The sequence below is a fragment of the Vibrio sp. YT-19(2023) genome (assembly GCF_033337395.1).
Genome location: NZ_JAWOQN010000019.1, coordinates 9,139 through 66,809 on the forward strand (window position 1 = coordinate 9,139; position 57,671 = coordinate 66,809).

43 protein-coding genes and 2 pseudogenes are annotated in these 57,671 nt (G+C 44.7%); 18 read left to right on the plus strand and 27 right to left on the minus strand.

Annotated features, from left to right (window positions below; genetic code table 11):
- Together R7E78_RS15020 and R7E78_RS15025 are read left to right on the plus strand one after the other, a co-directional pair.
- Positions 1–390, plus strand: a pseudogene (locus tag R7E78_RS15020) (hypothetical protein); the annotation flags it as partial.
- 4 nt (positions 391–394) lie between these two features.
- On the plus strand, positions 395–2,041 hold the full coding sequence (locus R7E78_RS15025) for a BatD family protein (protein ID WP_052767726.1): 1,647 nt from the start codon (positions 395–397) through the stop codon (positions 2,039–2,041).
- Positions 2,042–2,170: 129 nt separating this feature from the next.
- Here the strand turns inward: R7E78_RS15025 and R7E78_RS15030 are convergent, their stop codons facing one another.
- The 5 genes from R7E78_RS15030 to R7E78_RS15050 all read right to left on the minus strand — a co-directional run bounded on the left by R7E78_RS15030 (position 2,171) and on the right by R7E78_RS15050 (position 8,172).
- Entirely contained in the window at positions 2,171–4,294 is a 2,124-nt protein-coding gene (locus tag R7E78_RS15030) for a GGDEF domain-containing protein (protein WP_318058006.1), read from the minus strand.
- A 327-nt stretch (positions 4,295–4,621) separates the two neighbouring features.
- Positions 4,622–5,371 (minus strand): phosphate ABC transporter ATP-binding protein PstB, encoded by a 750-nt coding sequence (gene pstB / locus R7E78_RS15035; protein ID WP_318058007.1) that lies wholly within the window; start codon positions 5,369–5,371, stop codon positions 4,622–4,624.
- A gap of 60 nt (positions 5,372–5,431) precedes the next feature.
- On the minus strand, positions 5,432–6,295 hold the full coding sequence (pstA, locus tag R7E78_RS15040) for a phosphate ABC transporter permease PstA (protein ID WP_318058008.1): 864 nt from the start codon (positions 6,293–6,295) through the stop codon (positions 5,432–5,434).
- Positions 6,296–6,317: 22 nt separating this feature from the next.
- Complete coding sequence (gene pstC / locus R7E78_RS15045) at positions 6,318–7,250, minus strand: phosphate ABC transporter permease subunit PstC (protein ID WP_005375154.1); 933 nt, start codon at positions 7,248–7,250, stop codon at positions 6,318–6,320.
- A 100-nt stretch (positions 7,251–7,350) separates the two neighbouring features.
- A complete protein-coding gene (locus R7E78_RS15050; protein WP_005375153.1) occupies positions 7,351–8,172 on the minus strand; it encodes a phosphate ABC transporter substrate-binding protein in 822 nt (273 codons plus the stop codon).
- 330 nt (positions 8,173–8,502) lie between these two features.
- Between R7E78_RS15050 and R7E78_RS15055 the strand changes: the two genes are divergently transcribed.
- Positions 8,503–10,146, plus strand: a complete 1,644-nt coding sequence (locus tag R7E78_RS15055) for a methyl-accepting chemotaxis protein (protein ID WP_318058009.1) — start codon at positions 8,503–8,505, stop codon at positions 10,144–10,146.
- Between the two features lie 108 nt (positions 10,147–10,254).
- Here R7E78_RS15055 and R7E78_RS15060 read toward each other — a convergent pair whose 3' ends face one another.
- The 6 genes from R7E78_RS15060 to R7E78_RS15085 all read right to left on the minus strand — a co-directional run bounded on the left by R7E78_RS15060 (position 10,255) and on the right by R7E78_RS15085 (position 20,378).
- Positions 10,255–10,830, minus strand: coding sequence for a DUF1566 domain-containing protein (locus R7E78_RS15060; RefSeq protein WP_017635423.1), 576 nt, complete (start codon positions 10,828–10,830; stop codon positions 10,255–10,257).
- Between the two features lies 1 nt (position 10,831).
- On the minus strand, positions 10,832–12,283 hold the full coding sequence (locus R7E78_RS15065; RefSeq protein WP_047104502.1) for a DUF1566 domain-containing protein: 1,452 nt from the start codon (positions 12,281–12,283) through the stop codon (positions 10,832–10,834).
- Positions 12,284–12,308: 25 nt separating this feature from the next.
- Positions 12,309–14,561: a proprotein convertase P-domain-containing protein gene (locus tag R7E78_RS15070; protein ID WP_318058010.1), complete on the minus strand. Its 2,253-nt coding sequence runs from the start codon at positions 14,559–14,561 to the stop codon at positions 12,309–12,311.
- Between the two features lie 9 nt (positions 14,562–14,570).
- A complete protein-coding gene (locus R7E78_RS15075) occupies positions 14,571–16,712 on the minus strand; it encodes a TonB-dependent hemoglobin/transferrin/lactoferrin family receptor (protein ID WP_318058011.1) in 2,142 nt (713 codons plus the stop codon).
- The gene (locus R7E78_RS15080) at positions 16,713–18,710 is read right to left on the minus strand and encodes a prolyl oligopeptidase family serine peptidase (protein ID WP_318058012.1); all 1,998 of its coding nucleotides are present in this window, start codon (positions 18,708–18,710) and stop codon (positions 16,713–16,715) included. It abuts the gene before it with no gap.
- A gap of 324 nt (positions 18,711–19,034) precedes the next feature.
- Positions 19,035–20,378: a DEAD/DEAH box helicase gene (locus R7E78_RS15085; RefSeq protein ID WP_005383932.1), complete on the minus strand. Its 1,344-nt coding sequence runs from the start codon at positions 20,376–20,378 to the stop codon at positions 19,035–19,037.
- A 550-nt stretch (positions 20,379–20,928) separates the two neighbouring features.
- Here R7E78_RS15085 and R7E78_RS15090 point away from each other — a divergent pair.
- Positions 20,929–21,183 (plus strand): Lpp/OprI family alanine-zipper lipoprotein, encoded by a 255-nt coding sequence (locus tag R7E78_RS15090; protein ID WP_005375145.1) that lies wholly within the window; start codon positions 20,929–20,931, stop codon positions 21,181–21,183.
- 26 nt (positions 21,184–21,209) lie between these two features.
- Here the strand turns inward: R7E78_RS15090 and R7E78_RS15095 are convergent, their stop codons facing one another.
- Genes R7E78_RS15095 through R7E78_RS15110 form a run of 4 tightly spaced genes read right to left on the minus strand, consistent with a single transcriptional unit; the run spans position 21,210 to position 25,321 of the window.
- On the minus strand, positions 21,210–22,136 hold the full coding sequence (locus tag R7E78_RS15095; RefSeq protein ID WP_318058013.1) for a L,D-transpeptidase family protein: 927 nt from the start codon (positions 22,134–22,136) through the stop codon (positions 21,210–21,212).
- 6 nt (positions 22,137–22,142) lie between these two features.
- Positions 22,143–23,558, minus strand: a complete 1,416-nt coding sequence (phrB, locus tag R7E78_RS15100; RefSeq protein ID WP_222711967.1) for a deoxyribodipyrimidine photo-lyase — start codon at positions 23,556–23,558, stop codon at positions 22,143–22,145.
- 22 nt (positions 23,559–23,580) lie between these two features.
- Positions 23,581–24,381: a MerR family transcriptional regulator gene (locus R7E78_RS15105; RefSeq protein WP_005375142.1), complete on the minus strand. Its 801-nt coding sequence runs from the start codon at positions 24,379–24,381 to the stop codon at positions 23,581–23,583.
- The gene (locus tag R7E78_RS15110; RefSeq protein WP_005383935.1) at positions 24,371–25,321 is read right to left on the minus strand and encodes a YbgA family protein; all 951 of its coding nucleotides are present in this window, start codon (positions 25,319–25,321) and stop codon (positions 24,371–24,373) included. Before R7E78_RS15110 ends, R7E78_RS15105 begins: the two co-directional genes overlap by 11 nt.
- Positions 25,322–25,719: 398 nt before the next feature.
- Here R7E78_RS15110 and deoD point away from each other — a divergent pair, with 398 nt between their 5' ends.
- From deoD to R7E78_RS15130, 4 genes are all read left to right on the plus strand, one after another.
- The gene (deoD, locus tag R7E78_RS15115; RefSeq protein WP_005375140.1) at positions 25,720–26,430 is read left to right on the plus strand and encodes a purine-nucleoside phosphorylase; all 711 of its coding nucleotides are present in this window, start codon (positions 25,720–25,722) and stop codon (positions 26,428–26,430) included.
- 70 nt (positions 26,431–26,500) lie between these two features.
- Entirely contained in the window at positions 26,501–27,970 is a 1,470-nt protein-coding gene (locus R7E78_RS15120) for a lactate dehydrogenase (RefSeq protein ID WP_318058014.1), read from the plus strand.
- Positions 27,971–28,136: 166 nt separating this feature from the next.
- Positions 28,137–29,621 (plus strand): hypothetical protein, encoded by a 1,485-nt coding sequence (locus R7E78_RS15125; protein ID WP_054729922.1) that lies wholly within the window; start codon positions 28,137–28,139, stop codon positions 29,619–29,621.
- Positions 29,605–31,188 (plus strand): diguanylate cyclase, encoded by a 1,584-nt coding sequence (locus R7E78_RS15130; protein WP_318058015.1) that lies wholly within the window; start codon positions 29,605–29,607, stop codon positions 31,186–31,188. Before R7E78_RS15125 ends, R7E78_RS15130 begins: the two co-directional genes overlap by 17 nt.
- 139 nt (positions 31,189–31,327) lie before the next feature.
- On the opposite strand, the gene R7E78_RS15135 is transcribed toward R7E78_RS15130, so the two are convergent.
- Positions 31,328–32,218: a DMT family transporter gene (locus R7E78_RS15135; RefSeq protein WP_318058030.1), complete on the minus strand. Its 891-nt coding sequence runs from the start codon at positions 32,216–32,218 to the stop codon at positions 31,328–31,330.
- Between the two features lie 145 nt (positions 32,219–32,363).
- Here R7E78_RS15135 and R7E78_RS15140 point away from each other — a divergent pair.
- From R7E78_RS15140 to R7E78_RS15160, 5 genes and pseudogenes are all read left to right on the plus strand, one after another.
- A pseudogene (locus R7E78_RS15140) lies at positions 32,364–32,742 on the plus strand (DUF3302 domain-containing protein).
- Positions 32,742–33,872, plus strand: a complete 1,131-nt coding sequence (locus tag R7E78_RS15145; RefSeq protein WP_005375134.1) for an HlyD family secretion protein — start codon at positions 32,742–32,744, stop codon at positions 33,870–33,872. The pseudogene R7E78_RS15140 and the gene R7E78_RS15145 overlap by 1 nt, the downstream one beginning before the upstream one ends.
- A gap of 335 nt (positions 33,873–34,207) precedes the next feature.
- Positions 34,208–34,756 (plus strand): ECF-type riboflavin transporter substrate-binding protein, encoded by a 549-nt coding sequence (locus R7E78_RS15150; protein ID WP_005375133.1) that lies wholly within the window; start codon positions 34,208–34,210, stop codon positions 34,754–34,756.
- A gap of 6 nt (positions 34,757–34,762) precedes the next feature.
- Positions 34,763–36,502 carry an ABC transporter ATP-binding protein gene (locus R7E78_RS15155; RefSeq protein WP_318058016.1) on the plus strand — a complete coding sequence of 580 codons (1,740 nt, stop codon included), beginning with the start codon at positions 34,763–34,765 and terminating at the stop codon, positions 36,500–36,502.
- On the plus strand, positions 36,499–37,338 hold the full coding sequence (locus R7E78_RS15160; RefSeq protein WP_136976847.1) for an energy-coupling factor transporter transmembrane component T family protein: 840 nt from the start codon (positions 36,499–36,501) through the stop codon (positions 37,336–37,338). Before R7E78_RS15155 ends, R7E78_RS15160 begins: the two co-directional genes overlap by 4 nt.
- Positions 37,339–37,460: 122 nt before the next feature.
- Here the strand turns inward: R7E78_RS15160 and R7E78_RS15165 are convergent, their stop codons facing one another.
- The 4 genes from R7E78_RS15165 to napG all read right to left on the minus strand — a co-directional run bounded on the left by R7E78_RS15165 (position 37,461) and on the right by napG (position 40,954).
- Positions 37,461–37,742 (minus strand): YrhK family protein, encoded by a 282-nt coding sequence (locus R7E78_RS15165; protein ID WP_025768568.1) that lies wholly within the window; start codon positions 37,740–37,742, stop codon positions 37,461–37,463.
- Positions 37,743–37,948: 206 nt separating this feature from the next.
- Complete coding sequence (locus R7E78_RS15170) at positions 37,949–39,130, minus strand: MFS transporter (RefSeq protein ID WP_005375129.1); 1,182 nt, start codon at positions 39,128–39,130, stop codon at positions 37,949–37,951.
- A gap of 199 nt (positions 39,131–39,329) precedes the next feature.
- Positions 39,330–40,184, minus strand: a complete 855-nt coding sequence (napH, locus tag R7E78_RS15175) for a quinol dehydrogenase ferredoxin subunit NapH (RefSeq protein ID WP_318058017.1) — start codon at positions 40,182–40,184, stop codon at positions 39,330–39,332.
- Positions 40,184–40,954 (minus strand): ferredoxin-type protein NapG, encoded by a 771-nt coding sequence (gene napG / locus R7E78_RS15180; protein ID WP_151515318.1) that lies wholly within the window; start codon positions 40,952–40,954, stop codon positions 40,184–40,186. The genes napH and napG overlap by 1 nt, the downstream gene beginning before the upstream one ends.
- Before the next feature lie 395 nt (positions 40,955–41,349).
- On the opposite strand from napG, the gene R7E78_RS15185 reads away from it, so the two are divergent.
- Positions 41,350–41,850 (plus strand): GNAT family N-acetyltransferase, encoded by a 501-nt coding sequence (locus R7E78_RS15185; RefSeq protein ID WP_318058018.1) that lies wholly within the window; start codon positions 41,350–41,352, stop codon positions 41,848–41,850.
- 46 nt (positions 41,851–41,896) lie between these two features.
- Here R7E78_RS15185 and R7E78_RS15190 read toward each other — a convergent pair whose 3' ends face one another.
- Both R7E78_RS15190 and R7E78_RS15195 read right to left on the minus strand, forming a co-directional pair.
- Positions 41,897–42,874: a phosphotransferase gene (locus R7E78_RS15190; protein WP_154204428.1), complete on the minus strand. Its 978-nt coding sequence runs from the start codon at positions 42,872–42,874 to the stop codon at positions 41,897–41,899.
- On the minus strand, positions 42,871–43,146 hold the full coding sequence (locus R7E78_RS15195; protein WP_258634135.1) for a GNAT family N-acetyltransferase: 276 nt from the start codon (positions 43,144–43,146) through the stop codon (positions 42,871–42,873). The genes R7E78_RS15190 and R7E78_RS15195 overlap by 4 nt, the downstream gene beginning before the upstream one ends.
- A gap of 127 nt (positions 43,147–43,273) precedes the next feature.
- Here R7E78_RS15195 and R7E78_RS15200 point away from each other — a divergent pair, with 127 nt between their 5' ends.
- Entirely contained in the window at positions 43,274–44,020 is a 747-nt protein-coding gene (locus tag R7E78_RS15200) for a flagellar brake protein (RefSeq protein WP_042521645.1), read from the plus strand.
- Positions 44,021–44,144: 124 nt separating this feature from the next.
- On the opposite strand, the gene R7E78_RS15205 is transcribed toward R7E78_RS15200, so the two are convergent.
- From R7E78_RS15205 to R7E78_RS15215, 3 genes are all read right to left on the minus strand, one after another.
- Positions 44,145–45,125 carry a porin gene (locus R7E78_RS15205; protein WP_318058019.1) on the minus strand — a complete coding sequence of 327 codons (981 nt, stop codon included), beginning with the start codon at positions 45,123–45,125 and terminating at the stop codon, positions 44,145–44,147.
- A gap of 395 nt (positions 45,126–45,520) precedes the next feature.
- Positions 45,521–47,149: a methyl-accepting chemotaxis protein gene (locus tag R7E78_RS15210; RefSeq protein WP_005375120.1), complete on the minus strand. Its 1,629-nt coding sequence runs from the start codon at positions 47,147–47,149 to the stop codon at positions 45,521–45,523.
- Between the two features lie 294 nt (positions 47,150–47,443).
- Positions 47,444–49,804 (minus strand): Lon protease family protein, encoded by a 2,361-nt coding sequence (locus R7E78_RS15215; RefSeq protein ID WP_239932216.1) that lies wholly within the window; start codon positions 49,802–49,804, stop codon positions 47,444–47,446.
- A gap of 187 nt (positions 49,805–49,991) precedes the next feature.
- Here R7E78_RS15215 and R7E78_RS15220 point away from each other — a divergent pair, with 187 nt between their 5' ends.
- Together R7E78_RS15220 and R7E78_RS15225 are read left to right on the plus strand one after the other, a co-directional pair.
- Complete coding sequence (locus tag R7E78_RS15220) at positions 49,992–50,489, plus strand: hypothetical protein (protein WP_318058020.1); 498 nt, start codon at positions 49,992–49,994, stop codon at positions 50,487–50,489.
- Positions 50,490–50,574: 85 nt separating this feature from the next.
- Positions 50,575–52,206, plus strand: coding sequence for an ABC transporter ATP-binding protein (locus R7E78_RS15225; protein WP_318058021.1), 1,632 nt, complete (start codon positions 50,575–50,577; stop codon positions 52,204–52,206).
- Between the two features lie 242 nt (positions 52,207–52,448).
- On the opposite strand, the gene R7E78_RS15230 is transcribed toward R7E78_RS15225, so the two are convergent.
- Both R7E78_RS15230 and R7E78_RS15235 read right to left on the minus strand, forming a co-directional pair.
- Complete coding sequence (locus R7E78_RS15230; RefSeq protein ID WP_318058022.1) at positions 52,449–54,482, minus strand: prolyl oligopeptidase family serine peptidase; 2,034 nt, start codon at positions 54,480–54,482, stop codon at positions 52,449–52,451.
- Positions 54,483–54,602: 120 nt separating this feature from the next.
- Positions 54,603–55,502, minus strand: a complete 900-nt coding sequence (locus R7E78_RS15235) for a LysR family transcriptional regulator (RefSeq protein ID WP_005375112.1) — start codon at positions 55,500–55,502, stop codon at positions 54,603–54,605.
- 162 nt (positions 55,503–55,664) lie between these two features.
- On the opposite strand from R7E78_RS15235, the gene R7E78_RS15240 reads away from it, so the two are divergent.
- On the plus strand, positions 55,665–57,356 hold the full coding sequence (locus R7E78_RS15240) for an L-lactate permease (RefSeq protein WP_005375111.1): 1,692 nt from the start codon (positions 55,665–55,667) through the stop codon (positions 57,354–57,356).
- Positions 57,357–57,671: the final 315 nt, after the last annotated feature.

The following is a 57,671-nucleotide window of genomic DNA, read 5'->3' on the forward strand; positions in this document are numbered from 1 at the left end:
CAACAGCAACAGCAACAGCAACAGCAACAGCAACAGCAACAGCAACAGCAACAGCAACAGCAACAGCAACAGCAACAGCAACAAAAGTCTCAAAACGAAGGGAAAGAAGCGCAAGGACAACAGTCACAAAATCAGCAAGATTCTGAAAATAAAAAAGAAAAACAAAAAACGGAACAACATCAACCGCAACGAGATGACAAGCAAGTGAAGGATCAAGGTGAACCAATACAGGCTAAAGCGCATCCCGAAAAAATGCATCAGGATGATCCTGAGTTCCGTCGACTAGAAGCAGTAGAAAGTGCTCGCGACCCAAGCTTTTTGATCCGTGCGCAAATGCAACTTCAAGCGCAACAAAAACAACCTCCACAACAATCTCAAAAGGAGTGGTAAGCCTGTGATGAACAAAGGCGTAAAACTGGTCTTTATTTTTGTGGCCAGCCTAATATCTAGTTTCTCGGTGATGGCACAGACACTTCAAGCTAGTGTGAATAAAACACAAGTAGCCAAGAATGAAGTGATTAACCTCAGAATCATTTCAGATACTGAGCTCAGCTCAGACTCAATCGACTTCAATGTTCTAGAGAAAGACTTCTTCTTAGGTCAACCTCGTTATGGCCGCTCTAGCAATAACATTAACGGAAGAAAATCAGTGCGTACCGAGTGGAGTATCTCAATTGCACCAATGAAAGAAGGTGTTCTGACTATTCCAAGTTTTTCCGCTGATGGTATGAGAACGGAGCCGATCAAACTGCGTGTCAACGCGAGCCAAACAGACCCCAATCTTGATGATCTATTTAGCTTCAATATTACGGTCGACAACAGTACGCTCTACCCTCAGCAATCTGCAACATTACGTATACAACTTCTAATTAAAGCGGACACTCGACGCCTAGATAACCCGCAAATAGTACCTCCGCAGATTAAAGGCATGAAGCTTGAGGCACTGGGTGGCTTACAACAAAGACAGAAGATCTTAAATGGGTTAGAAGTAGCGGTCATAGAGCAGTCGTTTCGCTTAACGGCCAATCAACCAGGCACTTATACCTTGATAGGTCCTAAACTGACCGGTTCTTATATTTATGGCGACAGCTTGACGGGCTCAACCAAAATAATGCCTATCAACACCAAAGCGGAACGCATGCCAATCACGGTCAAACCGATTCCGAGCGAATTTAAAGGTGAATGGCTTCCTGCTTCAGCGTTAGAAATGACACAGAGCTGGCAAGACGATCAAGGTAATCTACTGTCGACTAACGCGATCAACACAGTAAAACAAGGCTCTTCACTCACTCGAACCATTCAAGTTAAGGCTCGCGGTACACAAGCCGAATATCTGCCACGAGTCAATATTAGTTACCCGAGTTCACTGCGCGTGTATCCCGAACAACCTAAGTTCGATAGCGCGAGAGATGGCACCGTTACCATGACGGTGAAGCAAGTCATTATTCCTACAGAGGCCGGGAAATATACCTTACCAGGATACGACTTGAACTGGTGGGACAGTCAAAATGATGAAGCGAAGAAAACAACGTTACCAGAGCTAACATTAGACGTAGAGAAAAATGACACTGGGCTAATCACGTTGCCGGAATCGCCTCTTTCAGCGCCTTTAGTGTCAGCCCCTAGTCCTGAATCAAGCGGCGATGTAAACAGTCTCTGGCGAACATTAACCTTTGTTTTCCTAGGGCTTTGGATAATGACATTGGGAATCGCTATTTGGGCATGGAAAAAGCGGTCAATAACAGCGAGTGGAACGGTTTCAAATACTGAACAACCACTTTGCATCGACGCGCTAAAAAAAGTCATCGAAGAGGGCGATGCTGCGAAAATTGAACGCTCTGTAAATGAGTATTTAACCACTCATCAAGACAGGCTAAACCCTGGCGACGTACAAGCAATTAAGCAAGAGCTTAATGCCATGAATCAAGCGTATTTTAGTGCTAACCAACAACCTTGGAGCCCTGATTCGCTGCTAGCGAAAATTCAAAACCTTGGCAAAGCAAACGTAACAAAAACCGACCACCAGCTCGAAAAGCTATAAATAACTAGATAACAATGGCAGCTCTCATGAGCTGCCAATTCTCTTATCCGGCCAAATTTGCTTTAGCGGTTTTATCTAGAGCACCAACCGCCGCCCCCTTCCCTATCAAGTTGCTCTTATGAACATCACTCACTCAACAAACACTTGGGGCTCGTATTCGTATCGCCTTACACAATTTCGCCCATGATTCTTCGCTTGATAGAGTGCCTTATCCGACAACTGATATAAATGGTCGAAATTAAAGTCTTTGCCTTTCGCTTTATAACAGGAGTAACCGACTGAAACGGTAAGTAACTCCCCTTCTGGGTTATGTCGATGCTTTATCCCCTCGCCCTCGATGCACTGACGAATGCACTCTGCTCTCAGTCGAACCTCCTCTTGCTCAGAACCAATCATGAGCAATGCAAACTCCTCACCTCCGATACGGCAAAAAACTTCATCTTCACCTTTGGTATGATGATCCAAGATATAGCCAATTCGCATCAATGCGATATCGCCTTCGAGATGACCATAGTGATTATTGAATAAGCCAAAATGGTCAATATCAATCAGGATCTGGCCAAACGACATGTCGTCTTCATACTCTAGGGCACAATATTTTTGCATCACATGTTCTAACATGCGGCGATTACCAAGACGCGTCAAAGGATCGAGCTTAGAAAGTACCTCAAGCTGTCGATTGGCTTCCTCTAACTCTTTTGTTCGGTTCTGAACCTCCAGCTCTAAGTTTTCGTTTAGTTCGCGAATCGCCTCTTGAGCTTGAGTACGTTGCAATACTTCAGCTAAGCTGGACGCGAACATACGAATCACTTCACGTAACTGAGAAGTTAAGGGCGCACGTGTCAGCAAATTATCAACAGCGATAAAGGCGATAGGACCACTGCTATTTGAAGTCAATACCGTCATCGCAGCCCAACCAAAGCCAACAATATTACAGTCATGATAAATAGGCACTGATTCTTCAAATGCGACTTCGTTTGGCATTGAGCGAGCCAGATTTATAAGAGAGAAATCTTGGGTTTCGCCAAAGAAGTAAGATTCATCCACCACATTACCTTGAATATCGGTACCCCACGTTCCTTGCATGTAAGAGCAATTTTCATCAGTTAAAAACACCGCCATTCGATCAATACCAAGATTTTTAATGGCGAAAGTGACGGCCGATTTGCATACTCCACTGACAGTAGTGCAACGTGATAACTCAACCATGCTTGAATGCAGCATGCGTACGTTTTGTTCTTGGCGCTTACGAATGTAAATTTGAGAGAAGAGTGAACCAAACGAGTCCAACATCTGTTTTTGATATGCCGTTATCGGCTTACGATGAATAAAGTTATCTAGCGCGAACCACCCAAACGGTTCATTGCCATCGCGTAAAATCAACATCGCATTCCAGCCCTGCCCGATGACCTTGCCTGCTGTGTATATTGGCGCGTCTTCTACAATAACTAAGTTGCTCTCGAGGCTAGATAACGCGGTGATATACTCCTCGCTAAGTTGGTGTAAATCGTATTGTGTGTGAAATTCATCAATCGTAATTCCTGACTCATCCGTACCGTATGTACCACTGAAGCTGCGCTTTTTCATATCGAGAAGCATCAGTGTAGAGCGATCAAACCCAAGTCGTTCACGTAACGCTTCGACGGCTTTGTAGTACAAGTCCTTTAAAGAATCAGGGTTAGAGATTTCGAGTGCAACTTGCTGAACTAACTTCATATTTTCGATAAAGCGCTCGCGTTGGCTAATCTCATCAACATATTGCGCTTCACGAATATCTCTGTGCCTGATCTCTTTCGAGGCATTTTTTTCAGCACGAATACATTGCCAACGCGCCGCTGCGAGCTGCATTGCGTCGTAACTTTCTTCATAGATATTATGTGCTGTGCGAGCATGTACAGATTGAATCAGTAGGTAGGTACGTTTGATAGGCGTGTTGTCGAGCATCATGATGTAACTATCACCGCCTAAATCTCGGGTGTGATTCCAGTTACAAGTGTTGATCGCCAGAGGTATGATGCTTTCAGAGGTGTCAAACTGACTTGCCCACTCCCAGAATGTCTCAGGATAGTTTTGGGTTGGGTAAAGCTCTCCGCGAGAGAAGCTCATCGAATGACGAGGGTTAATTGAAGGATCTTCAAAAATAGCGAGGGCTTGAGGGGAGAACAGACTCTCTAAATGATCAAAGATTGCCTCCGCTAGCAACCGATGGTCCCTCGTTGAAGACACTTTTCTTGTAAAACTTCTTAAACTCACCCTACCAACCTAATCTACTTTTTTATCCTCGATAAAAAACTACTTAGGCCATGATATGCAATCAATACGTTCAAATTTGAGCTGTTAAGTCATTCGCAAAATTATCAGACTTAGTGTTACATTCGAGAGCTCTTCAGCACTTTTAAAGCCATGTTTCACATAAGTTACATGCTTTATAAACTGGGGAGGAAAGTTGTACTTATTTACAAGATTTTTGTGTTGGTAGATGTTTTAAGCCTACGACTTAAAAAGAAAAAGGCCCCTCATCAAGAGGGGCAAAGTTACCATCGCTTATAGTTATTTAGTTATGCTTGTAAATACGGTGGATTAACCGAAATCACCATTTACGTAGCCTTGAGTACGGTCGTCTTGAGGGTTGCTAAAGATCACTTGCGTATCGTTGTGCTCAACCAGTTCACCCATTAGGAAAAACGCAGTGCGGTCAGAGATACGACGCGCCTGTTGCATTGAGTGAGTCACGATAACGATGGTGTAGTTCTTCTTTAGCTCTTCCATCAGTTCTTCGATTTTGTGTGTCGCAATTGGGTCAAGTGCCGACGTTGGCTCATCCATCAGAATCACATCCGGCTCCATCGCGATTGTACGTGCAATACATAAACGTTGCTGCTGACCACCAGAAAGACCGAATGCGTGTGATTTAAGGCGATCTTTCACCTCATCCCAAAGTGCAGCACCGCGCAGCGAACGCTCTACCACTTCATCAATTGTCTTTTTGTCTTTGATACCTTGAGCACGTAAGCCGTAAGCCACGTTCTCGTAAATGCTCATCGGGAATGGGTTTGGCTTTTGGAATACCATGCCGACTTTGATGCGAAGGTCAGCAACATCAATGTTGCCGTAAATATCTTCGCCGTCCATCGCCAATTTACCTGTAATTTTCACGCCTTCGATTAGATCATTCATTCGGTTCAAACAGCGTAGAAGCGTTGATTTTCCGCAACCTGACGGGCCGATAAGTGCAGTTACTTGGCGAACTGGAATTGGTAAGTTGATCGATTTCAGTGCTTGGTTGTCACCGTAGAATAGGCCTAGGTTTTCAATATCAAATTTGTTCATTGTCTTAATCTCTTAATTCTTGAATTCGTGTCTTTTAACGTGCGTTCTTAATTAGTGTTGTTAGTAAGTTGCGGTGTTAAAACGTCTAGCAATCAGTTTCGTTACCATGTTGATCAAGAGAACAACTACGATAAGCACTGTTGCCGTACCGTAAGCCTGATTCCATTCTTCAACGGTAAACAGTTCGGTAGTCAGTTTGTATAGGTGAACGGTTAGCGTACGACCTGAATCCAATAAAGAGTCCGGAATACGTGCAACCATACCTGCTGTCAGGAATACTGGAGCAGACTCACCAATGACACGACCAATACTTAGAATGACCGAGGTTAAGATACCTGGCATTGCACTCGGAAGAATCAAACGCCAGATAGTGTAAATCTTAGAAGCACCGAGGCCATAAGAGCCTTCACAGTAAGTTTGTGGCACTGCCATCAGCGCTTCTTCCGTTGTACGGATGATCACTGGCAGGATTAGGATACTTAGCGTCAATGCACCCGACAGAATCGAGAAGCCAAGGCCAAGAATCGCCACGAAGAAAGTCATACCAAACAGGCCGAAAATGATCGACGGGATACCCGCCAATGACTCGGTACAGAATCGGATGATTTTCACCAAACGACTGCCCACTTTCGCGTATTCGGTCAAGTAGATTGCCGTCATGATACCGAGTGGCGCTGCCACTGCGATAGAAGCGATAACCATGTAAATGGTCGCCACAATCATTGGGAAGATACCATGCTCTTCACCTGTACGCGTATAGTTATCAGTAATGAAGTTCCAATCTACGTGTTGTAGACCGTTTGATAGGATGTACCAGATAATCCAGAACAAAAAACCTACCGTTAGTGCTGCCGAGATCCAGACAAATGCGTTAAAGACATTATCTTTGAACTGGCGTGCTTTTTTCAGTTTTGCGCGATCCATAATAGTCACCTTTAACGAGCGATTACTTCGCTTTTTCTCGGTTTAGGTACAGTAGTACAGCGTTCAACGACATGATGAAGACCAGAAGTACTACACCTGTAGCGTAAAGTGCGTTCGCGTGAACACCACTTGCGTAAGACATTTCAATAGCGATGTTTGCAGTTAGTGTACGAGCCGAATCCAAGATGCCTTCTGGCATTGCCGGCGCGTTACCCATAACCATGATAATCGCCATGGTCTCACCCAACGCACGACCGATACCCAGTATCACACCTGTCATGATGCCTGAGCGAGCCGCTGGAACGAGCAACTTAAAGATGGTGTAGATTTTCGATGCGCCCAGTGCCAAAGAACCTTCTTTATAAGTACGAGGGACAGCGCGAATAGACGTTTCAGAAACCGTAATTACTGTTGGTAGAATCATCACACCAAGAACAATAATACCGGCCAAGATAGTGTTACCTGCAGGTACATCAAATACTTTCTGAATCAATGGAACGATAATAACCAGACCGAAGAAACCGTAGACCACTGAAGGAATACCGGCTAGCAGCTCAACCGCTGGACGGATGATGTCTGCTAATCGCTTTGGTGCGATTTCAGCGATAAAAATGGCGGTCAGAACACCAATTGGAACCCCAACAATGACAGCACCAGCCGTCGATACGATAGATGCCACAATCATGGTGGCGACACCGTAAAGCGCAGGTGGTAACCAGTTTTGTCCTAAGACAATGCCCGATACGCCTGCTTCTTGGAATGCCGGAATACTCTCTCGAACGATGAAGTATGCAATAACGGCCAATGAAACAATGCCGATTACGGCACTCGTTAGGAACAAGCCGTGGAAGATGCGCTCTTTCCAGTCTACACGACGCTTCTCGCGTAGGCCTGACTTGCTGATAGCTCTAGCGTCAGTATTCATAAGCTTTTCACTATTTGTTGCGATGGTCATTTAAAAATCTCACGGTTCTGGGCAATGCCGTTGAACACAATGGATAGAAAAGGCTCAGCCCGAAACGTTGGGCTGAGCAAACTTTAGAGTCCCGATGGGATTAGTTAACTGAGATGTAACCTTTTTGGTCAACTAGCGCTTGCGCTTCATCAGTTAGCATCCAGTCTAGGAATTTTTGCGTTTCTGTTGATGGCTTGCCTTCTTTGTAAAGAACAAGGAATGGACGCGCTACTTTGTAAGAACCGTTTTTAACGTTAGCTACCGTTGCATCAACGCCGTCGATTGCTAGCGCATTAACAGTGTTGTCTACAGTACCAAGAGAAATGTAGCCGATTGCGTATGGGTTAGATGCAACCATTGTTTTCAGTGCGCCGTTACCGTTTGCAACTTGAGCACGTTGAGAGATAGCTGATACCTTCTTACCAGAAATCTTCATTTTTAGAGACATGATGTCTTCAAATGCGCCACGAGTACCAGAAGCTGTGTCACGAGTAATGGCTACGATTGGCTTGTCTGCACCACCGACTTCTTTCCAGTTTGATACTTCGCCTTTGTAGATTGCAGTCACTTGCTCGGCTGTTAGACCTGGCAGTTTGTTTTGTGGGTTGACAACCACTGCGATACCATCACGAGCAACCACTTCTTCGATTAGTGTTGATTCTTTTTCAGAGTCTTTTAGATTACGAGAAGACATACCAAGGTCTGCTGAACCATTTTTCGCTGCTTTTACACCAGCTGAAGAACCAGGACCTTGAACTTCGATAAATACGTTAGGGTTCTTCTTCATGTACGTTTCAGAGAAAACTTCCATCAGTGGAGTTACGCTGCTAGAACCCACTGCAGAGATAGTTTCTTTAGCAGAAACAGGAGTCACTGCCATTGCGCCTAGAAGTGCGATTGCACCGATTACTGTCTTTTTCATCACAATTTCCTTAAGTGGCTTTATTGCCGTTGTGTTTCACTTGAACGGTGCTCACTTTAGAATTTGAATATGACAGTTGTGTTTCACTTAGTTGAACCCTCTATGACACGTTGTCATTTCTAACTATTAATTCCGCGACTTATCCCTCTCTCAATTTGAACGTAACGTTTTTATAAGTTGCCTCATGTTCAAGATGATAACCCCATCGATTTTGGTACATTTCATAACAATTAGATATGAGTAACTCATTGATTTGGCAAATATAACAATTAAAATCGAAATGCTTATTTATAAAAAAGATAATAATTAAACCGATAGAGGGTCAATCTCATGCGTCAATTTCTTAGTACGCTTTCTATTAAACTTCAGGTTTTTCTGCCTGTTCTATTCACAGTTATATTACTCATCATTGGACTGAGTGTCGGAATCGGTAAACTCGATCAAGCATTCAATAAGGTTTCGGCTTCCACCCATAAGCTAATCATTCACAAAGAGGAACTTAGCGGCATCGTAGACAACACTTACGCCATGCGCATCAAAGCCATTTATAGTCTATTTAGAGCCGAAGATGTTCAGTCTCTCAACCAAGAGCTTTCTGAGCGACAAAACAAAAACCGCGATTTTCTTAACTCCATCGACAATCTCCCTGGCGTTCAAAATGAAGTCAATGCTATGCGTAAGGCCATGAATCACTATGTTGATTTCACTCGCGTTACCATGACACCTCTGCTCACCACTAAACACTCTTCTGATTACACCACCTCTGATTTCAATCAAAAGTACGAATCTACAATGGCTGAGTATCGATTAGCTGGCGAAGCGATGATCAACGCCATCGACAAACTATCTAAACAATTGAATCAAATCGTCACCGATGAAGTCGAAACGAATGGCGAACAACATTCAACCACGCTAACTTACAGCGCCGTCTCGCTTGCGGTGATCTTGAGTGCCGCTTCACTTATTAGTTGGGTACTCGCCAGCTACATCGTTGCGCCGATTCGTAACCTTCAAGTAACGATGCAGGAAGTCGCGAAGGGAAACCTACTAGTTAAGGCCGAAGCCATCGGGAAAAACGAAGTGTCTCAGCTGGCTCGAGATGTAAACCAGACCATAGAAAAACTGCGTGAAACTGTAAGCGCATTGGTTCGCATTAGTGAAGATGTGGCATCAGCATCAACCGAGTTAGCAACTGTTATGACTCAAAGCAGCGTCAACTCGGATCAAGAAAAGCAAGAAGTTGAGCAAGTAGCCTCGGCGATCAATCAGCTAGAGTCGACCGCAGCTGGAGTATCGACCAATGCACAAGAAGCCGATAGTGCATCAAATCAAGCACGTACGTTAACCTCACAAAGTATAAGCATGTTTGGGGAAAGCACTCGCGCAAGTGAAAAGATGGCGGAACAACTTAACGAAGCCGCTGCCGTCGTAACTTCGCTAAAAGATCAATCAGAACACATTGGTCGCGTGATCGAAGTGATTGAAGGTATTTCTGAGCAAACGAATCTACTTGCACTGAATGCAGCGATTGAAGCTGCACGAGCGGGCGAAAGTGGCAGAGGCTTTGCGGTAGTGGCCGATGAAGTACGTATGCTGGCAGCGCGAACTCAGGAGTCCACCAAAGAGATCCAAACCGTTATAGAAGAGCTACAGCAACAATCTGGTCACGCAAATGAAAGTATGCATTTCAGCTTAGCGATGTTGTCAGACAACCAAGCTCTGACACAAGAAGTTAGCCAATCACTTGCTAATATCAGTAATGCTATCGCCGATCTGAACTCAATCAACACTCAAGTTGCGACCGCATCAGAAGAGCAGAAGCAGGTCACGGCTGATATCAACAACAACTTAACGAACATCTATGAACTAGTGAGCCAGAACGTCACTGGTATCACTCAATCAGCCGCGGCAGCGCAAGAGTTGTCTGGTTTAGCAGAAAACCAAAAACATCAGCTTAAGCAGTTCCAAGTTTAAATTCTCTGCTCAACACGATAAGTTCCAAAGGTTAGAAAAGAAAAAGCTCCGCACTGGCGGAGCTTATTTTAAAGGCAAAGCTATCAACCCTTATTAACGTAATAATTATTATTCATCTGTCACTAACAAGAGAGAACTTTTGAAACTTGAGTTTAACGGATCTCTATTGAAAACCTCACCATTAGTCGTATCAAAAGTTGCAACATGCTTACCGTCGCCATTAGGTGTGTTGCTCCAGACATAACGCCCTAGAACATCATCTCCATCTGTCAGACTATAGCCGCTAGCAAACCCTGTACTATTTATGGCTGGGCTGTGGCAAGCTCGCTCAGTTAGAGATACTAGCTCTTTGATATTTGCTAGTCGCCAATTTTTTTTGTCAGCAAAATTGTGAAGAGGATGGTTGCCGTCCTTATTACGAATTTGTTTGGCTGTGGAGAGAGCGAGTTGCCATGACATTGTAGATCGCGTCCCCTGGCATTCTTGGTTTCCTACATTCCATGTCATACCAACTGGACAGCGCATCCATGTTAGACCTGTTTTCAGGTCAGTTACGGTACCGCTCTCAGAATATGTATAACGCGTGTTAGGTGCCGTTTTAGCAAAGTCAGTAGAACACTCTTGTGCAGCTATTGCAGTTTGAGAAGCCAAAGTAAGAGATAGTACAGTTATTAATTTCTTCATCTTATTGCCCCTTAACTGCGACTAGACGGATTGGGAATTGGTAAGAATCATCGGCACCCGCACTTGTGTTGCTTGATCGAATCTCGACGTATGAAATAGTGCCTCTATCTTTGCCCCGGGAGACAATCGCAGGGAAATAAATCTCGCCATCAATAAGTTGTGATGATGCATTCGTAAACTTAAAGTCGCTATGCCAAAACGCACCATATCCTAAATAAGGGCTACCTATGGTTTGCTGTGGAAAGTATTTAACATTAAAACCATAGACGTTGTATTTTGCATATTCATCGTTCGGAGCAAACAGTGTTTGTTCACCAAAGTCTAGTAAGTCATAAGTCTCACGGTAAGTAGGCAAGCGCCAACCAGTGATTCCACATAACGATTGTTTGTTTATGTACTCAACATATTGGCTAGTGGTACAAACTTCATCACCAGCGTCTTTACAACCTGCAAGCTCTACATCTTTGCTAAATGGCTTAAATGCTTCAGACTCAAACGCAAACAGGCGATCTTTAAATTGAACCGAGCTCGCATCCGCACTCTTATTTTCCCAAACAAGACCAGTACGTTCGTCCATAGTACAAGCCCACTCAGTCGCATCTGCAGCTAAAGCTGCACCTTGTGAATCTAGCTTAACGAACTTAAAGCCAGCGCCTGTCGACGTTTGCTTGTCCTCTTTGTCGAAGCCGTATTCCGCATCTTGACCAGGGTAAGACGCTTGAACCTCTGCTACGTCTGCTGCTCCTTCAGCAAAATAAAGAACGGCGCCCGTATCGTTACTACCAACCGTTTGTTCAGCAACCGCTACAATTTCTTCAGCAAATGCACTTACTTCCGCTTCAGACAGAAGATCAGAGGCCAATGATTTACCCTGGAAGCTAAGGCTTTGAGCAAGCAGCGCTACGCCTTGGGTCATTTGTTGTGGCTGCATCGCAGCTAATAGCACAACCGTGTTTTGCTCTAGCTTGTCTAGCTCGCTAGCTTCTGCGTTAGACATCACCGTACCAGAAAGAGAAACGCCGGCATCGGCGAGTTGCGCTTTCACAATCTCTTCAGCTTGAGCAACGGTTTTACCGTCAATTACAAGACCCGCGAGCAACGTTGTTACACCATTGACCGTGTTACCCGTTGCTAAATTTTGACCCGGAGCCGCAAGACGCAACGTTTGGTTTGAACCTTGATCAACTTGAGCAAGAATGGTGCTGGTTAGTACGTTTTTGTCGCTTGAAGTCAGGCTAAATTTACCGGCATTATCCGTTTTAGCACTCGGTTCAGTGGAATCACAAACGTAGTTTTGGTTTAAATCGATACATACTGGCGTATCAAGAAGTGTACCTGCAGAAACGATGGTGCCAGCTACATCATAGGTCGGTGCCGACGTGTCACCACCAGAACCTCCGCCACAGCCAGCAAGGGCTAGTGACATAGCAACGAAAGAATATTGAAACTTCATAGATTTTATCTTCTTTTGATTTTAATTAACGAGAGCGAATCACTCTCACCATTGAAAGCAGGAAAAGTCCTAACAAGGTCCAAGGCGAACCACTGCCACCTGAACCACCGCCACTGCTTTCTTTAGTGGTATCAGCACTACACTGATACTGAGCAAAGTGACTCACACCCCACTCTTTCAACACCCCAGAGTTCCCTGACACGCGGTCAGACACTTCGAGACGCCAAGTACCCCAACTCGGTTGACCGACAAGTGCTTGTAACTCCTCGTCATACTGAGCGGTGAAGTAACCTTTAAATCCTTTGGTATTGCTTGATTGATGGCTAAGTAGCACGACCGATTTGCCTTGTGGAGACACTAGCGTCACTTGCAGATCTTGCAGTGAGTCATGTTCGATGTTCAGGTAAACCGCAAACGAATCATCAATCGTGCGTGACTTGTCCGATAGCGTCTGAGAGAACAGTCTGTCGCCCTGTTCCGGCAAAGCGGAGTTCACTGGTTGAGGCTGGATATCGAGCTCTGGCGTACCATTAACCAGCACCACCTTTTCACTCCACTGGTGAGTCTTTAGGCCTTCAGAAAATTGATAATCCAATGAAATAGAGGAATCGAATTGCGTGCCACATGTTAGACCGCTTGGTAACGCCACCTTCATTGAGGTCGAGTCAGAAAGCGTTTCATCAAAATCGAAAACAGATGCGTTGTTTAGCTGCCATTGCCCTTTGATGCTCGCTTCACGGCCAGTTTGGCTCAGGCTCAAACCAACGTCTTGACCTTGTGCGATGTATCGAGCGTCATAGCGAACACGAAGAGGCGCTTTAAGTAAGTTGTGTCTGTTGAAGCTGTCCGTCAGGAATTGGGCGTAGTCTTTATTTGGGAACAAGATGTTTGCGGCAAACACGGTCGACTCCGCCAGATCATGCATTTTCACGCCACGACCAATGCCGTACATGCCTTCAAGAACAATGGCGTCAAACTCGCGGAACACCCTATCGGTATCATCACCGTATCGTTCAACCGATGCTTTAAGCGCTTGAAACAGCGGCGTTGACCATAGCTCGTCACCTAGTTCACCGCCCACACTGACGTGCGCTGGATACTCTGAGCTTTCGAAGTAACGTGCTCTTTGGTTCCATAAGCTACGAGTTGTTTTGCGTGTTCCGAACACACCGTCCCAGTTGAACACCGTATCTAGCTCGAACTCTTGACCACGACGCGAAGCATCCAAATATTGAATGCGGTAGCTCGCGCTGCCCGCCCAGTAATCAGCAAAACCCTCTGCGATAGCACCAGTGTGACCGTACGCCCAATCCGGTACGATTTGGTAATGAATGCCATGCCCAAGCTCGTGTATCACCACATCAGCATCAACTGCATCCAGAGAAACACCACCGACACCTAGCATGAGTGCTTTCGGACCGTAATAGTAAGTAGAGTTATCTTTTGATAAACCGCGAGCGTCAAAACGAAGCGGTTCGTCAAACAAGTCGTAAGTCAGGCTTGTCAGATATTGGATCGAGCTATCAAGATGATAAAAAGCCATCAACTGTGGGAACGCATTGTCACCAAACTCGGTGCTTTGCATCTCATCAACACTGTCAAACGCTTGAACTCCTTCTGCGCTGAGAAAGTCCAACGTATCAAGCACAGGTGCTTCACCAGGTGCTGGGGCTGCAAATAAACCCGTCGCATCCACTTGCTTTAATCTTGGGTTAGAGAGATAGAACTTACCTCCCGACTTTAAAACCTCAATCGACTTGGTGACGTACTCGATCGGCTGAGGGTAATCGGACAGTGCTGACCACGTCGATTCTGGTGCCGCTTGCTGTTGCATGGTGCGAAGATCTGGGTTGAATAAAGAAACCTCAACATCAACCAGACTTCCAGAGCTCAGAGCAGGTGGCTCTTGTGCTTGCAGTTGGCGAGGCGATTCCAATTCCATTGCAACCGTTGGTTTACCGTTGCGAATGATCGTATCTTCAAGGCTCTTAAACACTCGCACAACGTGATGATTTTTATCGGTTGTTACTACTAGGGCACGCTGTGCTTGATATTCACCGTTTACCCAAACATCAAAATTGTAATGCTCACCAAGCTGAGACTGGGTTTTGTAACGGAACTTAAACTCGCCCGTTTCTGAGTAGTGGCTGTCTAGATAAGTTTTCGCTTGCGCTTCATTCGTTACCACAGAGTCCGTTGCGGGATAATCCCACTCTGCAGCCTGCGCCGCAGGGGTACAAGCAATAAGTAGTGAAAACGCCAATGGTTTTAGCTTCATGATTTCGTCCTAGAATTCGTATTTTGCATTTAGCGTGAAGTAGCGCCCAGGCTCAGTTGAGTAACGCTTACTTTCCTCAGCGATACCCGCTACGTCCTGGTATCGGATGTACTCTTTGTCGAACAAGTTGACGATGTTTGCGCTAACACGAAGGTCTTTGGAAACGTAGTAAGTTGCGCCAAGATCAAACGTATTCCACGCGCTTGTCTGAGCACACTCTGTCGCTAGACCAAGCGTGGTCTGGCATTTAGGAACGCGATCCATGGCAGCGGCCCAGTTCCAAGCCACGTAAGCGTTGAAGTCTTGGTTGGCGTATTTCAGTTGAGCGTTACCTTCGAATGGCGTAATGCTTCGAACGTATTCGCCTTCCGCGTCTTTGCCATCTACGTAGCCAAACTTAGTGCTGATATCCCATTGTTTGGTGAGCGCGTAACCCGCAGAAAGCTCTGCGCCATAAGTCTCTACGCCATCAAGGTTTTGGTACTGTTTGATGTAATTACCAGTGCTTGAATCAAAGCCTGTGGTCACAACATCGATGAAGTTTTCAAACTTGTTGTAGAACACAGACGCATAGACATACGCACGACCGTTATCGAACTTGTTACCGATTTCAAATGAGTCGGAAGTTTCAGCTTCTAGATCCATGTTTGGTGCAATGACAAACGGCGTGAGCGGCACAAAGTCGTGGCTTACGAAGCCATACGCTTTATCGTATTCCGGAGCACGGTAACCATGGTTATAAGATACATAAGCAATGTTGTTGGCAAACATTTCACGAGAAACCGAAAGACTTGGAGATACCTCTGAGCTATCCATGTCTTTTAATGGGAAGCCGCCCACTTCACCCGCACCGTCTGGCGTGAGACGGTGCGCATCAAAGCGTAGGCCACCTGTGATGGTCCATTTATCCAGTTCCACCATGTCTCGAACGTACAAACCAATGTTATAAGCACGAGCAGGAGCGAAAGGTTGTTTGGTCGAAGGTGTTACTCCGTTCCAATCAATCTTGGAGTCGCTATCTGTGCGTTCGTAATAGTCTGTAGAAAGCTCAACACCGTAAGCCAATTGGTGCTCAGCATTTGCTGCATAAATCGTATTGGTGAAATCGCCACGGAAGCCAATTGTTTCGTCAATGAAGGTTTTGTGTTCCAGCTCGCGACGCTTGGTGATCAAACCATTGTGATCCACTTGGCGCATTAAACGGTTGGTGTCTTCCACCACTTCGGTGTGACGCCAGTAAACTTTGGTATCCAACTCTTCGAACCAAGTTGGATTAATCGGAGTCACCTCTGCACCAATATAAGCGCTGTACTCTTCTGTGGTTTCATCCTCAGCAAAGTCTTCAATATGCCAAATTCCATCAGGTTGAATGGACGGTGAACCCTCCAAACGCTCTTGGTTCTGGGTGTAGAGTTCCGCTTTGGCTTTCAACATCACCTCTTCATTGAAAAAGTGGTTGATCGTATAAGCACCGCTGTAACCATCGAGATCGCGGTTATACAAATCTTCATCAAAGTTACGTGTCTCTTGTCCTTGCCAGTATGAAACGTTAAACAAACTCTCTGTGTCACCGGAACGGAAAGCTAGATTACTCGTGCCTTTGTACTTGTTGCTGATATCGGTGTAAGTACCGGAAACATCGGTGTAGAAGTCTTTGTCTTTTAAGAAATCACCCGGCTGACTGGATTCTAAAATCACCACACCGCCGATCGCGCCAGAGCCATGCACCGAAGAACTTGCCCCTTTAATGATTTGCAGCGATTCAAAATTGGATAAATCAAAAGTATCTCGCCCAACTGCATCATTAATGTCATTCGCACCGAAGCCATCCGCAGAACGAATGCCATCACGAACGATCATAATGCGGTTACCCGTCATACCACGGATGGTAATGTTTTGCGGACGTCCTGCACCGCCCGTCACGCTTACACCAGGTTCGTTACGCAGCACGTCATATAGCTCGGTCTCGCCTCTTTCTTCGATTTGCTCGTTTGTGATAACCGCGACACTACCTGCCACTTTTGACAATGGCTGATCGATTTTATTGGCGGTTACCACCACCTCTTCCATTGAGAAAACCTTAGATTCGGCGTGCACTTGACTGGCAGCAAGTACCAAAAGTACTGTCGCTGACACTGGGGTAAGCTTCATTTACTGCTCCGCTTTAGATGTTTTAATGAGTGATAGTAGAAATGCGTATTCTTTTGCTTGTTGTTCTTGCGCTTGTCGCGGGTCCATTTGGTGGCCCGAATTAAAATTAGTTTGCAACAAGTACGGCCCGTTGCGCTCACTTAACGCTGAAACTTTAGCGAGATACTTTGCGCCTTCCCAATATGGCACGCGCTGATCGATTAAACCGACTTGAACCAACATGGGTGGGTAAGCGTTTTTATGGATATTGAGAATCGGATCGTACGCCTTCATTAACGCCAATTGTTCAGGTTTGGTTGGGTTACCCCATTCGCCATACTGCTGTGTGGTAAGCGGAAGTGAGGTATCCGTCATACTTGCAACCACATCAACAAAAGGCACTTTAAGTACGACACCTGAAAACAATTTAGGATCTTGATTAACCGCTCCGGCCACCAACGTGCCACCAGCACTAGAACCGATGGCGAAAACCTCTCTATTACCACGTTCGAATGTTTGCAGCGCCTTCGCGGCCGCGACAAAATCACCAATAGAATTGGCTTTTCGCACACCACGGCCTTGCTCGTGCCATTCATCGCCAAAGTACCCACCGCCACGGACATGGGCGATAGCGTAAATCACACCTTGGTCGAGTAAACTGATAACCTGAGGCATAAAGTACGGTTTCATCGTAAAACCATACGCGCCGTAACCGTAAATCATCACAGGAGATTGTGGGTGCAATTTGTCTTTGCGATACGCCAAAGAGACCGGGACAGAAACGCCGTCGTGCTTAATAAAAATACGTTGGGATACATAACGCTGACTATCAAAGTCTTGGTAAGCATCTTGAGAGTACAAGGATTTATTCAGCGTTTTTACATCGAACTCTTCCCACTGAGGAGGCGTAGTCATCGACATGCTTCGGATACGAATCTTGTTTGATTCAAAATCGCCCAACGTGCTTAGCCAAGCGACATTACCATCGTGTTCCAATGGCAGTATCACTTTTTCCTGCCCTTGGTAAGAATACACCGTCAAAGTCGACACATTGTTTGGCTTGCTAAGTGCCACAACTCCTGCATCATAAAGGTAGAACTGTTCAAGCGGCTCACGAGGATTGGTGAAGCGTTGCCATGTTGCGCCAAGCGGTGCGAGTTCGACTTGGTAAAGGGCGAGCTTTCCTTCAAGGTTGCTTTTCAGATAAATGTAACCTTTCGCCACATCCGCGTAATATTCCACACCCACTTCAGGCTTTCGCAATGAATCGGAGACAGTGCCCGTTTCTAGGTCGACAAGCTTCTGCTCTGTTGTTGACTCGTTGTTGCTTTGCAGCACAGCATAACGGCTATCTGCCGCACGATAGAAAGAAAGTAACCAATCTGACTTGGGTTCATTCCATAGGACTGTTTTTGCCAAAGATTCAGTGGAGATACGTAAGATCTGATGAGGTCGCTGAGTGCGCTTTTCCTTTGCAACGAGGAATGCCACTTTCCCGTTAGGTGATAACAATACGCCACTATCGACGTGCGTCGCCAGTTCCGTAGATTGGCCGGAGAGTAAATCAACAACCACGGCGCGATATTGTTCGCTGCCGTCGATATCTTCAGTGAAAAGTAATGTGTCACCATTCACTTGCCATTGACCAAGTTGGTAGTACTGATGCGCAGATTGTCGTTCATCGAAATCGAACACCACGTTTTCTGGTGCATGTTGACTCGCACGGGATAACAGTAAGTAACGACCATCGCGACGCGTTAGCGTCCACTCTCTTCCACTAATGATCGACCATGGCTTATCACCTTTGTCTGCCACCATGGTACCCCACTGTGTGAGTAGGTTTTTTGTCAACGTCTGATAACTTTTTTGGTGCTGTTCAGTTTTGTGGTTTTGTTCTGTTAGGTAGGTAAGAACTCGCTCATCTTTACGAGCATCATCTCGAAGCCAGTTGAAATCATCAGCAGCAAAGACAGAACTAGAGGTAATTATGAGCCCTAAAAAAACATGAGTAAATTTCATATAGAGAGCGAATTCATTTATAGGATTAATACAATGGCGCGTATTCTGCCCTTAAATAAAAATGAGATCAATTATCATTTTCATAATCATGTGAGATTTTTATCTAGTGTGTGAGGAAAAACGTTTGCTTTGACCGAGGTTATAAAACTTAATAACTTCCTAAATTAGCGTTCTATGCTGTTTATATACAACCAGACAAATATAAAGGCTGACAAACGAGTGAGTATGGAAAGACGCTATTTCACCTAGCGACAGACATAAAAAATCCGAGTGCGAACACTCGGATTTTTAAGAACTAAAATCAATGGGAAACTACAGCAGCTTTTACTCTTCAGAGCTCGGTGCCGCTGGTTTTTTCTTAGGGATGAAGACATCATCACCCACAGATACGTTTTTGTAGAAGCTCTTGTCACGCTTAGCTGGTTTTTTCGCCGACTTTTTCGCTTGAGGGCGAGCTTTCTTTGCGGTCGCTTTCTTATTGCGGAAATCTGGTTTAGGTGGCTTAAGGCCTTTAAACTTACCTTTCAAATCTTCGAACACTGAAAACTCAAGATCTTGTTGTAGGTATGCTTCTACACGTTTAAAGCTATCCCAGTCTTTTGGACCAACAAGAGAGATTGCATCCCCTTTGTTTCCAGCACGACCAGTACGACCAACTCGGTGTACGTATTCTTCGGTATGCTTTGGCATATCGAAGTTGATGACGTGTGTCACAGTTGCAATATCCAAACCGCGGGAAGCAACATCAGTCGTTACAAGGATCTTAAATACTGCGCGCTCAAACTGACTCATAATGGTGTTACGTTGAGTCTGGTTCAAGTTACCACTCAGTGCTACAGCCTTCAGTTTCTTTTCGTTTAGCTTTTCTGTTAGTCGCTCAGTATCATCACGCGTTGCCGTAAAGATAATAACTTGACGATATTCAGCCTCAGAAAGAACACGATCTAAAATTGCCTCTTTATGATCCAGGTGATCACACAAGTAAAATTTTTGCGTAATATCTTTATGTTCTTCGTTAGAAACGCCGATAGCAATACGCTTTGGCGCATTGAGCATTTCAGCCGCGATTTCATTGACGTCTGCATGATCTAATGTCGCAGAGAACATCAACGTTTGACGACGACGATGCTTGGCTGCTTTATGAATGCGACGAAGCTCTGGTGCAAAGCCCAAATCCAACATACGGTCTGCTTCGTCAAGAATCAGCGTTTCCAAACCATCCAGATAAAGCGAACGATGATCTAAGTGATCAGCCAAACGTCCTGGTGTCGCCACGATAAATTTCGGGTAACGACGCAGAGCTTTTACCTGATCGTTAAAGTTCTCACCACCCAAAATCAGTGCTGCTTCATAAGATAGGCCAGCTAGCATAGAACGAAGCTCACCATATACTTGTTTCGCTAACTCACGAGTAGGAGCAAGGATAACCGCGCGAGGGTCTTTCGCAGAAAACGATTTTGTCTTTAAAGACTTATGAAGCATTGGCAATACAAACGCCAAAGTCTTGCCCGAACCCGTTTTCGAAGATGCCAATAGATCCTTGCCTGCAATCGCAACAGGAATCGCCTGCTGCTGAATGTCAGTCGCTTTTTTAAAATCGTAGTGTTTTAGGTTCTTCAACAATCGGTTGTCTAGGCCTAGATCTTTAAATTGCAAAGTATTCTCCAATAAATCAGTCAGCGTCTGAGCGCTCTGTAGTGTCGTTTCCGCTCTAACGCAGCAAAAAAATAAAGCTCGGTATAATACCGCAAATCATAGGAGTATAGATAGAGATCACACAAACTAATTCCCTGTGGTGAAGGTAAAACATCATTTGTGGCTCAGTTCAGAGTAAACCCTAGCCTTTTTGATATGCATCTGAACGTGAAGTTCAGTGAAAGGCCTTTCAGATATGTCTTCTATCCATCAACAAAACGACTTAAATAGCAGTTATTTGGGCCAATAAACTTTCATTTGTGTCAATATCGTCTAAATTATTGATATCAGGAACGTGGCAAATACACCTGCTATGAAAACTGTTGTGAGAACGAAATAAAGGATAGGTAGTTAAACTTTGTTAAGTTCAGGTAAAAGTTGACGTCAGGTACTCCATGAAATTCTTGGGTTTTTTTGACTTTTGCTACATCATGTACTGATAAAATGTAACCACATTTAACCTCGCTACTGTATAAAATAATAGTTAGTGGCGAGACTTTCACTATAAGCAAGGAGTTCTTATATGAACAAAACGTTGATCGCAGCTGCAGCAACTTCAGTACTTCTACTAGCCGGTTGTGCTTCTTCTGATGACGCAGCAACAGCAAATGCAGCAAAATTAGACGAACTAAGCAACCAAGTTAGCCAACTAAGCCAAGACGTACAAGCTCTTCAATCTGACGTTCAAAAATCAGGCGCAGCAGCAATGGCTGCTCAAGAAGAAGCTGAGCGTGCTAACGAGCGTATCGATAACATCGCTCAGTCTTACACTAAGTAAGATTTAATACCGCGTCTTAACGCCCGTTAAGGCGCGGTTATTTCGATAGGAACCCCATTCTGTGCAGCGATTGCTGCTTTAGCCTTCACGTTTTTCATACCGAATTCATCCAGCCACCACTTTAACTCTTTCGGCACTTTCAGTTCATCTTTCTCGCCATTACTACGAGTCAAAGGCTCATGTGCTTCTAAGAACACACTTCTGTCAGGTTCAAGTGTCATTTTGATAGGCTGATTAATGATGTTAACGTCTTCGCCGTTACGAACCTTGTCAAATAACCACTCAATGTCACTTGGGTCCATACGAATACAACCCGCGCTGACTCGCATACCAATCCCAAAGTCCTTGTTGGTACCATGAATTAGGTATTCGCCATTCCCGTAAGCTAAACGCAATGCAAACATACCAAGTGGATTATCAGGCCCCGCAGGAACAACGGCTGGTAGATCAATGCTCTTTGCTTTGTACTCGGCACGAATAGAGGCTGGAGGAGTCCATGTAGGGTTCGGTCGTTTTTGGCTGATACGCGTTGTCATTACTGGAGTATCGCGCCCTATTCGGCCAATTCCGACAGGAAATACATGGACAATATCCTCTCCTTTCGGAAAGTAATACAAGCGCAGCTCGGCTAGATTAATAACGATACCTTTATAAGGTACGTCTGGGAGGATTAGCTGTGTCGGAATAGTAAGAACATGCCCCTCTTCTGGTAAGAAGGGATCCACGCCTTTGTTTGCGGCCATTAAACCTAGCATACCCACATCGTAGAGCTTAGCGATATTTGCCATGGTTTCGCCTTCTTGCACGACGTGGTTTTCAAGGCGACCAATTAAACGGCTTCCATCCTCTGGTAATTCGTACATCTTAGCGAATGATAGACCACTCACTAAAGATAACGACACAGATAGCAGGGTACGTTTTGCGAAACTCATTGATCGCTTTTTGCTAAGCATTTCACTCTATTCCTTGGCACTTTTAAAGAGCTGTAAGGTTATCTCTCTTTCTGTCTTGTGATCAACCATCGGCTTGTGATATTCCAGTAAAGAAAAGCCCTCCCAAGTCCAAGGTTTATGGATGTATTTGTTCGGTACACTTTTGATTTCTGGTACCCAGTGGCGCACAAATTCACCATTAGCATCGAACTTTTCGCCTTGGCTTATCGGGTTGAAAATACGAAAGTATGGCTGCCCGTCACAGCCCGTAGAAGCAGACCATTGCCAGCCACCATTGTTCGCTGCAAAATCGCCGTCCACCAGCTTACTCATGAAGTACGCTTCTCCCCATCGCCAATCAATATGTAAGTCCTTGGTAAGAAAGCTCGCGACAATCATACGTAATCGATTATGCATCCAACCTGTTTGATTGAGCTGACGCATTGCTGCATCAACGACTGGATATCCTGTTGTTCCTGTCTTCCATCGCTCAAAGGCCTTCTCATCATAGGACCACTGGATTTTATCCTCCCAATCGATAAATCCTTTGCCTTTGACGAGTTTTGGTTCGAAAACCAATAAGTGCTGATAAAACTCACGCCAAATGATCTCACTTAACCAAGTTGCTTTCCCTTCTGTAAGGTCATTTTGTTGATTTTCAGCATACAAACGAGCAATACACTGCCTTGGTGATAGCGCGCCAATCGCAAGGTATGGAGACAGTTGGCTAGTGCCATCAATAGCTGGAAAGTCTCGCTCGCTTTGATACGCGTCACTGCGCTCCCGTGCAAATTCCCTAAGCTGCTTCAAAATATCATTAGTCGAAGCCAGCCAGTCTTCACTGGATTCTCGAGGATAGCTAAATGTGAAGCTTGAATTAAATCGAGCCGACTCTAATTGTTCGAGTACCTTTTTATTGAGTGGCGCTTGCTCGTGAGGTTTTACTACCGTCGGCATATGGAACTGCGTTAACCAAGCACGCTTGAATGGCGTAAATACCTTAAAATATTCGCCTTGCTTATTAAGAACCGTCGTTGGCGCGTGCACACATTTGTCATGAAACAGTTCAAATTCGATATCGTGAGAAGCTAACGCTTCACTTACTTGTGTATCGAGCTCTCGTTCGTTCACCTCATAGTGAATGTTTGCCATGACAGACGTGGCTTCAAGTGTTTCCGCCCACCCGCTAATCACATCTGTACAATCGGAAAACGACGGCACCTCTTTGTACAAAAAAGGAATATTAAGGCTTTCAAGCTCCTCGTTAAAACAAGCTAAGCGACGAGCAATGAGGTCTGCCTGCATCGGCGCCATGTGATGCTCCCGCCACTGCTCTGGCGTCGCGATAAAGCAAGCGACGACAGGCTGACCTGAATCCAATGCCGCTTTGAGTGCCGTGTGGTCTAACGTACGCAAGTCACGTCGAAACCATACTAAAATCATGGTAGCTCCTATCTTTTGTCTACTAAGTTAGGTGTAATTTCTCTATCACTTCAGAGCACCCCATCCGATCACCTAGCTGTGCGTGAAGCATTTTGATGGACGCTACTTGTTTAGCAGCTAGTGCTTTATTGGAGAAAAGGTAGATAAACGAACCATTTTCAATGACCTCGTGATCTAGTAGACCAGAAACATCATCAACCTTATCGATCAAAGTCGTGTGATACCCTTGTTCACAAAGCTTCGCTGCTTGAATCCAACTCTCAGATTCTCTGTTTTGTTCAAAGCTAATGAGCAGACACTTTCCTTTGGAAGCGGCTTTGTTTTCAGAATCGATTACAAGGGCAAGTCGAGTGATCAAACAAGTCTGAAATAACCCTACCTGTAAAGATCGCAGCGATCCTTTTACCATGTCTAGCGCATCAAATACTGGGCTAATAAACTGATCAATAACGAGTTTTAGTGGATACTCTTTAAGAACAGAGGCAAGTAAACTCTCTGCTTTTCCTCGATTCAGGGTAGACAGCGCAAGCAGCATGTTTTCAACTTCTTCGAGTGTGCGAACCTCGTTTTTGACTTCGACATCGGCGCTTTTTCCTAGCAGCCCCTTCACTTTACCAATCGAAATCCCCTTCGCGAGCCAGCTCTGGACTTCGCGAATCGTATCGAGATCTTGCTGGCGATAAAGTCTGTGTCCTTTTTCAGTTCGCTGAGGTTGGATCAAGTTGTATCTTCGTTGCCAAGCTCTCAGCGTAACTGGTTTTACACCCGTGATTTCTGCGACATCTCGGATCGCGTATAGTTTTTCTTCTGAACTACAAACCATAGCGTAATCTCATCTCCTGCGGATACGGTTCTAAAAACTTCTGTTTTGATAAATACTCGTCTGGGTAAGTATTTAAGTAATGCTTAATCAACGTAAGTGGTGCTAGTAGAGGCAGCATTCCGATACGGTAGTCGTGAATCACTGTCGCTAACTCTTCTTTTTCTTCTTTAGTTAGTGAGCGTTTGAAGTACCCTTGTAAATGCATCAACACATTTGTGTTATTTTTGCGGCTAGCCCGATTCGTTAACGCCTTCATCAGTCCTAAACGATACTCTTGGTAAAAGTCTTCAATTTCATAATTAGCGACATCGGCAACTAAGCGGCCAAGGGATCGGTATGACTCTGGGTGGTGTGCCATTAACGTCAGTTTGTAGCGCGAATGAAAGTCGATGATTTTGCCACGAGTAGGCTCACCATCCATCGAGTCGTAAAAGTCATTTAGACAAAATACTCGAGTGATAAAATTTTCTTTCAATACAGGGTCGTTAAGTCTGCCATCCTCTTCAACAGGCAACCAAGGCATTTTTTGCATCAATGTTTGTGTATACAAGCCAACACCTTCTTTCGCAGCACTGTTCTTGCTGTAAACCTTGACTCGCTCCATGCCACAAGTTGGTGACTTGGCACAAACGATGTAACCACAAAGCTGCTCGCTTTGAAGTTCATCTACTTTATTGGCCGAGTAAGTGAGCATATTGTCGGTATGATCATTTTCTGGATTTTTGGTTTCAACCAATGCAACACGCTCTTCATTAGAAACAAGACGAATTGTTGGACGGGGTACTGGCATACCTACGCCGACTTCAGGGCATACCGAAACAAAGTCAAAATACGGGCTGAGCTCTTTAGTCACAAAGTTGCTCACCTTGTGACCAGAGTCAAAACGCACTCGTTCACCCAAAACACACGAACTGATACCTACTTTGATTGAAGATTCCATGATGACGCATCCCTATACAAAAAGTTTTGTTGTATAACTTATAGCAAGCCTTTCCAGATTGTACAAGAAAATAAGTTGTACAATTTAATCGTTTTACTTCACTCGAAAGTATTTCGATCAACCAGCTGTCAGAAAAAAGTTTGGCCCAAAAACAAAGAATTTGTGCGCGCAATCGACAAACTGCTCAAAAGCAAATCGATTGCTCTTTTTATTTCAACAGATTTAGTTATCAATAGGGGTTGCAGTTTCTAAATGCGTGGTTTTTGTGACTAAGCTCTCAAGGGGCTACTGTACGTCCCGATATTATTGCCTCAACGAAAACGAACAAGTTCAACAGAATTGGTAATAGCGTTCTATAATAGAGGCGTTTTATCAAAACAAAACTTTGGAGAGCACTTATGGCAACCCCACACATTAACGCACAACCAGGTGATTTCGCTGAAACAGTTCTAATGCCAGGCGACCCGTTGCGCGCTAAATACATCGCTGAAACGTTCCTAGAAGATGTGAAACAAGTTTGTGACGTTCGCAACATGTTCGGCTTTACTGGCACTTATAAAGGCAAAAAAGTTTCTGTAATGGGCCACGGCATGGGTATCCCGTCTTGCTGTATCTACGTACACGAGCTAATCGCTGAATACGGCGTGAAAAACGTTATCCGTGTAGGTAGCTGTGGTGCAGTACGTGACGACGTGAAACTAATGGACGTTGTTATCGGTATGGGTGCTTCTACAGACTCTAAAGTTAACCGTATCCGTTTCAACAACCACGATTTCGCAGCAATCGCTGATTACGGTCTTCTAGAAGAAGCAGTTAACCAAGCGCGCGCTCAGGAAGTGCCTGTAAAAGTAGGTAACGTATTCTCTGCTGACCTGTTCTACACACCAGAAGCAGACATCTTCGAGAAGATGGAAAAACTAGGCATCCTAGGTGTAGACATGGAAGCGGCTGGTATCTACGGCGTAGCAGCTGACCTAGGCGCGAAAGCACTGACTATCCTGACAGTTTCTGACCACATCATCCGTGGTGAAAAACTAAGCTCAGAAGAGCGTCAGAAGTCGTTCAACGACATGATGAAAGTTGCACTAGAAACTGCAATCAACATCTAAGAACAAATAGTAAGTAATAATTTGCAGCCAGAGTTATGCTGGCTGCCCGAATTATCCCGAGGGGGCGATTGTGTCTAACGGCGAACTGCCAAAAGACGCAGATGGGTTACAACTCAACTTTTGTAAAACATTGGCGTGTGACAACTTTGGATTGAGTGATGCAAAGCGTTACGTTCTGCAACATGCGAACCCTAAGCGTCCGGCGATGGTATGCCGTGAATGTGGAGCTTTCCCCCCCTTACTTAATAATCGCGATGTCGTGAACGAACTTCATCGCCTGCGGCACGTCCACAGTGACGGGTTGCCTGCTTGCCGTAATGATGATTGCGACAACTTTGGACTTTCTGTCCACACTCACAAACACCTCTATCACGCTTTCGGTTACAGTGGCGATCGCCAACGTTACCGCTGTAAAGTGTGTCAAAGTACCTTTGTCGACAAGTGGTCTGGTGCCAACAAGAAGCTTCAATTTCAAGAGAACTTGATGGGTTTATTGTTTACGGGATATTCCGTACGAGAAATCTGCCGTAAGCTTAGTATTAACCCAAAAACCTTTTACGACCATGTTGACCATATAGCTAGCCGCTGCCGCCGTAAGCTTGCAACCATTGATGCGCGCTGGGTAAACCACGCAACGCATTATGAATTGGCCTCAAACTATATTGCATTGCAACCGAACAGCAATAACGGTGTATATTGGATTGTTTCTGGCGAAGCGCACTCTGGCTATATTCTTTGCCAGCACGTCAATTATTCCGCTGACGAAGAGCCAATCGCAACGCTCGATCATAATCCTTACGATGAGGTGTCTCGTTTTGTTTCCCAGGAGTACGTAGCGGAAGCAAGTGAGCCGCTTGCGGAACCTTCTCATCACCTCAGAGAGCGAATTGACCAAAAATACCAAACAATTTTGGCTCGCGGTAACGTAGAAGATCCTCTTGGTAATCTATCTGTATTTCATTACCCTTCAAAAGGGGCATTAGTCCGTCCGCCATACACCTCGTATGCACACTATTTGCACGTACTTGATATGTGCTGCCCAAACAAACGTGTATCTCTATACATGCCTCAAGATCCCCTACTACGTTCAGCTGCACTGAGCGTTTGTTTACCTCGTATTAAAGAGAAAAGTGTCGACTTGATGTACGTAGAAGAGGACGCTAGTTGGGACATGAGTATTCCCTTTGGCAAAGTCGATATCGCCTATATGAGTTGGTGGCGCGATCGTTGGGCAATCTCTAGTCAAAACGAAAACCACAAAGGCATTTGCTACCTCGCTGGCGATCAAAATGAGCCTGAAAAATGGTTTAACGTTGCGACAACTCGTCATGTGAAGTTTTATCAAAACCGCTTTCAGATTCTTTTCGAAAGCTTCATTAACGAGCCACGTCGCAAATTACGACCTGCTGGTATTTTACCTCTTTTAGATATATTCAGAGCTTGGCATAATTTGTGCTATCAGGATAAACAAGGTCTTACCGCTGCACAAAGGTTAGAAGTCTCTGATGCACCTTTGACAATCAAACAGCTCCTATCGTAGTTATTCTATTGGTAATTTAGATGTAGTAATTAGGGGTTGTAACGGTATACATTACGGCCCCTGATCGTTTACCAAAACGTTATCCGCATCGCTTTGGTAAAGAAACATGCATCTAACCACTTAATATTAGGTGTGATTTCCAGTTCGATAGTCATGGATGTGAACGTTGGATAAAAACCAAATTCAGCTAGAAGATGATCTCACTAAGCTTAAAGGCCAAATAAAATCGGCCCCTAAACATACCTTTAATGTTGCGCAGCAATATCGTATCCGCGCGGAACAAATTTTATTTGTGGACGGAGAGATCAAAGCCTTACTCATCATGGCGCAATGCTGTTGGTGCCTAATGGATTACCGACAAGGCTTAAAACTCGTCAAAGACGCTTACAGCAAACAAACACAGCTTGAAACCGACGATCATCTCCCGGAAATTCTCCACCTTTTTGCACTCCAATATTGGGGCCAAGCAAAGTATTATTCCGCGCAACAATATTGGATTAATGCGCTCGAACAATCTGCTCTTGTTGATGATGTTGAAATTCAAATCGAATCTCTAATTGGGCTTGGTAATGTATGGCGCATCACTAATGAACACCAACTTGCCGCTTCAACTCATGAGTTAGCCGTTAAAGTGGCAAACAATGTTCGTATTGCTTGGTTAGAAGGCAAAGCGCGCATCCTATTAGCTTGGGACTATTACTTACTAAATAAGTTTGTCGAGATGCTTACGGTACTGGATGGAGCAACCGAAGTATTAAAAGATCATGATGACAGTACGTGGCAAGCCGAGATCTGGGACTTTAAAGGGTTAGCACTGCTTGGACTAGAACGCCTTGATGCGGCCGAAGAAGCCACCCAAAAAGCCCACCAGCTTGCCATTGAGCATGACCTCGTTTGGATGAAAGCACACTCTTTTATTAGCCGAGCAAGACTTGAGCTTTTGCGCCAAAATACAGACAGCGCTGCCAAGTTGCTACTTGCAGCAGAAGAATCTGCACTCAGTTTCGACCACGGTGAGCTACTCAGCCAAATTTGCTTCCAACAATCACGAGTCGCTGAAGAACAAGGTGACTTTGAGTCTGCGTTTAACGCGTTCAAGAAATACCGTAAGCACGCACTCAAAATGCTCAAAGAACAAACTCATCGAATCAGCATGGATAAAGCAAGAGGCTCTAAACGCCAACTAGAGCAGCGAGCACGTAAGCTGATCAATCATATTCGCTCTCAACACGAATACGACCCTGAAAAACAGTTCTCTAATGTCGTTTCTGAGACCTACTGGTGGGAACAGTTAGTTTTGTTTAAAACGGAGCTCAAACGCTCTAACCACGCCATCATTATGATTCAGCATTCAAACCCCGAAGTTCTCGATGTTTGTACCGAGCTCGTTCATGCATTGACAACCTCCAGCGACCTCATCTCGAGAATTTCCAGTAACAGGCTAGCAATGTTAATTGCAGAAAAAGGTCAAGCAGCAGAAGAGGTCTACCGCACTGTCCAAGCGATGTTAGACATCTATCCATGGAAGCGACGCGGAATCAAAGGCCCTAAACCGATACTGTATTTGCAAGATATCCTGACCTTCCCATTCACGTTAGAACAGCTCGAAGAAAGTTATATTGAGGTAATGAAGAATGGAACAACTGCTTAGCAAGGTGACTGACGCAGGTATCGATCCTTCTTCCGTTTCAGGTGAAGAAGCGATTACGCTATGGGAACACATAGGGTTACATATTGCGTCAACAAACCGAGAGAAAGCGCATTGCTATATCATTAGCGCCGAGTATCGAAGAGAGATCAAACAGCTCAACGACAGCATTAGTGAATTGAAACAAGCGCTTGAGTTGCTTGTTTTACCAGAAGATGTAGAAGATATTCTTTCTGTGAAAGCAAGCTTGAGTGAGCGTTTAGTTGAAGTAGGTGACTACAATGCGGCATTAACCGAGTATGTTGCTTCAACCAATATCGCCGTCGAGTACGGCTATATTGATGAGTACGTATTGGCCATTATTGGAATGGGTAATTTGTGCGATGCCTATGGGGATCACCAACGTGCATTACGTTATTATCAAAAAATAGATGCTATCGATCACGCTATTGGCAGTCGATCCCTACGCCTTCGTTACAAGCTGTACATGCTTGCCTGTTATATCAGCTTGAACCGTACCGCAGACGCCAAAGAGCTATTGAGTGAATGTGAAGAACTGAGCATTCTCGTCAGTGATAAAAACCTCGCCGCACAAATTCACCTCTACCGAGTCAAATTACATCGTCTGCAAGAAGACTACCCCAATGCGTTGCTGGCTATTTCGAATGTTCAGTATACAACGGGTAGTGCCACTACATACTGGTTATCCACGATGGTCAAAATTGAGACTGCGTATTGTCTAAACGGTGTAGGGCACACTTCTTTAGCTAATTTAACGTTGGACTCCATCAGTAAAAGGATTCAAAAGCAGCTATCTCCTATCGTTACTCAGCATTTTTATAACGCGATGAGTCAAGTTTACGCCTCTCAAGGGTTGTATCAAGAAGCATTAAATTGTGAAAAAAAAGCGCATAGAATCGAATCTGATCTTGTAAAACATATTCCGATCGGTGAGTTAGGGTCTGCTCAACTACGCCGACTTTCACGCTTTGAGTTACAACTCAAACTCATTTTGTCAGAGCTAGAAAACAAAGAACTAAAAGAAACCACCAAGCAGCATAAAAATACTGTTGCTCAGCTACAGCAGGACGTCTTTACCGATCCACTTACGTCTTTACACAACCGACGCTGGTTAGAAGTTAAACTAAAAGATCTACTTCTGCACGATACTGCATTTGCATTGATGGTCATCGATATCGATCACTTCAAATCCATCAATGACGAACTAAGCCACTTGGTGGGCGACAAAGCGATCAAAAGTGTGTCACAGGAACTGGCGTCCTACTTCAGATTTAAAGGCGCATCGTGCGTACGATTTGGTGGTGAAGAGTTCCTCGTGATCCTTGAGAATACCCAACTGGAACGCGCAGAAATGCATGCCGAGAATTATCGTGAACGGATTTATCAATATGGTTGGGACGATATTCTTGGTGAACGGGGGCTGACCGTATCCATAGGAATTACCTTGCATCGAGAAGGCGAGAATACTCAGCGAACTTTTTATCGTGCAGACAAAGCTCTTTATCGCGCCAAAGCCAATGGCAGAAACCAAGTCTGTACCGAACTTTAATAGCGTAAAGTTACTATATCGAGCAACTTTTAGATGCCTGATTAAGAGAAAGTGGCTCGGTTTGAGGAGGGGCAATTAACAACTAGCAGTTCAGGAGTGTATCTACCAAATCGAGTTTCTTTTTGTCACTCCAACAGAGCTACAAAAAGAAAAGAGATATGCCAACAAGAGCGGCAAGGGTACCAACAACATTTTTAATCGTTTGTTTCTCTCCTTTCAATGCACAAATCAGCAGCATAAATAGAGGGCTCGTCGCAATTAGTGTTTGTGCTACTGCCGGATTAGCATGTTTAAGCGCGACCTGTTGCAACCAGATGGCGATAAATGTTCCTACAAAAATAGCCAAGATCAACCACGCGATAGCTGCCCTGTCCATTTCGGTAAGGCTCTTTATAATGTCCTGAAAAGGGGATCGCTCTGCTACTTTCACCACAGCGCATACCACTAACACTCCCACACTCAAGCGAACAAGCCCACCAAGTAAAGGAAGTATATCTCCCGCTACAAGTGCGTAGTGAGATATCACAATACCAGAGGCCTGACATACACTTGCAAGTAATCCGAAACCTACTCCTCCCCAATCCTGTTTATCATTCCTTCGTGAAGGTTGGAATATAACGCAAACTACTGCGCTGGTGGTGATCATTACACCAAACCAACTTTGAACTGACAGCGCTGACCCAAGCAATGTCAATGCTAATACACCAGAAATAGGAGGGGCTAACGATTCTAACAACAAGGTTTTATTTGGCCCAATGCGTTTGAGAGATGCGAAATAAGCTGTATCACCAATCGCAATCCCAATAATTCCAGAGAGCGCCAATACGACTAGATGATGAGAATCGATGCTTTTATAGGCTTCATCGGATGTAAATGGTAAAAATGCGATCATCATAAATGAAGCTAAAGTACCTTTTACAATATTTAGATGAAGAGCTGAAAAACGATGACTAGACTGGCTATAGATCCAAGTTGCCAGTGCCCACACAATTGCAGCGCCTATGGCTGCTGTTTCACCTACGTACCGCATCACTTCCTTCCTGTAATTGTAATTAAGTAAAAAAACTTGCCAGTCAGACACTTGAACTACTTGATTCAGATTTAGTTATATCAAATACTTAATAACCTTAATTTACGTAATATTTTCCATTTCGCAATAAGCACAGGTAGGTAAGATGTTTCTAGACTATTTTGCACTTGGGTTACTCATCTTCGTTGCTTTAGTGATCTTTTACGGAATCATTGTCATTCATGATATTCCATATGAAATCGCCAAAGAGAGAGCACCCGCACCAAGACGCAATTCACTACGCTGGCTGGGTCAGCCTTTTCACTTTGCATGCGCTGTGGCCATTTTTATGGATATGGGCAACATTATGGCGCAAGGAACGCGGCTGGGGTTTTAAACAACTAGAACAAGAAACACACGACATTCATCACCGCCTTGAAGAACTCATCGATGAAGTCAACGAACTCAAAAACGAAGTATCGATGTTGAAACAACAAAAGATTCAGCAAAAGCCTTTGCCTGAACAAAGTAAAGAGGACGAATAATGGACTTATTGCTGATTCTGACTTACGCAGCTCTTTGTATTGCCATTTTTAAAATTTTCAATATTCCTCTAAACAAATGGACCGTTCCAACCGCCGTACTTGGCGGCGTAGTGTTAGTGGGCACACTCGTGCTGCTTATGAACTACAACCACCCATTTACTCAATTGGGTAACCAAGTGTTCCCGACTACGCCTATCGTCTCTGGCGTGCGTGGCCGCGTGGTGGAAGTGCCAGTCCAGGCCAACCAACCGCTCAAAACGGGCGATATTCTTTTCAAAATCGATCCTGTGCCTTTTGAAGCAGAAGTTGCTCGCCTGGAAGCGAAAGTCAAAGAAGCAAGCCAAGGTGCGTTGGGCTTAGAGTCTGATCTAAGAGAGGCAGAAGCTGCTGTATTGAAAGCGCAAGCGGACAGAGATAAAGCACAAAGGGAATTTAGCCGATATCAAAGGGGCTTTGATCGTGGCGCGTTTACTGAACAAGATTTGGATACTCGACGCCAAGCGTATAAAGCGGCAGAAGCCATGTTAGACGTTGCGATTTTGCAACAAGAACAAGCGCAAATCGCTCTGGACTCTGAAATCGGAGGCGAAAATACCCAAGTCGCGCAACTTCTTGCCGAGCTGCGTAAAGCAGAGTTTAACCTAGAGCAAACCGTCGTTCGTGCGCCAACCGATGGTTACGTTACGCAATTGGCTTTACGTCCTGGAGTGATGGCTGTGCCGTTGCCACTTGCCCCGGCAATGACCTTCGTACATACCGAAGACATTACGTACACCGCGGCATTCAGACAGAACTCATTACAACGCTTGAAGCCAGGCTTTGAAGCAGAATTTATGTTCCGCGCAATTCCGGGCAAAGTGTTCCGTGGCGAAGTCATTGACGTGATTCCAGCCATTGGTGAAAGCCAAATTCAAGCGCGAGGCGCTCTGCTTGGGACTGATGCCTTGCGCACGAGCGGACGTGTTTTTGCGAAGCTGAAAATTACCGACGACTTGAGTGGATACCACCTACCAATGGGTACTGCGGTTGAAGTTGCAGTTTATTCAGACAGCTTTACTCACGTATCAGTGATGCGCAAAGTGCTTATTCGTATGAAGAGCTGGCAGAACTATTTATACCTCGACCATTAATGAACATATAGCGCATTCATTTATTGGTAAAAATAACATCAAACCGTGTAATCAGGGGCTGACGATCAGCCCCTGATGCATTCTAGCCATCCAGATAGATAGCATTCCCACTTTTATTAATATTCTGTATAATGCGCGCCTTATTTTTAATGCTTGCTAAAACCAAAGCCAGTCAAAGGGATGCGTGAATCAAATCACACATTTCCTGAAGAAAAATAGAGCAAACAATAAGCAGCTTGGTTGTTTTGAATATATGTTACACAATCAAATAACTAACGCTTTCCAACAATATAAATGAACGTTCTTTAAAATCGACTATTGAACTGAGGTTATCTATGAATCTTTCCGCTAAAACTGTTGTGGTTATTGCAATCGGTGCTGCTCTTTACGGTATCGGCGGCTTACCTATGTTTGGCATCCCTGTGTTTGCAAACACAACGCTAAAACCAGCAATGGCAGTATTAGCATTGTTCTCAGTACTATTTGGACCACTTGTTGGCTTCTTGGTTGGTTTTATTGGTCACTGGGTTACTGACCTATTTGCAGGTTGGGGCGTATGGCTCACTTGGGTACTTGGTTCAGGTATTGTTGGTTTGATTATCGGTCTATTCCCTTCTCTAACGCGCTACCGTTTGGAGAAAGGTGATTTCAATATGAAAGACTTCGCGTTATTCGTAGTACTTGCGCTATTAGGCAACGTATTTGGTTACGGTTGCTCTGCATTCCTCGACACGATTTTATACGCAGAACCGTTCACTAAAGTGTTTACCCAGCTTTCTATTATCGCGATCGGTAACACCATTCTTATTGCTATTGTTGGCTTCTTCATTCTTAAGTCTGTCGCTAAACGTAACAAGCAAAGCCGTAACTTAACAGAGGCTTAATGTCGAATGACAATCGAATTTTCTAACTTCTCTTTTAGATATGAGTCGCTGGACAAACCGACGCTAAAAAATATCAATCTAAGGATAGAGAAAGGAGAGAAAATCGTCATTATCGGTCCAAGTGGTAGTGGTAAATCTACCCTTGGGCAATGTCTTAACGGACTGATCCCACACGCAATCAAAGGGGAAACCAGTGGAACATTGACCATCAATGGTCAAGACACCGCCCCTTTCGACATGCACCAATACACTGAGCAAGTTGGCACCGTACTGCAAGATACGGACAGCCAATTTGTCGGTTTGAGCATTGGCGAAGACATTGCATTTGCGCTGGAGAACCAGCTAACTTCAAATATCGACATGTACCCATTGGTCAAAGCCACGGCCAAAATGGTCGACTTGGAACAGATGCTAGAACGCTCACCCCACGATTTATCTGGCGGGCAGAAACAGCGTGTTTCTTTGGCGGGCATTCTCGTCGATGATGTCGATATCCTTTTGTTTGATGAACCACTAGCTGCGCTTGACCCTAAAACGGGTAAAAAAACCATCGAGATCATCGATGATCTACACCGCGAAACGGGCAAAACCATCGTAATCATTGAGCATCGTCTTGAAGACGTTCTGCATTGCTCAGTTGACCGTATTATCTTGATGGAAAGCGGCAAAATCATTGCCGATACAACGCCAGATGAAATTTTAGCGTCGCCTCTGCTAGAAGATTACGGCATCCGTGAACCGCTTTATATTTCAGCACTGAAAGAAGCAGGCTGCGCGATTGAGGGCGATGCAAAACCTTCTAGCTTAACTACCTTACCGTTGGAGCAATATAAACCGGCAGTACAAGCATGGTTTGATGGTTCAACAGCACAACCACCTAAAACGCCAGCCGAGACTTTGTTTGAAGTCCGTGGCCTCACCTATTCTTACGACGGTGAGAAAAACGCGTTAGAAGACGTGAGTTTTGACATCAAGCGTGGCGAGTTTGTCTCTGTACTTGGCAAAAATGGATCGGGTAAATCGACCATCACCAAACTGATTATGGGCGTTATTGAAGCGGATAGCGGCTCAATGAGCATGAATGGTCAAGATCTTAACGAACTGACCATCTTCGAGCGTAGCCAGAAAGTGGGTGTGGTGATGCAAAACCCGAATCACATGATTTCCCATCACATGATTTTCGACGAAGTGGCCTTCGGCCTCCGTAATCGTGGCATTGAAGAGAAACAAATCGAAGCTAAAGTACTTGAAGTCCTTGAGCTGTGCGGTTTGAGCAAATACCGTCACTGGCCAATCGAAGCATTGAGCTACGGCCAGAAAAAGCGCGTAACCATTGCGTCAATTTTGGTATTGGAACCAGAGCTTCTGATCCTTGATGAACCGACGGCAGGTCAGGACTATCGAAACTACACGTCTATGCTGAGTTTCATCGAAAAGCTCAATCGCGAGTTGGGCGTAACCGTGATGATCATCTCTCATGACATGCATTTAGTGCTGGAATACACCACGCGCTCTATCGTGATTGCAGACAGTAAATTAGTCGCGGATGCACCAATGACGCAGGTATTCAGCAGTCCAGAGCTACTAGACCAAGCAAACCTCACCACAACAAGTCTGTTTGAGTTGGCTACGAAAGTTGGCATCGAAGACACCAATGGCTTTATGCAGCATTTTATCAATGTAGAAAAAGCGCACCGCCAACAAAAAAGCAGCGAAGTAAACCAACCAGAGAAAGCAGTGGCATGAAAGACAATAAGATGAAGTTTGGTATCAACTACATCGATACCCAATCGCCACTTCATAAGTTGAATGGCATTACTAAGTTCTTGCTTTTCATTGCTTGGGTGACGGTGGTGTTGACCACATTTGACTTGCGAATCATCGCGCTGTTGATCGTGCTGGGTTTGGGCTTATTGAAAATGACCAAAGTGCCCTTTCATGTCTACAAACCGCTGTTATTCGGTACGGGCACGGTATTACTGATCAATGCCCTGTTTATGTTCGCGTTAGCACCGCAACAAGGTACTGAGTTCATGGGTTCATCAACGGTTTTACTCTCGTTACCCGGTAATTACTCGCTCACTCAAGAGACATTGTTTTACCTAGTAACAGTGACGTTGAAGTACTTCAGCATGTTCCCAATCGCGTTGGTGTTTGTATTTACCACTCATCCGACAGAGTTTTCAGCCAGCTTGAACCGTTTAGGTGTGCCTTACAAAATCGCCTATGCTGTGAGCTTAACGCTGCGCTACTTGCCGGAAGTGAAAAAGGACTTTGTTAACATCATGCACGCGCAACAAGCACGCGGAGTAGAACTGAGTAAGAAGGCTCCGTTGCTCACTCGTATGAAGAACGTGGCAAAGATTCTTGGCCCTCTGATTTTCTCTAGTTTGGACAGAGCCGATCAAATCTCAAACGCGATGACGCTACGTGGGTTTGGTCGTCACTCATCTCGCACTTGGTACAGCTTAAAACCACTGACCAAAGCCGATATGATCTGCATGGCTGGGATTGCGGTGATAGTGATTGCGGCGATCAGCAAGCGTGTTATCGACACACAACTGTTCTGGTATCCGTTCTAAATTCTTAAGTTTCAAACAGAAGATAACGTGCTTAGTATTGCGAACACGTTATCTTCCCGCTTTCCCCTCGATAACTCGCCTGTTGGCTTCTTGCTTGCGAGTGTTCAAAAGAAGCGGTAATTTCAGCGGCTCGCTGATGTGCCAGAAAGTTGCTTATTTAAACGACCAACATGAACTAAACTCATCAGTTTTATCAGGGGCTTAATGATCAACTGCGCACTGCCCACGATGAAAAGCCAAGTACCACTTTCAATCAACGAATCATTCAAAAAGAAAAAGCTACCAATTAAAAACCAAATAGCAATGAGTAGGTCGTTTGCAGCACCTAACGCCTCATAGCGGCGCTGAATAACGATGTGACGGCTACCTAGATCTAAATCCAACTCTCTGCCATGTATCTGCACTGTATAGCTCCCCTCTTATTGTTTCGCGTCAGTTATGCCCAAGTTATTTCGAAATACTTAGTTCTAAACCCTAACGGACGTGGCATGCATTGACAACCATTGGAGGGATTATCTATTTGCAATAAAAAGAAAAGGGCGCATAAGCACCCTTTTTAGCGAGTCTAATTACAGGTATTCGCTTTAATGATTAGATAGTGAGTACCAACTTAACTCCACTTCAACAAGCGAGTTTCGTTGCCTTCTTCCGGCTTCGCTGGAATATTGAGTGACAACAGCAAGCTCACTGCTGCCATACCAGCGCCGATGTAAAATACGCTCGCAGGTGAAACCAGCCAAATCACACCAAACGTAACAGGTATTACAACCGCCGCAATATGGTTAATCGTAAACGCAACGCCCGCGGTCGACGCCATATCTGCTGGGTCGGCAATTTTCTGGAAGTAGGTTTTAATCGCAAGCGCTAACGCGAAAAATAGATGATCGACAACATACAATGCTGCCGCCCACTCAGCCGTTTGCACCAAACCGTACCCGACGAACACGAAGATCAAACCGACGTATTCAAACATCAACGCTTTGCGCTCACCTACAACGCCGATAAAACGGCCTATTCGCTTCGCAAACAAGAAGTTAAAGACATAGTTAATCAGGAACAGCAACGTAATATCTGCGGCGGAGTAACCAAACTTTTCTACCATCAAGAAACCAGCGAACACCGTAAAAATTTGACGGCGTGCTCCACTCATAAACGTAAGCGCATAGTATAACCAGTAACGTTTACGCAGGATGAGCTTCTTGTTCTGAGGCACTTTTGTCTTAAATTGTGGGAAGGCAAATGCCATCACCAAAATGAGCACAAAACCTAAACCACCAGCCATTAAATAGACCGTTTTAAAATCAAGTTTGAGCTGTTCGAGCGAAACCCAAATAGCGCCGTAGGTAAACAGAGAAGCCAAAGCTCCAACAGAAATAAACTTACCCAGCATTTCTGGCGCTTCTTCTTTAGATAGCCATTGTAAAGACAAAGACTGCTTGAGTGTTTCAAAGTAATGGAAGCCGGTGGACATTAACAAGGTTGTAAAAAGTAGACCGTACAAAGTGGGAAAATAACCTGTTAATGCAGTACCAAGCGTAAGCATCGCCAAAGAGACGAGCATAAAGCGTTGCTCTCGGATAAACAGCAATACAAACACGGCGGTAAAGGCCAAAAAACCCGGAATTTCGCGCACACTTTGCAATAAGCCTATGTCTGCACCATCAAAGTTTGCTTTCTCGATAACAAAGTTGTTCAACAACGCCATCCAGGTAGAAAAAGCAATGGGCACGATAATGGAAATTAACAGGAGGAAATTTTGCGGCGTTCTCCAGCCGTGCGATGAGGTAGTCATGATGTTTCCTTGAAATATGAAGGCATCATCATAGCTTTAAATGTAACAAATTCGCAATATCATTATTATTTTCAGCCCAGAGCAAGCAGATATGGCTGAGGGATATTGTTATGAAGATAAACATCGCACTTAACTCCTTGGCTAAGCGCGATGTTCAAGTATCAAGAGAACTAAAGCATGAGTAAATGTGCTCAGTGGCTTAATCAATGACTTTTACTGATAGGCGATTTTTAAATTCAAACACATGTTCTGGACATACATCCAAACAACGACCACAGCTAATGCAGTTTTGATCCATAACTCGACGATCTCCCTCTTTCAAAGGCTGCCGAAGCACTTCTGGTTCTGGGCAAACGTAAAAGCAATCCATGCATTTGGTGCAATCTTCGCGCCGAACAGCAGTAACGCGCAACAGGCTTTTTCGGCCTATCACGCCATAGGTAGCCCCCAGTGGACATAAGTGCCCACACCACCCATGCTCAACCAAGAGTAAATCCAACACAAACACTAGGGCGATCAACACCCAACCTGCGCCCATACCAAACACCAACCCGCGATGCAGTGCCGCCACTGGATCTAACCATGTCCAAAGAATTGCGCCAGACAGCGCACTGCCCAACATCAAAGCAGGGATCAGCCAATAACGAATCACGGGAGACCAACGATAGCTCGCTTTAATGTTGAGCTTTCGACGCAACCACGCCGCCAAGTCTGTCACGATGTTCAACGGGCACACCCAAGCACAAAATGCGCGCGGCGCCAAAATCGCGTAAAACACCACAACAATCACTACGCCTAACAACGCATTAAACTCCGGAACATGCCCTGTCGCCAAAGCTTGAAGCACAATTAACGGGTCACTTAACGGCACGGTATCGAGCAACATACTTGATGACAGATTACCAGTTAGAATTCCCAGCGTCGGCCCAGCCATAAATAGCGCAATGATGGTGAACTGACATAGCCGACGTAAAATCAAAAACCGATGCGCGCGCCACCAACCAAGCTTTTCAAGCGCTTCTTTGCCAGCATTTTGAGCTAAATTCTTTGCCATTACTTACCTCCTTTTAGCGATTCAAGCGCACCTTCCGGCACAGGCGTCTCACTAGGGAGGATATTTTCGAGTGGTTTGTCGATCTCTTTCCAACCAAAATTGTAGTGGCTGCCCACTTTGCCTTTCGCCAAATCCGTCGGGACGACTTTAATAGCAGCGACATCCAACACGCACGCTTGTTCACACTTACCACATCCGGTACACACTTCGGAATTCACTGTAGGGATAAGTTTGGCGTGATAGCCGGTTCGGTCGTTGTGAACCATCTCTAACGTGATGGCTTCATCAATCAGCGGACAAACGCGATAACAAACGTCGCATCGTAACCCTTGCCAGTTAAGGCAAGTTTCATGGTCAATAAGAACCGCTGTACCCATTCGAGCATCATCAATATCGGTTAGTTTCGGATCCAGCGCCCCACTCGGACAAGCGACAACACAAGGAATGTCTTCGCACATTTCGCAGGGAATATCGCGTGCAGTAAAGTAAGGTGAGCCAGTCGCGACGGGTGAAAGTAATGTCGCAAGTTTCAGGGTATCGTAAGGACATGCCTGAACACACAAGCCACATCGAATACAAGTTGATTCGAAATCGCCTTCCGGCAATGCACCAGGCGGACGAATAGGCACACCTTTGGTTTCTCGAGCTTGGCTTTGTAGCGATTGTAAGCCCAATACACACGCAGCTGCGCCAACACCAGCCGCAATCCGAGCTGTATCACGCAAAAATCGGCGCCGACTTTGCGATATTTTAGACTGAGAGGATTTCATGCTATTTCCTCAACAAAACTCCCTTATCAAGTTAAGCATAAATAGCCCTAAACGTGTCGTTTCCCTATACCTCATAGGAGGTAACCCCATCCTCTATTGATTCAAGTCAACTGACGCACAGTGCCGTCGTCACAGTTTGACTAAATGCGTTTATTTACTGCGACATGAAATTCACCACGATACTCTGCAGTACGCGCCATTCTCAGTACAATAATTCAACACCTTTGCAATCTATTCGCTCAACTTGATGATAAATCACTACTGAAAATTAAAAAAAAGACATCATAACAAGCTAATTTAAAAGGCATTTATCCATTAAACATAAAAAAACACTATCCAAATAAGAAAACTGTGGTTAGATTAAAAATTAAAACTAAAAAACGAAGGAGAGAGGCATGGAAATTATCGTACGTCCAACGACCGTCGAAGACGCAGCGGCACTCGTAGAAATCTATTCACAACCAAAAGCACAACGTGAAACCCTGCAACTCCCAAAGCCTTCGCTCACGATGTGGGTGGAAAGATTGTCAAACATACCTGATGGTGTTTATAGCTATGTCGCTGAAATTGATGGTAAAGTCGTCGGTAATATTGGCTTTCACCACTCTCTACGTCCAAGAACGATGCACACGGCATCGTTTGGCATTGGAGTACATGATAGTTTCCACGGACTCGGTATTGGTAGCAAATTGATAGAAACAGTCACTGAACTAGCAGATAAATGGTTAAATGTGAGAAGAATTCAGATAGAGGTCAATGCCGATAACGACGCCGCCATTGGGCTTTATAAAAAGCATGGATTTCAAATTGAAGGTGAAGCGATTGACGGTTCCTTCCGTGATGGTGAATTCATCAATACCTATTACATGGCGCGCATCAGACCAGGCCAAAGATAAAACAAAGCCTCCTACTAATTGGAGGCTTTTCTTTTTAAACTTCGACTCACTTTCGTAAGTAAGCCAACGCTCTGCGAGTCAATGCTTCTGTGTAGGGATTGATCTTCCAGTGGTCGGGACTCCAACCTTTCACAAATCGCTGAAAGTCTGCCCAAGCCACAGCAAACAAAGGACGCCATTCACGCTCGACTTCATTAGGGTCAAGATTCGGTTGATAAACCATTAGCGCGTGTTGCAACTGAGCAAAATACGTATCCAAAACCCAAACTTCCATCTCAGCACAACGTTCTGGCTTAACGGCGCTACTCATAAACAGTGCCACATCTTTCATGGCACACCCGCATCCAATGTATTGAAAGTCAACCGCAGCAACGCTTGATTCTTCTTCATCAAAACAGAAGTTCGCCAATTTGGCATCACCGTGTATTAGTGTTTTAAACTTAGCTTGCGAAAGCGTTTGATCAATCAATTGAGCCGCATTTTGTAGCTCAGTGTCTTGCAATGCTTTAAGCTCGTCGGGTCTGGTTGCTAAGTGCCAGTATGTTCCGGTATGCCACAACTTATCCGAACGAACATCGATGTATCGCGCATGAAAGTTCGCCAACCAAGTGAGGCAGGCTTGTATATGCTCTAGCTGTGCATCTGTGATGACTTTTGGAAAGCCCACCTCGGCGAGATCTTCCATCACAATGAGCCATTCATTCTCCGATTGGAACGTTTTTAGACCTTGTGGTACTCGGCAGCGAGTATCCACCCCTCCGGAAAAATACTCATACCAATTCACTTCCACCTGATAAGAGTGCAACTTTCTTTGATGAGAACGGTCCGTATTCCAGCCTCTAGGATGCTCTGAAGGCTTAGGGAGTTTTACATGCTTAATGATCACCGAACGAGTAGAATAAGTAACTCGGACTAACTCTCCATAGCCTCCCCATAGCGATTGTATGACTTCTACAGAGCGGTAATTACCTAGATTGAGTTCCTGGCCAATATTTTGGTAGCGTTGGTGGTTGTTACTCATCATGCGAGCAGATGTGACCACGCTTGGTTCTTCTCCATGTAGTGAATAACATATGGGCAAACTGGTTTGATTTGATAACCGAGTGACTCAATTTCTGGCAACACCGCTTCCATCATCACTTTTCCGTACCCCTTACCTCGCAGTGCTTCAGGAACAACCGTTGATGTAATGTGCATGACATTACCCTTAAGCTGATAAATTAACTTGGCTTTATAGCCCTGCTCTAAATCAACCCAGAATGTACTATTCGTGGCTTCATGAGTTACTTTATGCATATCTTGCTCTCTAATTTTTGTTACAGATTGATTGAATCAAACTATATCACTGAATAAAATCGATACCATGCGAGAGTGCTGCTTCGCCTCACGCGATTACCTTCTTACATCAGGTACGACAATTATAATGAGAAATATGAGCCCAATTGCCAGAGACGGCAAGCTACCTCTGCAAAGCAAGAAGGCACCAGAACGTCAGGCAAGTACATTAAATAGCACCGATGCAATGGCAATGGTCGAACATGGCAGTGAAGTGAGCTTAAACGTCACCACCCCCGTTGGTACAAAGTTTATTACAACCAGCACATTTGTTGGCTGTCACTCAAATAATACTGCATTGATAGAGGTTCCGAACATCTCCGATGAAGACTTGAAGTTCTATTTTCAAGAAGGCTTTTGGATCAATGTAAAAGCCTACTCTCATCGAGGTGAAGGGGCCGTTATCCCATTTCGGGCCCAATTACAGCATCGACTAGGCGATCCGTACCCAATTTTGGTGCTAGACCTACCCAACACTATGCAGGTCTTTCAGCTTCGCAAAGAAGTGCGTTACGAAGTAAATTTGAGAGCGCGTGTTTGTTTAGAAGCCTATCGAACTGAATGCGAAATAAGAGATTTATCTCGTAGTGGCTGTCGTTTTGTAACATCACCAATGAGCCGGCCACTTCAGGTTGGTGACCACGTTTCATTGGATCTAACGATGCCCGGAGAAAGTCGTATGCTAGCGCCATTGCGAGGTCGTATTTGTAATTTACAAAAATCAACGCACTATGCTCGCTACGGAATGGAGTTTGATGAGGTTGGTAAAAACAACGCTAAAAACCTCCTCAGTCACCTCAAATTTGATGGTACTAAGCTCACACTAAAAAGATAGATTTGATAACCCCTATCGCTTATCAAGAAGCTTTGAAGTGCTAGAAAACAAGAAACCCCTTACTTTTCAGTAAGGGGTTTTTATTTACTAAGAATAAGGCAGTATCTTAGATAAGAGTCATGACTTAGAAGTCGTAACGTAGACCTAGCGCTAGCTCATCTTTTTCAGCCGCGCCTTCGTTATCCATTAGATCGAAGTTGTATGATGCGTAGCCACGGAAGTTAGGCTTGAAGTAGTAAGTTACATCAACAGCTAGGTTTTCTACAGTATCTGCGTCTTCTAGTTCACCTTTGTTGAACGTAGAAGTGAATACAGTTTGACCCATAGTGTAAGCAGCGGCTAGTTCGTAGCCTTTGTAATCAAAAGTCTTACCTGCAACATCCATATCCGCGCCAGTGTAGTTACCAGCGAAGTAGAAGTCACCTACAGAGTATGCAGCTACCAGCATGAACTCATCGCTGTCGTTTTGATCTGCGTAACCAGCACCTAGTTCAAAACCAGTGTTAGCAAACGCGTAAACACCAGATAGAGAGAAGCCATCTTCCTCGTTGTCTGTAAAGCCTTGTGCATCTGTTGTGCGATCAGCAAAACGGTAGCTAGCGCGTACAGCTAGTTGCTCGAATTGGCCTTTGTAAGACAGCATGTTATCTGTACGGTCAGAAACAGGCAGTTTAAGTGCTGCTGTGTTACCGTGGTAAGCCATAATGTCAGTAAAGTCAGTAAGAACCTCTAGTGCGCCGTCGTTTTTACCGTAAGTTACTTCACCGTATTTGCCACCCAGACCCGCATAAGCGTAACGAGTTTCAAGACTATCTGTCTCACCAACTTTGTTACCTTTAGAATCAAATACATCATAAGTTTTAGTTACAAACTCACCTTCCCAAAAACCAACGCCGTATAGGTTTTCATTGATTTCCTGTTTGCCTAGGAAGTTAAGACGGATGCGAGTACGGTCTTCTGCCTTACCATCCATCATAGAAAGACGCGCTTCAGCGCGGCCGCCCATCTCAAGAGAAGTGCCATCTTGGTTGTATAGTTCTGAAGCGACAACTTGAGATCCTGATGCCATTAGCGCCACTGCTACAGCTAAAGTTTTTAATTTCATTGTTATTTTCCATATCATTGTTTTATATGTGTTTTCTCACCAGAAAAACAGGACTTTTCTGTACCAACGAGAAAACTGGCGGCATAGTAGCAGCTGTTATTTTTCACGCAACGTGTTGAATAAACAGCGCTTATAGAAGAAAACACCACTTAAAATGACGATATGAATACCTCTCAACCATCAAGTTATCGGTTGAGTTAAAAAAAATGTTCGCGTCAAAAAAAAATTGACGAAAAAAATGTAAAAACAATATCACAAAACGTGATATTGCCCGCAAAAAATCTTGTTAACTGACTGTTTTAGATAGACTTATTGATAATAAATCCGATTATTACAAACAAAAAATCCCTGAGCATTCACTCAGGGATTTAGAGATTTGATAAGTAGATGATGAATTAAAGCTTAAAGAAACTTAATTGCTCTTTCTGCTTCTCTGCAAGTAATGAAAGCTCAGTACTCGCACTTGCACTCTGGCTGATGCCCGCTACGTTTTGGTTTACAAGCTCCGACATGTTAACCACGTTGCGATTGATATCTTGAGTAACTTGAGACTGCTCTTCGGCTGCGGTTGCTACTTGCGTGTTTGAATCGTTGATGTTGGCGACCGACTCGGTAATTCCAACCAACGCTTCATTCGCTTGTTGCGTCAGCTCGTTGTTGCGGCTAAGCATATCAAGGCTGACTTGCATACTGTCATTCGCCAGCCCAGACTGCGCTTGAAGCTCTTCAATGATCGTTTGGATCTCTTGTGTCGAGTCTTGAGTACGCGCTGCTAGCATGCGTACTTCATCAGCTACTACCGCAAAACCACGACCAGATTCACCAGCTCGCGCCGCTTCAATCGCAGCATTCAATGCTAGCAAGTTGGTCTGCTCAGATACGCCGCGAATCACTTCAATAACATCGTTGATCTGTACAGATTGCTCTTTTAGACGCAAAACAACTTGCGCTGCATCGTTCAATGCTTGAGACATTTGCGCACTTGCTTCCGCACTTTCTTGGAAGATAGCCAAACCTGATTGAGCAAGTCCATCAGCTTCACGCGCGGTTGCGTCAGCAGAGGTCGCGTTATCACTCACATTATTCGCAGTGCTTGCAAGCTCGTTAACCGCAGATGCAACTTGCTCGATCTCCGCCAACTCTTGTTGAGCGTTCGCTTCCGCTTGCGTCATTACCGCAGCCAATTCGGTCGATGCAGATGCAACTTCCTCACTAATACGGGTTAACTGGTCCACAGTGTTGTATAACTGCTCTGCGGTTTGGTTTACATCTTTGCTCAGCTTAGAGATCTCATTGTCCCCATCGACATCTGCACGTACTGATAGATTACCCATTGCTAACTGACGCATCACTTCTTGCAGCTTTTGGATTGGTGTAACAATCATGCCAGATAGGAACCAAGCGCCTATCAATGAGAAAGCAAATACCGCTAAAACCGTCAACATAGCGTTATTTTGCACACGCTCATTTTGCTGATGACTTCTGATAGTAGATTGTTCAGCTTGCTCGTTTACATGCTTTGATAGTGTGTTAATTTGTTGGACCATTTCTCGGCCAACATTGCGATACTCTTTGACAAATGCACGGTACTCGCTATCCGATTTCAAACCTTGATCGTATTGGTTGAAGAAAGCAACTGAGCGCTCTGAATATCGCACATAGGATTCAATTGCTTGGCGAACTTTAACGGCATCGTCACGGAATAGGTTTCGGGCTTCAATTGCGCTTAAATCGGCATCAACTTGCTTTAAGCCTTCTTTCAATTCGGTTAGAAAATTCTCACGACGAGAAGCATCGTAAATAGCGTAAACCGCGCTTATGCGCAGAGGGTAAATTTGGTCGTCAATACTCGCCAATGTGTCTTTGTGAAAAACCAAAGATTCTTGGTTGGAAGCAATAACATCTTGCTCTGCTTGAAGATTGTTTTTAGTAATCCAAAGAGCAATAAACAAAACAATCGCGGTAAATAATACCGGAACCAAAATTTGCGTTCGTACTGACAAATTTTTCAGTGATAACTGCATGACAGGGCCTCAGTTGTATGCGTGATGTCTATATCCAAACAAACTCGAGCAGTGCTTATAACAACGTTACTTTTCGGCAGTTTGAATATCTATGCTTCCTTGCGACGGGATAAATCCCAGACGAATAAACAAGCGGCGAATATTAGAGATCGATCACACTTTTTGTCTAGTACAAAAACTCTCCATTTTCAATCTGTTATTGACAATATCCCGACAGTAGCGTCGGGATATTGTCGTTATGATAAATTATGATCACTTATGATGAGATACATTCACATTTAGGACGGTTTCAACCTATTTTCTCAACGAATTGAGCTTAGCTTGAGCAAGGCCAAAAATGGTATCGATTGGATAAGAACCTTCATCAGTTGGCTCACCAGCAACTTTCCCCGTAAACAATTCGATAGCTTCAGTAACATGATCAATCGCCCAAATATTAAACTCGCCTTTTTCGACTGCTTTCACGATGTCGGAACGAAGCATTAGATTGTGAACATTAGAGCGCGGAATAATGACCCCCTGCCCGTCATGACGACCTTTAATTACACACACATCATAAAAGCCTTCGATCTTTTCGTTTACGCCACCAATAGGCTGAGCTTGGCCAAATTGATTCATCGACCCTGTTATCGCAATGTCTTGTCGGTTTGGTTGCTTTGAAAAAGCAGACACAACCGCACATAACTCAGCCATGCTGGCACTATCACCATCAACACCACCATAAGATTGCTCAAAGGTAATGGTTGTCGTTAATGGCACTCGTGCCGTTTTACCAAATACGGAAGATAAGTAGGCAGACAAAATCATCACGCCCTTAGAGTGAATACTGCCCCCCAAATCCACGCTGCGCTCGATATCGATAACATCCCCATCACCGTAACACGTCGTCGCTGTGATGCGATTCGGTGCACCAAACATGTAGTCACTAGTGCTCAATACCGAAAGTGCGTTCACTTGGCCTACGGCTTCTCCTTCGGTGCGAATCAGCGTTGTGCCGTTAATAAAGGTTTCCATTACGTTATCGCGTAATCGGCTTACTCGCATTTCTTGGTTATTGAGCGCATCTTCAACATGACCAATACGGATCATGTTAGAGTTGGCTTGACGAGCCACGTAGTTCGACTCTCGAAGCAAGTTGGCGATATTAGCCGAATGTAGAGATAGCTTGGATTGGTCGCCAGACAAACGTGAGCTGTATTCGATGATCCGAGCAATGGCTTTGCGATCGCAATGCAGCATATTGTTGTCATGCACCACGCTAGAGATAAAGCGCGCGTAATGCAGCTCAGACTCCGGCGTACGTTTCATTTCGTCTTCGAAATCTGCCGTCACACGGAACAACTCGCTGAACTCTGGATCGTAATGTTGGAGTAATTGGTAAGTTCGGTAATCACCAAATAAGATAATTTTGATATCAAGCGGAATCGGTTCAGGATCGAGTGATACCGCCCCCGTCAATGTGACTTCTTTTTCTAGAGACGTAAAACTCAATTGACGAGCACGCAATGCGCGCTTCAAACCATCCCAAACGTAAGGCTGTTCAAGTACTTTCTGAGCATCCATTAATAGAACGCCGCCATTCGCCTTATGCAAGCTCCCTGCACGAATCAGCGAGAAGTCGGTAAACACCGTTCCCTTGAAAGTGGCAGTCTCAATCGACCCGAAGAGTGAATGATAGTTGGGATTTTCTTCAACAACGATAGGAAATTCGCTGCTTTTACGGCTTACCAAGACGTTCACTTTATAACGACGTGGCAATTTTTTATCCAAGGATGCCGTCGCAATTTCGCCTTGCTCGCCACTTTGGTCAAGGAAGATATCTGCGTTTTCAACAATATCTTTTTGCAGCTCAGTTAAGTAGGTTTTGATTTCGGAATATTGCGCGTAATCCACTTTGAGTTTTTTGATGAAGTGAGTAATCACATCAAGCGTCACTTCATCATTGAGCTTTTTGATTTTATCGCTGTATGTCTCTTCCCACTCCGTAAGCTCACGAACCATCGAGCGCAATCGCACTTCGAGTTCATCAATAGCATCGCTGAATTGCTCTTGTTCTTTTTTGCTTAGTACATCAAAAGACTCTTCCGTATGAAGCTCATCACCGTTCATGGCGACAAACTGATAATCCCCCTGTGTAGTCAGTGTTAGGCTGATGCCTTTTTCTTTTGCCTCTCGACTAATACGATCCAGCTCGTTTTGTTGCTTAGCTGCCAATTGATTTTTTAATCGCTCAGCGCGGCTAAAGTACATTTCATTGTCGAATGCTAGGGGTAAAGCATTCAATAATTTGCCCATTAAAGCTTCAATATCAACACGTAGCTTATTTCCGATACCACAAGGCAGCTTTAATACCTTTGGTGTACGGGTATCCTCAAAGTTCGCAACGTAACACCAATCAAACAGGGCTGCTGCATCGTGCTGGTGACGATTCAGATAGCGCAAGATCATGGTGCGTTTACCTAGCCCATTCTGACCAATGGCGTAGATGTTATACCCTTTCTCTTTGATGGACATCGCAAACTCGACCGCTTTTTGCGCGCGCTCTTGGCCCACGATTTCATCAATTGGAGGTAACTCCTTGGTCGACTTACATGGCATATTCTCTAGATCTGCTACAGAATATAGCTGCTTAGCTTCCAATCTTAGTATTGCCATATCCACTTCCTTTTTTCTTATTTTCGTTATTTGAGTGTAGAGATTATTTGCTTAATTTTAAGTGATTTACCTTCCACCCTAGATTGATTGGACATTTTATGAACACATAAGTGATATTAACACGCACTTGCAATTGATAATCAATTTCATTTAATATCTAAACAAATCAAATGTTGTGGAGATGGATATGAATATTGAGCAATGCTGGATGCGCTACTTAAAAGCGGAGCAACTGATGGAACAAGGCCATTGGCCAGAAGCTCATCGTTTATATGACGACGTGCTCAACAATCTACCCAACCACATTCATTTAGCGCTAGAAAATGTACAAACTAAACCTTGCCAGTTTGTATGTCTCATTACGGGGCTTAGAGATGCCAGCGTGACGCAATCAGAGATTCTCAACAAACTCGGCTTACAACATGATGCGTTCTCAATACTCAATCAAACTTACGCGCTATTTCAATTTTTGCAGCTAGAGAGCCATGAACTGATTGAGCGCGTAGGTCACCTACTTGGTCAACAGAGCGAAGACTTATTAGCTCACATGGCGGCATTTTGCTCTGCCCAACGTAATGCTCAATGGATGATAGAACTCGAGCACGTAACGCGCGCGCATGAGCAGTTCTTACATTTGCAAGCAATGAGTTCGGCAAAAGCTTCGCCTTCTCACCTGTATAATTAATCTAAAGCTCAAGCATTGAGGCCAGCTGGGTTTGTACTGTCCATTGCTTGAGTATCATTTGCTTTATCAACCACAAGGATCTGTGATGTCTTCTAAAACCATTCTTTCGGTGAACAACCTATCAGTCAGCTTTACGACAAACGATGGGATCGTCGATGCAGTAAAGAATGTTAGCTTCGATTTAAAAGCAGGCGAGACGCTGTCCATCGTTGGCGAATCTGGCTCTGGCAAGTCAGTATCAACCAATGCACTGATGAAACTACTGCCAGACAACGCTATTTTGCATGAAAACTCATCCATCATGTTTGAGGGTAGCTCCATCTTGGATAAAACAGAGCGTGAAATGCAAAGTATTCGCGGTGATCGCATTGGCATGATTTTTCAAGAGCCGATGACCTCACTAAACCCGTACATGCGGGTGGGTATCCAAGTCGCTGAGGCCATCATGTGTCACCGCCCGGTCGACAGACGAACAGCAAAAGCAAAGGTGTTAGAGCTGTTTGAATTGGTTCATATGCCAAACCCAGAAAAAGCGTACAACAAGTACCCACACGAATTTTCTGGTGGTCAATTGCAACGTATCATGATTGCGATGGCACTGATTAACGAGCCCAATATTTTGATCGCCGACGAACCAACAACGGCGTTGGATGTCACGGTTCAAGCAGAAGTGTTGCACCTGATTAAAGAAATTCAGGCTCAGATGGGCATGGCAATCCTATTTATTACTCATGACTTAGGCGTCGTAAAACACTTTGCAGATCGTGTCATTGTAATGTGTAAAGGAGAAGTCGTCGAAGAAGGCGAAACGCAAACACTCTTCGAGGACCCAAAGCACGAATACACACGTATGCTAATCAACTCGATTCCTAAAGGCAGTAAGGAGCCTATTAGCGAAAGTGCTACACAGCTTTTAAAGGCCGACGATATACGAGTCAAATTCTTGGTAAAGTCGCATTTTATTGCGAGCAAGAATGAGTACTTCGAAGCGGTAAAAGGCATTTCTCTTGAGCTTAAACAAGGAGAGACCCTCGGGATCGTTGGGGAGTCCGGTTCAGGTAAGTCTACACTCGGCCGAGCTTTGATAGGTCTACTGCCCTCAACTGGCAAAATAGAATATAAAGGCCAAGATATGGCCTTGCTGACAAACAAAGAACGTTTTGAGCTGAAAAAAGACGTTCAGATGGTATTCCAAGACCCTTATGGTTCGCTTTCTCCTCGTATGACTATCGGCGAGATCATCACAGAAGGATTAACTGTCCACCAACCAATGTTGAGTAAAAAAGAACGTATGCAGAAAGCGCGCGACGTGCTCCGTGAGGTCCGCTTAGATCCCGCGTCCATCAACCGTTATCCGCACGAGTTTTCAGGAGGCCAGCGTCAGCGTATTGCTATCGCGCGAGCACTGATCCTTGAACCTTCGTTTATTCTGCTTGATGAGCCAACCTCAGCATTAGACCGCTCGGTGCAACTGACAGTGATTGACCTTCTGAAAGATTTGCAGAAAAAACACAATATTGGCTACTTGTTTATTAGCCACGATCTATCAGTAGTTAAAGCACTCTCTGATCGTGTTCTAGTCATGCAAAAGGGCGAGGTCATGGAACAAGGTACGGCCGAAAAGATTTTCCAAAACCCTAAAAATGACTACACGAAAAAACTGATAGATGCCTCATTTGATCTTGAAAACAGTGAAAATCAGCACAATGCGGCTTAGGTTCATCACAGTTTCATATTCATAAACTAGGATTAAGAAAAGGTGATAAATTCATCTTGTCTTAAGAATGGCGTAGCTGCCTTTCGGTTTGGCCGCCGAGACTGGTTGGTTCAAGAGTCAGACTTAGTCAACCTGGCTCAAATACTGGCAAACAGTATGAATTGAGTTCCCCCAACCATGAAAAATGCCGCGACACTGTCGCGGCATTTTTTTATTCTCAGAAGCTTCGAACAACTAGGGCATTAAATCGACTCAATACCCATATTATGTAACGTAAATGCATACATGTCTGTGGTGAGGTCAATTTGCTTACTCAGCGGCATTCCTGCACCATGACCTGCATTGACATCAATGCGTATTAATACTGGATTAGCGCCTTGCTGTTTGTCTTGCAGCTCCGCAATAAATTTGTACGAATGTGCTGGCACAACTCGGTCGTCGTGATCAGCAGTTGTCACCAAGGTAGCAGGATATTGCACGCCTTCTTTTACATTGTGAACAGGAGAGTAACCAAGCAAGTATTGGAACATCGCTTCACTTTGCTCCGACGTGCCATAGTCATACTTCCAGCCTTCTCCAGAAGTAAACGTGTGATAACGCAGCATATCAAGCACGCCAACCGCAGGCAGCGCGACTTTGAATAGTTCAGGGCGTTGCGTCATACACGCTCCAACTAACAAACCACCATTAGAACCACCGCGAATCGCTAGGCGATCCGAGCTAGTGTAGTCGTTTTCAATCAGGTATTCCGCCGCCGCAATAAAGTCATCAAACACGTTTTGCTTTTGCTGCTGAGTGCCTGCGTTGTGCCAGGCTTTACCGTATTCACCGCCGCCTCGCATGTTGGCGACAGCGTATATACCACCCAACTCTAGCCAGTTGGCTACATTGCCAGAAAACATTGGAGTAAGGCTGATGTTAAAACCGCCGTAACCATACAACATGGTTGGTGATCTACCATCAAGTGCAACGCCCTTCTTGTATGAAATGATCATCGGAACTTGCGTGCCGTCTTTTGAGGTGTAAAACACCTGTTTTGATTCATACTCATTACGATCGAACGGTGCCTTTGATTCCTGAAACAGTGTGGATTCACCAGATTCGACATCAAATGAGAAGATCGTCGGAGGCGTCACGTAGTTAGTGAATGTGTAATAAAGTGTGGTTTCTTCTTTTTTACCCGCCAGACCATAAGCCGTGCCTTCTCCCGGCAATTGTACATCTCGAATCCACTCACCTTGGTAGTTAAACTGCTGCACTTTAGAAAGCACATCTACCATATAAGTCGCAAACAGATAACCGCCACCTTTGCTGATTTCTAACGGCTGTTCTTGTTCAGCAATCACGTCAGCCCATTGTTCTGTCTGAGTGTTGTAGCTGACAACTTTGCCATTCGGCGCGTCTAGGTTGGTGTAAAGCAGCAAGGTTGCGTCTTGGCTATCAATTAAGTAGGTGTCGCCTTGCGTTGTATCGCGCAGCGTCACAATTGCTTGGGAGTCAGACTGTAAATCGATATAAAACAGACGATTACCCGATGTAGATTCTGCGCCAGAAATAATGAGGAAGCGATCATCTGTCGTCGTCATACCAGACACATAACGATGAACTTGCGTATCCAACTCACCAAAAATCACTTTATCTTCAGATTGAGGGGTACCAAGTTCATGATAATAAAGCTTGTGATGCTCAGTTCGAGCAGACAACTCACTGCCTTGCGGCTTATCGTAGCTTGAGTAATAGAAGCCTTTGCTGCCCAGCCAAGAAATCGACGTAAACTTCGCATCAACAATCTCAGGCTCTAACTGTTCTTTGGTTTCCGTATCAATGACAAAGATCTTACGCCAATCACTGCCCCCTTCCGAGATGGAATACGCGACCAAACGGTAGTCTTTAGAGAAGCTGACTTCGCCAAGAGAGGTCGTGCCCTCTTCGGAGAAAGTATTTGGATCAAGGAAAACCTCGGCTTCTCCCTCGCCTTTACGTCGATACAATACGCTTTGATTTTGCAAACCGTCGTTTTTGTAGAAGTAGGTGTAGTCACCACGTACAAATGGCTGGGAATATTTTTCGTAGTTTTGACTGTTCGCCACTAAGTCACGGATTTGTTGGCGGTACGGTATCTGACCAAGGAAATCGAAGGTGACCGAATTTTGACCCGAAACCCATTGTGCGGTTTCTTCACTGCGATCATCTTCTAACCAGCGATAAGGGTCGGCAATGTCGTGACCAAAATAAGTGTCCACGACAGAATCTTTACGTGTTTTTGGGTAATGCATAACGTCCGTGTTACTCCGTTGTTTTTATTAAGTTGTTTATCTTCAATCGTTTTATTGCGGTGATTACCTTAGAGCACCCAATTTTGATTTCAACGACATTGTTTTAAATCTATGAAGAACCTAGAAATAATGAGATATCGTTAAGTACCGGTCACGAATGTGCTCAATAAGCAGCTTCACTTTGTTCGGTGGTTGACGAGTAAACGGATACACCGCGTAGATACCCAACTTTTTACCTACTAATTCAGGAAAAATATCCACCAGTTGACCATTACGAATATCGTGATACACCAAGCAGCGCGGGACGTAAGCAATACCATGGCCGCCCAGAGCGGCTTTACGTAATGCGGTCGCGTTATCAGTAGAAAAGCAGCCCGATACTTTGACGATGTAATTGCCATCTTCTCCTTTAAACTCCCAATCCGTTGCACCTGTGGTTTGGTAAGCGTATTGCAGACAATTGTGCGTGGTGAGATCAATCGGCTCGATCGGTTTCCCATTTTTCGCAATATAAGAAGGTGACGCGCATACCACCCATTGGGAATCGAGAATATGTCGTGCGATCAAACTAGAGTCGGCTAGGTAGCCAGTTCGAATGACTAAATCGTAACCATCAGCCACTAAATCGACAAAGCGATTATCCAATGACATGTCCACGGTCAGACCCGGATGAAGGTTACAAAACTCGGCAACAGCATCAGCAAGTATCAAATCTCCAGAGATACACGGCACGGACATTTTTATATGACCGCTCACATTCTCTCCAAAGCCTGCAACAGCATCCATAGCCTCCTGAGTGGCCTGCTTCACATTTTTAGCACTGTGGAGTAACACCTTACCTGCCTCGGTCAAGGTTAATTTGCGCGTTGTTCGATATAATAGCTGAGCCCCTATTTCTTCCTCCAACCTCGCCATTCTTTTGCTAACTACCGAATTTGTAAGGTTATTTGCCTCTGCAACCTTACTAAAGCTGCCAAGTTCGATTACTTGAGAAAATAGGATTAAGTCGTCTGCTCTCATACCATTATGTCACTTTTGGAATTAATTATTTTCATTATTTCCCTATATCAACAAAAAATAAAGGAGTAAATTCACGCCAAATTAACAAAACCATTACAACAAAAAGTCACCTCTACAGCGGATTGACACCGTTCGAGAAGTCAGCGTACGAAGGATGTACAAATGAGTGAAACCCTACTTGCCCTAGTGGCATTTTCGCCAATTGTTGTTGCCGCCATCTTATTGGTTGGTCTCAACTGGCCTGCTAAAAAAGCCATGCCTGTTGCGTTCGGTCTAACCGTCGCTATCGCACTAATGTTTTGGGATATGTCAGCCAATCGCGTACTGGCCTCCGTATTCCAAGGACTGGGCATTACTGTCTCTGTTCTATGGATCGTGTTTGGTGCCATCTTCTTGCTCAACACTTTAAAACACACTGGAGCGATCACCACAATCCGTAATGGATTTACCGATATTTCGGCTGACCGCCGTGTACAAGCCATCATCATTGCTTGGTGTTTTGGCTCGTTCATTGAAGGCGCCTCTGGGTTCGGTACCCCGGCAGCAATCGCTGCACCACTACTGGTTGCAATCGGCTTTCCTGCGCTAGCCGCTGTCCTAATGGGCATGATGATTCAGTCTACGCCTGTTTCATTCGGCGCGGTAGGCACGCCTATCATCGTAGGTGTAAACAAAGGTTTAGACACCCATAACATCAGTGAGTCGTTGGCCGCACAAGGTGCAACGTGGGAAATGTACCTGCAAGATATCACAGCGCACGTTGCTGTCATTCACGCAGTCGTAGGTACGATGATCCCAGTATTAATGGCGATGATGTTAACACGTTTTTTCGGCAAGAACAGAAGCTGGAGTGAAGGCCTGGACATTCTACCATTTGCGCTATTCGCTGGTGTCTCTTTCACCGTTCCATACGCGTTAACCGGCGTATTCTTGGGCGCAGAGTTCCCTTCACTTATCGGTGGTTTGGTTGGTCTGTCTATCGTTGTTACCGCAGCGAAAAAAGGCTTCTTAGTACCAAAGACTAAGTGGGATTTCGAAAGCGAAGACAAATGGCCTGCAGAGTGGTTAGGCTCGCTAAAAGTCGATCTAAACGACAATCCGGGCAAGCCAATGAGCATCGTAAAAGCTTGGGTTCCATATGTAATGCTGGCAGTTATTCTCGTCGCAAGCCGCGTTAGCCCTGAGCTGAAAGGCTTTGTACAAAGCGTAAGTTTGTCGTTCAGCAACATTCTTGGTGAGACTGGCGTTAGCGCTGCTATTCAGCCGTTATACCTTCCTGGTGGCATTCTGGTGTTTGTCGCACTACTTGCTGCAATGTTACAAAGCGGCAGTGTAAAGCCATTGCGTGAAGCGTTTGGCGAGTCAAGCAAAACACTGATTGGGGCGGGTTTTGTCTTGGTATTTACCATTCCGATGGTTCGTATCTTTATCAACTCAGGCATCAACGGTGCTGACCTAGCAAGTATGCCCGTCACAACCGCAAACTTCGCCTCTGACCTTGTTGGTTCTGCGTTCCCAGCGCTGAGTGCCACCGTTGGTGCACTGGGTGCGTTCATCGCTGGCTCAAACACGGTATCAAATATGATGTTCAGCCAGTTCCAATTCGAAGTGGCACAAACGTTGTCTATTTCGAGTGTGATTGTTGTATCACTCCAGGCCGTCGGTGCTGCTGCAGGTAACATGATTGCGATTCACAACGTTGTTGCCGCATCAGCCACGGTAGGTTTGCTTGGTCGAGAAGGCGCAACATTGCGTAAAACGATTATCCCTACGTTCTACTACATTGTAATGACAGGCATTATTGGATTGGTGCTGATTTATGGCTTCCAAATGACAGATGTCTTAATGAAGTAACGCGAAATGCAGGGTTTACAGCCCTGCCTAATTTGACACAGCTGTCTGCACTACTACCCCGACATGTTGATTTAGCTTGCTACATCAATTCCCCCGACAGCTGTGTCACCCTTTCCAGTTTGCATAACTGATTGAGTGATTTAATAAAATTTTTCAACCAATTATGTAAATGGGTTACCAACATCACCGATTCAAACGTAAGTGAACCATAGGTAACTATACTCATTTTGATGTCTTCACTGCTTTGCGATGAAGGCTCAACGAAAGAGCAAATTGCTCCACAACTTTGCTTAGAATAACCGCTAGGACACCATT

Excerpts from the sequence above, each read along its gene's own strand:
- R7E78_RS15055 (WP_318058009.1), top strand. The coding sequence starts at position 8,503 with ATGCGTCAATTTCTTAGTACGCTTTCTATTAAACTTCAGGTTTTTCTG.
- R7E78_RS15065 (WP_047104502.1), bottom strand. The coding sequence starts at position 12,283 with ATGAAGTTTCAATATTCTTTCGTTGCTATGTCACTAGCCCTTGCTGGC.
- R7E78_RS15225 (WP_318058021.1), top strand. The coding sequence starts at position 50,575 with ATGTCTTCTAAAACCATTCTTTCGGTGAACAACCTATCAGTCAGCTTT.
- pstB (WP_318058007.1), bottom strand. The coding sequence starts at position 5,371 with ATGAACAAATTTGATATTGAAAACCTAGGCCTATTCTACGGTGACAAC.
- napH (WP_318058017.1), bottom strand. The coding sequence starts at position 40,184 with ATGGCAAAGAATTTAGCTCAAAATGCTGGCAAAGAAGCGCTTGAAAAG.
- R7E78_RS15230 (WP_318058022.1), bottom strand. The coding sequence starts at position 54,482 with ATGCATTACCCAAAAACACGTAAAGATTCTGTCGTGGACACTTATTTT.
- R7E78_RS15195 (WP_258634135.1), bottom strand. The coding sequence starts at position 43,146 with ATGCATAAAGTAACTCATGAAGCCACGAATAGTACATTCTGGGTTGAT.
- R7E78_RS15185 (WP_318058018.1), top strand. The coding sequence starts at position 41,350 with ATGGAAATTATCGTACGTCCAACGACCGTCGAAGACGCAGCGGCACTC.
- pstC (WP_005375154.1), bottom strand. The coding sequence starts at position 7,250 with ATGACCATCGCAACAAATAGTGAAAAGCTTATGAATACTGACGCTAGA.
- R7E78_RS15150 (WP_005375133.1), top strand. The coding sequence starts at position 34,208 with ATGAATCTTTCCGCTAAAACTGTTGTGGTTATTGCAATCGGTGCTGCT.
- R7E78_RS15160 (WP_136976847.1), top strand. The coding sequence starts at position 36,499 with ATGAAAGACAATAAGATGAAGTTTGGTATCAACTACATCGATACCCAA.
- R7E78_RS15200 (WP_042521645.1), top strand. The coding sequence starts at position 43,274 with ATGAGAAATATGAGCCCAATTGCCAGAGACGGCAAGCTACCTCTGCAA.
- R7E78_RS15215 (WP_239932216.1), bottom strand. The coding sequence starts at position 49,804 with ATGGCAATACTAAGATTGGAAGCTAAGCAGCTATATTCTGTAGCAGAT.
- R7E78_RS15090 (WP_005375145.1), top strand. The coding sequence starts at position 20,929 with ATGAACAAAACGTTGATCGCAGCTGCAGCAACTTCAGTACTTCTACTA.
- R7E78_RS15210 (WP_005375120.1), bottom strand. The coding sequence starts at position 47,149 with ATGCAGTTATCACTGAAAAATTTGTCAGTACGAACGCAAATTTTGGTT.
- R7E78_RS15105 (WP_005375142.1), bottom strand. The coding sequence starts at position 24,381 with ATGGTTTGTAGTTCAGAAGAAAAACTATACGCGATCCGAGATGTCGCA.
- R7E78_RS15070 (WP_318058010.1), bottom strand. The coding sequence starts at position 14,561 with ATGAAGCTAAAACCATTGGCGTTTTCACTACTTATTGCTTGTACCCCT.
- R7E78_RS15220 (WP_318058020.1), top strand. The coding sequence starts at position 49,992 with ATGAATATTGAGCAATGCTGGATGCGCTACTTAAAAGCGGAGCAACTG.
- R7E78_RS15235 (WP_005375112.1), bottom strand. The coding sequence starts at position 55,502 with ATGAGAGCAGACGACTTAATCCTATTTTCTCAAGTAATCGAACTTGGC.
- deoD (WP_005375140.1), top strand. The coding sequence starts at position 25,720 with ATGGCAACCCCACACATTAACGCACAACCAGGTGATTTCGCTGAAACA.
- pstA (WP_318058008.1), bottom strand. The coding sequence starts at position 6,295 with ATGGATCGCGCAAAACTGAAAAAAGCACGCCAGTTCAAAGATAATGTC.
- phrB (WP_222711967.1), bottom strand. The coding sequence starts at position 23,558 with ATGATTTTAGTATGGTTTCGACGTGACTTGCGTACGTTAGACCACACG.
- R7E78_RS15155 (WP_318058016.1), top strand. The coding sequence starts at position 34,763 with ATGACAATCGAATTTTCTAACTTCTCTTTTAGATATGAGTCGCTGGAC.
- R7E78_RS15145 (WP_005375134.1), top strand. The coding sequence starts at position 32,742 with ATGGACTTATTGCTGATTCTGACTTACGCAGCTCTTTGTATTGCCATT.
- R7E78_RS15050 (WP_005375153.1), bottom strand. The coding sequence starts at position 8,172 with ATGAAAAAGACAGTAATCGGTGCAATCGCACTTCTAGGCGCAATGGCA.
- R7E78_RS15135 (WP_318058030.1), bottom strand. The coding sequence starts at position 32,218 with ATGCGGTACGTAGGTGAAACAGCAGCCATAGGCGCTGCAATTGTGTGG.
- R7E78_RS15110 (WP_005383935.1), bottom strand. The coding sequence starts at position 25,321 with ATGGAATCTTCAATCAAAGTAGGTATCAGTTCGTGTGTTTTGGGTGAA.
- R7E78_RS15130 (WP_318058015.1), top strand. The coding sequence starts at position 29,605 with ATGGAACAACTGCTTAGCAAGGTGACTGACGCAGGTATCGATCCTTCT.
- R7E78_RS15080 (WP_318058012.1), bottom strand. The coding sequence starts at position 18,710 with ATGAAATTTACTCATGTTTTTTTAGGGCTCATAATTACCTCTAGTTCT.
- R7E78_RS15190 (WP_154204428.1), bottom strand. The coding sequence starts at position 42,874 with ATGATGAGTAACAACCACCAACGCTACCAAAATATTGGCCAGGAACTC.
- R7E78_RS15060 (WP_017635423.1), bottom strand. The coding sequence starts at position 10,830 with ATGAAGAAATTAATAACTGTACTATCTCTTACTTTGGCTTCTCAAACT.
- R7E78_RS15240 (WP_005375111.1), top strand. The coding sequence starts at position 55,665 with ATGAGTGAAACCCTACTTGCCCTAGTGGCATTTTCGCCAATTGTTGTT.
- R7E78_RS15205 (WP_318058019.1), bottom strand. The coding sequence starts at position 45,125 with ATGAAATTAAAAACTTTAGCTGTAGCAGTGGCGCTAATGGCATCAGGA.
- napG (WP_151515318.1), bottom strand. The coding sequence starts at position 40,954 with ATGAAATCCTCTCAGTCTAAAATATCGCAAAGTCGGCGCCGATTTTTG.
- R7E78_RS15095 (WP_318058013.1), bottom strand. The coding sequence starts at position 22,136 with ATGCTTAGCAAAAAGCGATCAATGAGTTTCGCAAAACGTACCCTGCTA.
- R7E78_RS15170 (WP_005375129.1), bottom strand. The coding sequence starts at position 39,130 with ATGACTACCTCATCGCACGGCTGGAGAACGCCGCAAAATTTCCTCCTG.
- R7E78_RS15075 (WP_318058011.1), bottom strand. The coding sequence starts at position 16,712 with ATGAAGCTTACCCCAGTGTCAGCGACAGTACTTTTGGTACTTGCTGCC.